The organism is Cognatiyoonia sp. IB215182, from assembly GCF_033963905.1.
Taxonomy (GTDB): Bacteria; Pseudomonadota; Alphaproteobacteria; order Rhodobacterales; family Rhodobacteraceae; genus Yoonia.
On record NZ_JAXBMB010000001.1, the window covers coordinates 1 to 57,671 of the forward strand.

Consider the following 57,671-nt stretch of genomic DNA (forward strand, 5'->3'; position numbering starts at 1 on the left):
ATGAGACAAACCAAAGGTTGCTGCCTGTTCGCAGAAGAAGAACAGCATAGACACAAAGTCCCTCACCACGCCAAGGCATACGGTGTTCAACCAGACCAGTATGGCCGATCGCGGCCAAAGCCAGCCTCTCGACACATTGCTCCGGCAGGCCACGTTGGACGATACGCCGTTGCTTGTACGTGTCGTTGACATGGCAAGTGGAGGCGTTGTCCCATCGCTTTGGTCCGAGATGGAATAGTGGGCGTAGACGGCACCGTCGGCGGTCGCACCCTTTGTTGAGAAGGAGGAGGGGAAATTCAGTTATGGGAACGCGTTCGTCGCTGAACGCGACGGTGCGGCCTTGGGTGGATTGATCGGGTACCCGCGAGAAGCTTTCAGGATCGCGTAAGAAATCGACCAATTCCGAGACTTTGCGTTTCGCACTATCCTGCCCCGCCACGTCGGCAACCCGGGCGGCCTTGCGAGAAAAATACTCTCCGTGAAACGCGGCCCATACCTGTTTTTCGACCATCGGCACGCCATCCGGATAATCCGCGACGCCCCAACCATGCCCATGGGCATAGCCCTGCATGTCGCTTTCGCTCTGCGCCATAAGCGCGTTTTGCGATTTGACTAGGCCACATTCGACGCGGGTCGCCCCCTCCCGCGTTCGCCACGTGGCAGATTTGCAGAAGCAGGCGGCTTCGCCGTCTGATTTTCAAATCGCCCTGATTTTCCGGTTGGGAAACAGGATCAAACGAAACTGGGGAGCCGCAAATGGCAGGCTTTGACTGGAAGAATGGAAAGACTTTGTGTCGCGAATGGCAAACCTATGTGTCGCTTCACAACAGTTATTTGGCGGACTGGGGAGGATTCGAACCCCCGACCCCCTGATTCGTAGTCAGGTACTCTATCCAGCTGAGCTACCAATCCGCGTGTCGGCTGATTTAGACAAGCGCAACCAATGATGCAAGGGGTTAATAGGGATTCTTTTGTTACTCTGCGGCAGGCGCCAAAGCGGCATCTTCTTTCGGCAGAGTGATCAGAAAGGTCGTGCCGGTTTCATCGGTCCGTTGCAACTCCAGCCGCCCGCCATGGCCGCGGATCAGATCGGCGGCGATCACGAGACCGAGGCCAGAGCCACCCTTGCGGACGCCTCCCTGAAACGGTTGAAACAGGTGTTCCTGTGCCTTTTGAGGCAGGCCCGGGCCGGTATCGGTGATCGTGAGTTGCCAGCTTTGATCATCCTCGGTGGCGATCAGGCCGATCTCGCCCGGTTCGCCTGTGGCCATGATTGCCTGGCGCGCGTTGCGGACAAGGTTGAAGATGACGCGGAAAAGCTGCTCTCCATCGGCGCGCAGGTTCATCGTCATCGGAATGTCTTCGGCGAACGAGAGCGGGTAGTCCGTTGCTGCGAGCCGTTCGCTGTCGATCACATCATTCACGATCTGTGACAGGTTCACGCGGTTCAGCGTCGGCGCAGGCTCATCCACCCGACCAAAGGCCAACGTGGTTTCGCAGAGGTTCACCGCACGCGTGATCGAATTCACCAGCTTCGGCGCCATCCGTTTGACCAAAGGATCGTCGGAGGACTCAATCCGGTCGGTGAATAACTGGGCCGAGGTCAGGATGTTGCGCAAATCGTGACTGACCTTCGCGACGGCGCCACCTAACTGAGCCAACCGCTCTTTCTGCTTCAGCGCGCCCGTCAGTTGCGTCTGCATCATCTGGAGCGACTCTTCAGCGTCGCGCAACTCCTTGACCCCGGCAGAGGGCTGGATGATCTGGCGGGCATCTTCGGGTGCCTTGGCATAGGCTTGCATGTGGTCGACAACGCCTTTGATCGGGCGGACAAGCAGGATTTGCACGGACAAAAACAAGAGGCTCGCCGTGATGATCGAGATGAATGCCGAGAGGATCAGGATATTCCGTCCATATGCCAAAAGCGCGTCGCGCAGCGGCATCTCATCCATGGTGATTTCGATCAAGAGCCCACCATCGCGAACAGGGTTGCCGATGACGCGGATGATCCGGTCTTCGGTATCGATCAGCGTGCGCAACGCATCCGCAATCAGTGTCATGCTGCTGGGGTTGCGCATGTCATAGGTCGCGGTGATCGGCGATGGGATGGGCGAGGAGAGCGCCAATTGCCGGATCTCGTCGCGCCGCAGGACCACGTTGTAGACCTCGGCATTCTCTAAAAGCTCCGCCTCTAGCGCGGGGCTGATCATGTCATCGGCCTCCAGGGCCAATGACGCGATCTGAGCTCTCTCAAGCCGTGCCAGCAGGTAATCCTCGCGGAACCGCGCGACCGATGGCACAAAGATGAAAATCTCGGCCAGCATCACGAAGATCACCGTGAGGATCAGAAAGCGACCTGAGAGAGAGTTAGTCATTTTTCCCCGTATACTTAGGGCAGCCAGCGCTGCACAAAGCCGACCACCCGCTTTACAGTCGGGTTGTCGAATAGCCTTGGACTAAAATAAGCACCAGCGGCGCGTTTGTTAACCTCGCTTACGGTCGGATAGGGCACAACGGTGTTGGCGATGGCCGACATCTTCATCTTGTTGGCGATGGCCATGGCCCACATGCCGATCAACTCACCCGCCATATGTCCTGCGATTGAGGCGCCGACAGGTTTGCCTTTGACGACCATCACCTTGATCAGGCCCTTGGTTTTCCGCTCTGCAATCAGGCGGTCATTGTGGTGGAATTCGAAGCGGACGACCTCGACACTGGCGCCGAATTTCTTCTTCGCCTGCGCCTCGGTCAGGCCGACCTGGGCAAGCTCAGGGTCCGTGTAGGTCGCCCAGGGGATGTGATCGGTCCGTTGCTTCGACGGCAGGCCGAAGAGCATCGACCGGATCAGCACGCCGGCATGGTACCCTGCCACATGGGTGAATTGTAGGCCGCCAGCCACATCACCTGCGGCATAGACCTTTTTGTTGGTAACAGAGCGCAGATCGGGCCCAACCTTCAGGCCCGTCCGGTCATGGGCAATTCCGCCCGCATCCAGATCAAGCTTGTCGATATTCACTTTGCGCCCCACCGCCATCAGCAGGTGCGAGCCGGTGAAATCACCCTTGGGCGTGTGCACGGTGATCTCGCCATCCTTGCCGCTGATCTTTTCGGCCTGCGCCTCTTCGACGATGTTGATGCCTTCGGCGCGCAGGTTTTCCAGCACGATTTCGGCCATCTCCGGGTCATCCTTGCCGAGCGCTTTCATGCCTTCGATCACCGTCACCTCACAGCCCAAACGCCGATGCGCCTGCGCCATTTCCATGCCGATAGGACCGCCACCGATGACGATCAGGTGCTTAGGCTTTTCACGCAGATCAAAGATGTTTTCGTTAGTATAGTAGGTTACGTCTTCGATGCCTGGGATCGGTGGGACGAAGGGGCCAGAGCCGGTAGCAACCACGAAACGGCGTGCTTCGATGATATTGTCGCCCGCCTGCACCTCGGTTTTCGAGATAAACGTGCCGAATTCCTCGATCACCTGCACGCCCAGACCTTCGAACCGCTCAACGCTGTCGACGGGGGCGATAGTCGCAATCACGTCGTGCACATGGTCCTTGGCGGCGGCATAGTCGACCTTTGGCGCCACCTCACCCACGCCCAGCTTCTCGCCGTGAGACATCGCGTGGGCTTGCTTGGCGGAGGCAATCAGCGCCTTTGACGGGACACAACCATAGTTCAGGCAATCGCCGCCCATCTTGTGGCCTTCCAGAAGGACCACCTTGGCCCCCATCTGGACGGCACCGGCTGCGATGGACAATCCGCCGGAACCACCGCCGATAATGCAGATATCTGTCTTGATGCGGTTCATGACTTACAGTCCTTTCTTGCCGCGCACGGCCTTGATGACGATGGGAAGCGCGGCCAAAGCACAGAGGCCAAGGATCGGCAGCAGGATGGCGGGCTCGAAGATGATGCCAAGGTTCGGGGTCTCACCGCGGGCGAAGACTTCGCCAAGGCCAGCACCGACCGAGGTGTAGACGACCGCACCGGGGATGATGCCCAGGAGGGTGGACACAGCGAACCGGAAGAGCGGCACGCCAACCAGCGCAGGCACGAGGTTGGCCACAAAGAACGGCACCGCAGGGACCAGACGGATCAGAAACAGCATCTCCCACTGGTTGTTGTCGATACCTTCCTTGATCTTTTTGACGGCGCCTTCAGAGCTTTCCATCTTGGCGGCGAGCTTCTCACCCAGACCCCAGCGGGCGGCGAGGAAGATGCCGATGGCGCCCAGCGTGGCGCCTGTGATGTTGAAAAGTGCGCCAGGGAAGGTCGCGAACAGGAACCCGCCCGTAAGTGTGGCGATGGTGGCACCAGGCAGCGAAAAGGCGACGATGACCACATAAGCAAGAACAAAGACAAGAACTGTCAGAAGATAATTGTCGTCACGAAAGCCAATCAGCGCCTCGCGATTTTCGGCAAGTGCTTCAAAAGAAAGGTAATCCCGCAAATAGATTGCCCCCAGAACGGCGACGACGATAATCGTCAGCAGGGGCAAATTGCGCAAAAGCGGGTTGGCGGGCTTGTCTGTCATCTCGGTCATCTTTCGGGGTCCTATGGGCGAATGGGTTCAGATTTGGTGTTGCAGGTTAGATGGACTGATGCCTGCGTTCGCGATACCCACCTCACGCCCCATTGATAGGAAACGGGTCTGATGTTTCAGTTTACGGGGGGCTGATCACAAAACCTGTAACAATTCGGCGGTGCGATTGACCCCGATTGTTGCAATTCCGCCCCGTCATCCGCGTTGACATGGGCCATGCACGCCTCTAAACGGCAGGTCTGAAATGTAGATCGGCTTCGAATCCCTTGTGTCGGATTTGGCCATATGAACCGGAGAGCACGCGATGAAGCGCACGTTCCAACCATCCAACCGGGTTCGCAAGAACCGCCACGGGTTCCGCGCACGCATGGCCACCAAGGCCGGGCGCAAGATCCTGAATGCACGCCGCGCAAAAGGCCGTGCCAAGCTGAGCGCGTAAGCGCGGCCAGTCTCTTGACCGTTTTGAAACCGCCGGTGGGTCCCGATGGCACACCGGCGGTTTCCGTTTGTCTGCAGGTCCTCAAGAAACGCGCTGATTTCGTCCGCACCTCGCATGGGCGGCGCTTTGGCACGCCCGGCATTCACCTGCAGGCTCGCAAAAGGGCAGAGGGTGAGGCGCCGGGCATCCGTGTTGGCTTCACCTGTTCCAAGAAAGTCGGCAACGCCGTGGCCCGCAACCGCGCAAAGCGGCGTTTGCGTGAGGTGGCGCGGCTGGTGCTGCCGTCTCACGGGCGCGAGGGCTGGGATTATGTGCTGGTCGGCCGGAAAGATGTGACGGCCAGCCTGCCATTTGATACGCTGATTGCAGATCTCAAACGCGCCCTGACCAAGATACATACATGACACCGCTGGCCTATCTTGTCTCGCTGCCCGTTCGCGCCTACCGGCTGATAGGCTCACCCTGGGTCGGGCATGGCTGCCGGTTTCAGCCGACCTGCTCGGCCTATGCGCTGGAAGCGCTCGAAAAGCACGGTGCAATCAAGGGTAGCTGGCTCGCCATCCGCCGCATCGGGCGATGCCATCCGTGGGGCGGCTCAGGCATCGACAACGTGCCGGACTAGAGATTTTTCGTTACGAAAAATCTCAACGCACCAGAATTTTGGCCAAAATTCTGAACGCACTCAGCACCCGAAATCACCAATTAGCTGCAATCCCAGTTATAGGCGACCTTTTCGAACTTGCGCTCTGCCAGATCGGCCTTTGAGATCAGAAAACAGGCCTCGCCCGCATCGCCCCAACAAATCTCGACGTCGTTCTCGCGATCAAGGACGAAACCTAACTGCAGCAGCACTTCGGTCAGTTTCGGGTCATCATCCGCCCGACGAAAATCATCCTGCGTGAAATCTGGATGGCCACCGTAATAGACCAATGCCGGTTTTGCCTCGGTCAGCGCTTCGTGAAAACTGTCCCACAACGCACCAGGGCAGTCGGGATACCAGTCTTGGGTCAAGTTTTGCCCCTCAGCGCTATTGGGTGAGATCGCACCGCTGGCAAGTTGTCCCGTCAGACGTCGGCCCTGTGTGGTCAATTCGGCATTAAACGGGGTGAACTCCCAGCTGTGATCCGGCAGATCAAGCCGTTGCAATGCCTTCGGATCCGCATGATAGAGCACCTTAAAACCGGTGTTATCCTTGGACGGAAAGTCGCATCCGTTCAGATCATTGTCCTCCACAAAGAAAGAGAGGACACCCTCTTTAGGATACCCGTCCAGCGGGGGCATGTCGGCGAAATTGATCTGCGCGAGAAAGATCATCGGTTTGCCGTCGCGCCCTCCCGGCCACTTGGCACCTGCGGGAAGGCTGGGCCGACCACCAATCGACGAATGGGGATCATCCGTGATCTGATCCTTCACCATTGTCAGCGAGATGGCAGGGCGGGCCATGGCCATTGCGACGTCGCGTGCTTTTTCAACAATGGCGGGCCAATCGCGATTGTCTGACGCGGCCGCAGGCTTCACCGGCTTCTTTCCTGCGAAGTAATCCTTGTTTGATTTTTTCTTACCGCCCTCTCGCCGCAAGATAACGGCCACAACGATGATCGTGACCAGCAAAGCGAGCAAGCCCACCAGATTTCCCATTCCGCCGCCCCTTCGGTCTGCAAGACGGCGTCGACATCCGTCAATTCTTCTCAAACGATATCGTCACCGTGCCGATATCCAAGCCAAAACGGCGGACATAAGCGAGGTTCAGCAGACGGTCGTCGGTTAGAAGCCACATCCAGTCGTCAAAACTGACACGCAGCGTTTCGGTCTCCCCGGTGGCCGAGGGGATCGGCAGATCAATCGTGTAGACCCAGTTGAACCGGTTGTCCTGCTCCTGCCCCGTTGCCTCGCCGATCACGCCGGGGGCAGTGCCGACCCACGAATCCGGTCCGGTCTTGGTCAGCGTCCAGATCCGCTGCTCGGTCGAACCGTCTTCGTACACAAAATCCTCCACCAGCCGCAGCCGCTCACCGTCCCAATCGCCCTCAATAGTCACGACGAAACTGCGCCGGACAGTGCCCAGAATGTCCTGAAACTGGCCATAGGCGACCAACTCACCGTCAAAAAACTCCTCAAGGTTCAGCTTGCGGTCGCTGAGGCTTGGGTCATTGAATGACGGTTTGCCAGTGCAGGCAGCGAGAAAGACAAGGGCGGCGGCCAGGATCAGACGCATCATTTCCTCCAAATGTTACATCTCTTACGCAGGGGCCACATGATTGGATGGCTCTAGGCAGGTCATCACTCATCTGGCATATGCACGCCATGCTGGACGAAACAGAGATACACCCGCTTTTCCACGGTGCCCCGTCGACAACGGAGTTCAAGAAGCTGCGCAAGCGCATTGTGCGCCACACCCGCGAGGCGATTGAGCAATATGGGATGGTCGAGCGGGATGCGCGATGGCTCGTGTGCCTCTCAGGCGGCAAAGACAGCTACACCCTGCTTGCGGCCCTTTACGAACTGAAATGGCGCGGCCTGCTGCCGGTCGATCTGATCGCCTGCAACCTGGATCAGGGTCAGCCGGGGTTTCCGGCGACCGTCCTGCCGGAATTCCTTGAAAAGATGGGCGTGCCGCACCGGATCGAATATCAGGACACCTATTCCATCGTCATGGACAAGGTGCCGGAAGGGCGCACCTTCTGCGCGCTGTGTTCCCGTTTGCGGCGCGGCAACCTTTACCGGATCGCGCGGCAGGAGGGGTGTTCAGCCGTCGTGCTGGGTCATCATCGGGATGATATCCTCGAAACCTTCTTCATGAACCTCTTTCACGGCGGGCGTCTGGCAACAATGCCACCGAAATTGGTCAATGAAGAGAGAGATCTCTTCGTCTACCGCCCACTAGCCCATGTGGCTGAGGTCGATTGCGAGAAATTCGCGAAAGCCATGAACTACCCGATCATTCCCTGTGATCTTTGCGGTTCCCAGGACGGGTTGCAGCGCCAGCAGGTCAAGCAGATCCTCGACGGGTGGGAGAAAAACAGCCCCGGCAGGCGGCAGGTCATGTTTCGGGCATTGATGAATGCGCGGCCCTCGCATCTGCTTGATCCCGGATTGTTTGATTTTACCGGTCTCACACGCGCCGCCGGGCCACGGGATAGCGACGATGCAGGCTAAGGCCTGCCTGCTATCGCAAATCAACGGGCGTGATATCGCCTAACATCGGCGGAACGTGCAGTTGTGAAACCTATCGCAGGGGTGCAAAGACGCCCCGAAACCCATAGGTAAGACATATGAGCAAACGTATCCTTTATCTGGCCATGTCGCTGATGCTGGCCTTTTATGCAGGTGCTGCTTCGGCGCAGCAGCTGTCACTTGCCCAGATTTCGCAGTATCTGAACGGGCTGCAGACGGCACAGGGCGGCTTTACCCAGATCAATCAGGATGGCACGTTGTCGACGGGGCAGATCTTCATCAAACGGCCCGGGCGCATCCGCTTTGAATATAACCCGCCCAATGAGGCGTTGGTGCTGGCAAGCGGCGGACAACTGGCCGTGTTCGATCCGCGATCCAACGTCCCACCAGACCGGTTCCCCCTAAACCAGACACCCTTGGGCATTATCCTGCAGGACAACGTGAATCTCGGGCGGGAACGTATGGTGACCAATCAAACCTCGGACGGCACGACAACCACGATCACCGCGCAAGACCCGGACAATCCGCAATACGGTAATATTCAGCTTGTGTTCACGGCCAACCCGATTGAGCTACGCCAGTGGATCGTGACAGATGAGTTTGGCACCCAGACCACCGTCATCATGAATGATCTGGTGACCGGCGGCAGCATTCGCGATCAACGATTCAACATCATCTCGGAAATGCGTGACCGGGGGTTCTAAGGCGACATGTCGAACAGACAAAGGATGCTCGTCAGCGTCGCGCGGTCACTGCTAGGATAACGGACTGTAAAAGCAGGTGACACTCTCACAAATGGGCGCGTGCTGGACACGGGACGCGCCATCTTGCATGCAAATGTACGAATAAGAATTGGCACAGGCGCTGTCAGGGCCTCCATTCATCTGCGAAATGCGGGAGCCACCAGCCTATTTGGTCACAAAGTCAAAGACGGTGCTGCGGACTTTGCTCCCGTTTGCTGAGGCGAAACCAAGGTCTGCTTTTGCGAACGTAGAGCTCCGACGCCGCCACTTGACAACAGTGTTGAACAGACAGTTTGGGCCTTTGAAATGGAAACGTCTGTCTGACTTCGGAGAGGTTAGCCTAAAGGAAACGGTTCCGTTAGACTTCCAATAGAAGCTTCGGGTGTTTTTGCCTGAGCTTCCTGCATGGACAAGATGTGCATGTTTTTGTCGCAGTCGTAGCCAATTCGACCGAAGACATTCACCATCTCTTTACGCATTGCTATTTCGATTTTTGGGTACTTTCCGGCGCGGACGCCTCTAACAGCCTTTGCAACGGCAAAATCCAACTCGTTCAAGTCACCTTCACGATTTCGGAAATCGTCTATCACAGTCTGAGAAATCCGAAATCGCCACTCGTTTGCATCACGCCAGAGTTCACCCTGTAGTTTAAGTTCCTTTAGCGCATCTGGATCACCCGCCTTGTTAAGGAAAGGTCGGAAGTGATGGAGTGTGAAGTCAGCCGGACAGTCGGTCGCGTCCAACCATCTGTCATAAGTCTTCAAGACCTTTGCGGGATCGGGCTGCGCTCGATCTAGAGCTTGAAAAAACCTCTTGCCGTACTCGCTGCAAGCTTGCGCGCGCTCCCAATACAAAACCTCTAACTTTATTTCAGATATCGGTGTCTCGCGCTGACCAATTCCAAGTTCAACCGCACGCTCATATGCTGATTGAAAGCGCGTCGTGCGCTCCTTGTAGCGTTCAAGGTCTTTATCGACACCGTCGCCATCCATGCCGGTCAGGTGCACCGCTCCTTCTAGCTGTCTCCGCCAAAGTGCGTTCTCAACATCGAGCCCAAGTTTGGTTGCAATTTCTAGTAGGTACGCGCGGTCAATGCGTTCGTCCGTAGGGCGCTCGTATCGTGCAGCATCTTCGAAGCTCAGCGGGCTACCTTCTTCTTCATAGTAGCTTCCACCAAGTTTGTTTCGGTCAACCCGCCTAATCCGTTCGCCACCCTCAAAAACAGCCAGTTCATTGAAATAGTCTTTAGAGCTAGGGTAGTTTGAGCGGAGGGTAACAACGCATACCTCCGGCAGCATATGGGCCAGAACTGGGCCAATGTTATGAAAGAGGTTGAATTCAACAAGCGTAAATTTTGCACCTTGGGGACGCGACACTAGCACATGCTTGCGCCGATTTTCATCTTCGTCCCAGTGAAAGACGGGAGGCGTCAGATCACCCTCTTCGACCGTACAGCCATCTTGGGTGGCTCGCATGATCCCACCAACTGCCTGGACAGCGGATTTATGGCCAGCAAAGATTAGGGCAAGGTTCAAAGACCGGTCTTGCATACTAGCGGCGCCGGTAACGCTGACGGCGGGGCGGTAAATCCTGTCCATAAGAAGCCCAAAACAGACAAATATGGCTTTAGCGTGAAAGATCAGGCAAATGATGTCGCCGCGACTTTTAGCGTCTCTTTGGCTTTACGCGAAATGCGGAAGAGAACTCGCATGCGTCTTGGATCTCACAGAAACCGGACATTAGCAAATGGTACAGCATTCGCCATTCTGGTCTCGTTCCCGCCATTGGGTCGGAGTGATCAAATGCAGCGTTGGCCCTTAGACTTGAGAGCAATACGAAAAGGAAGACCCCGGCATCGTCGGTGCCTTCTGCTTTCATATCTTTCCGCATGATCGCAATTGCGTGTCATACATGACGGCACGTGCCTCAACCTCGCCCGCGATCCGGATCAGCCAGCTTTTTGACCGCCACGTGCCGCGCTTAAAGCCGGTGCGCCCGTCGTGATAAGCGAGGTACTGATTGCGCGTATCGGTGATCGGCACGCCGGTCTCTTCCACGGTCAGGGTCATGTACCAGCCCATGAAATCGGTCGCATCGTAGATATCCTCCCTGCTGGCGCGGCGACCGCCCCGGGCGTCCAGGTACTCTTCCCAGGTCCCGTCCAGCGCCTGACTATAGCCAAGCGCCGATGATTGCCGCCCCACAGGGATCACCCCCAGCGCGTAGCGATGCGGCGGGCGGATATCGCCGATGAATTTGCTTTCCTGATAAATGATCGCCATCAGCGACGGGACGGGCACGCCATAACGCCGCTCCACCTGCTGGAATGCGCGAAGATAGTCTGGGCGCTCTACCACGATGCTGCAGGCGTTATCGAGGTCCCGCGGGGCCGAAAAGTCCCGCTGGCTGGACCCGCAACTGCCCAGGATCAGCACACATGCCAAGGCGCGAAAGATACTGCTCATCTGCCTCTCGCTTTTTGTTTTTTCGCAACATAGCGCCTCAGGTGCGATGTGGGAATCCCAAAGCCGCGGTTTTCAGATCACAAATGCAAGGATCAGCGGCAAAAAGATCACCGACAAGAGGGTCGATGTCACAACAAGCCCCGCGACGGGCTGCGCATCGGCGCCGTATTTTTCGGCCAGCAGATAGGATGTGACCGCCACCGGCGTTGCAATCTGCAGGATCAGGATCGCCGCTGCGACCGGGTCCAGCCCAAACCAGTTGGCCACAGCCCATGCGGCGGCTACGCAGATGACAACCTTCGCCAGAGACAGCCAGACAGCTTGCGCAATCGCCTTGGTCTCAAGCCGCGCGACGGCCACGCCAAGCGTAATCAGCATCATGGGAATCGCCATCTGGCCGATCAAATCTAGGGCGTTCGTCAGGAATTCAGGCGTTTCCCAGCCCTGCCAAAGGAAAAGCGCCCCGAGTAACGTTGTCGCAACCAGCGGTTCTTGGCCGACACGTTTTAGTGATCCTTCACCGGCCACCATCCAGATTCCGATGGTGAATGAAAGGATGGCCATGACGGCAAAAACAACCACCGCATAGCCCAGGCCGATCTCACCAAACGCGAAAAGCGCGAGTGGCAAGCCAAGGTTGCCGGTATTGCCGAAAATCAGCGGGGCGAGGTAGGTCTGCACGTTCAGCCCCGTCACCTTGACCAGAACGAAAGCGCCAATCATTACAAGCCCATAGGCCGAAAAAGTTGCCAGCGATAACGCGGCTAACGCTTCTGGTGCGACTTCGGTTTGCATCAGGGCTACAAAGATCAAACAGGGCACTGCAAGCGTCATTGCCATCCGCGTGATGAATGCAATCGGATAGTCGAAACCAAGCTTCACCCATGTGAAACCGACCGCCCCTAGAATGAAAACAGGTGCCGTAATATTCAGCACTGTCAGAGCGAGGTCCACAAACTGTTTCCTTTATTTCTTTGGCGCCAACGTAGACTTTGCATCTGCAGCGGACATATATAAAGGATGGGGTTAGTGAAATGTTTAAAACGCACGCGAAATACCATCTGGGCCAAGTCGTCCGTCACCGAAAGCATCCTTTTCGCGGGGTGATTTTTGACGTGGACGCGATGTTCTCTAACACCGACGCTTGGTATAACGCGATCCCCGAAGACAGCCGCCCCAAGAAGGACCAGCCGTTTTATCACCTGCTCGCCGAGAATGAGCAGAGCTTTTACGTCGCTTACGTGTCCGAACAGAACCTCGTCGCCGATTATTCGGGTGAGCCGGTGGATCATCCGGACCTGCCAGACCTCTTCGGTCCGTTCGAGGACGGACAATATCCCTTACAAGTGCAGCTGAACTAATCGGCGGACACGTCCTGTCGGATCACGCCAAGACCTTCGATCTCTGCCTCGACCACATCCCCGGCTTTGAGGAACTTTTGCGGTGTCATCCCGCCGCCCACGCCCGGTGGCGTACCGGTCAGGATGATGTCGCCGGGATGCAGCGTCAGAAACCGGCTGATATGGGCTACGATCTGCGGCACCGAAAAGACCATCGTCCTGGTGCTGCCCTGCTGCATGGCGACCCCATTGACCTTCAGTGACAGTGCCAAGTCCTGCGCATCCGCAATCTCATCCCGCGTCGCGAGATACGGGCCGAGTGGCGCGAAACTGTCGGCGGACTTGCCCTTGACCCACTGCCCGCCGAAATCCATCTGGAAACTCCGCTCTGACACATCATTGGCCACACAATAGCCCGCCACATGGTCGAGCGCCGTCTCTTCGCTGACATGCTTGGCAGTGGTGCCGATGATGACGCCGAGTTCCACCTCCCAATCGGTCTTGGTCGAGCCTCTTGGCAGGATGATCGGATCGGTTGCGCCGGTCGCAGCACAGGCCTTCATGAACAAGATCGGGTGCTCCGGCACATCAAGGCCCATTTCGGCGGCATGGTCGTATTAATTCAGACCGATGCAAAAGATCCGCCCCACATCGCGCAGGAACGGTGCCAATCGGCCAAAGATCACAGGGCAGGTCGCCAGATCAACCGCGCCTAGGGCTGTGAGCCCCTCCGGCGTGATTTGCGTGCTGTCGATATCCGACACGATCGCCGAAAGGTCCCGAAATGCCCCCGCGCTGTCCACGGCAGCAGGCTTGATCCCGTCATCCGTTCTGATCCGGCAAAGCTTCATCGTAGCCGCGTCCTTTCCGGGCCTAGTCAACACCGCTCACCATGTTACATCGTGGCCGGAACGAAAAGGATGATCTGAGATGCTTGTTGTTGTTTCGCCTGCAAAATCGCTCGATATGGCGCCGGTTGAGATTGCCGCCACTGCGCCTGCGTTTCAGGGCGACGCGGTGCGACTGTCCAAGACGGCGAAGAACCTGACGCTGAAGCAGCTCAAAGGTCTGATGGACATCTCCGATGATCTGGCGCGCCTGAACCGCGAACGGTTTCGCGCCTTCGCGGCTAAACCTGCGCCAGAGACCACAAAGCCCGCCGGCCTCGCATTCAATGGCGACACCTATCAGGGGCTTGAGGCCAAGACCCTCTCCGCCGATGATCTCGCATGGGCCCAGGACCACCTGCGTATCCTCTCGGGCCTTTATGGCCTTCTGCGCCCGCTCGATGCGATCCAGCCCTACCGTCTGGAAATGGGCAGCAAGCTGAAAACCCGGCGCGGCAAGTCGCTCTACGATTATTGGGGCGACACGATTGCTAAAGCGCTGAATGCGCAGGCCGCAGTGCTGGGAACGGACACGCTCATCAACTGCGCAAGCCAAGAATACTTCGGCGCCGCCGACCGCCAGGCGCTGAAATTGCGGGTCATCACACCCAGCTTCATGGAGCTCAAAGACGGCAAGCCGCGCATCGTCAGTTTCTTTGCCAAACGCGCCCGTGGCGCGATGGCGCGCTTTATCATCGAGAACCGTTTGACCGAGGCCGACGCGATCAAAGACTTCCGCAGCGGCGGCTATGCGTTCGACCCTGACATGTCGGAAGGCGACAAATGGGTGTTTCTGCGGGACTATCCCGAAGCGGCGTGACGTAGTTAACAAACCCCCAACGCAGCGCGCGTTTTCCCCGCGGGGAAGGTGCTTCTGGTTGGATGTAGGAAGCGGTCAGTAGAAAACCTGCGCAAGTCTCGGTAACACCGCCCGGTGGCTACCACCGTGCAGCGCCCGGCCGCCCCCACGGGCGGGCGCTGCACGCCCACCCGCGGCCGGTCACAGCCCTATGCACTATTTGAAAGCGTCAGGGGTTCTAGGGCTTGTCGGCAATCTCGACAATTGGCGCGGGCGCGATGTTCAAAAACAGATCGGCCACGACATGCGCGTCGTCACCGGGCGATACCCGGTCGCTGTAAAGGGCCTCTAGCAGCCGGAAATCCGGGTCGCGGTCTTCTCGCACAGCGCCCGTATTGTCGAAGGTAAACACCGATGACCCCTGGCTGTCATTCAAAAGCCCCAGCGTCTGCAGAAATTCCTCATAAATGCACTCAGCAATCGGCGTCGCCGCATCATTGTTGATAAAGATAAAGCCCGCGCGCAGCTCATCATTCTTGGACATCAGGTTGAAATAGCAGCGCGTCTCGGTCCCTTCGGCAAACTGTCTACTCAGCCTTCTGGTGCTTTGCGTCAATGCACCCAGCGTAATCCCGTCTTCAAGGCCGGTTAGAAAGATAAAGATGCTGCCAGTCAGCGAGACATCCTCCGCCTCCTCACCGCCGCGCAAGAGAGCGCGGACAATGGACCCTTCAACGCCATCGAACTCCTGACGCGGCATGCGGAAATGCATATTGCCTGCTAGACGACGGTTGAACTGGGACAGATCAAAGAACTCAACCTCGCCCACACCAGGGAAATTCGGCACCCGCGCGTTCACCATCTCGACGAGCCCGTTGATCTGGTCGCGATAGGCCTCGCCATCATGGATCACCGTCACTTTCGGCGAATAGGCCCAGCGGCGAACCGTGCCGCGTTCCGAGGCGACAATCTCGACCACCTGATCGTAAATCGGTTTTTCTTGCACCTCTGCTGCCGCAGGCTGGGCGAAGAAACACATTGCGGAGAGTGCGAATAGTCGAGAAATAGGCGTCATGGCGTCCTTCTTTGTCAATCGCTGCATCCACCCCGTGCGGACAGTATTCGTGGATAAAGCTGACAAATCGAGCGGTTTGTTGCTCAAATTAGGGCAAATTTAAATCAGGGCTTTGTGACGTGTCTTGCAGGCAACAAAGGACGTAAACGGATGAAGATTGCGATCATCGGGCAGGGGGCGATTGCCCAATATGTGCGCAAACATGTGACGGCAGAGGCAATCACGGAGGTCGCGCAGATTGTCCGCAAGGGCAAAGAGCGGGCAGGGGACGTCCCGTATGTGTCGGACCTGAGCGATCTGCCGGAGGTCCCCGATCTGATCGTCGATTGTGCCGGGCACGGCGCGCTGGTGCAGCATGTGCCAAAGGCGCTTGCGCAGGGGATTGACGTGCTGACCGTCTCGCTAGGCGCGTTGGCGGATGCAGCACTGGCGACGGAATTGGAGCAGGCGGCAATCCGGGGCAGCGCGCGGTTGCATCTGGCAAGCGGCGCGATTGGTGGGCTGGACGTCTTGCGCGCGGCCCGGGTCGAGGGCTTGGCAGAAGTCACCTATACCGGCCGCAAACCGCCCAAAGGTTGGGTGGGGTCACCGGCAGAGGACGTGCTTGATCTGCCGTCGCTCACAACACCGGCGACACATTTCGACGGCACCGCGCGCGATGCCGCATTGCGCTATCCCAAGAACGCCAATGTCGCGGCGGCAGTTGCATTGGCGGGGCTTGGCTTCGACCGGACCCGCGTGACGCTCATCGCTGATCCGCAAATCTCCACCAATGTCCATCAGATCACGGCCAAAGGCGCCTTTGGCAGCTTCGACATCACAATCTTTGGCAACAGCCTGCCCGACAATCCGCGCAGTTCCGCGCTCGCCGCAATGAGTGTTGTCGCTGATCTGGCCGGGCGGAAGCGACCTATTGGCTTTTGATCAAAGACGCTCAATCGCCAGTGCGATCCCCTGACCGCCGCCGATACACATTGTGATCAGCGCGCGCCTGCCCTGAATGCGCTCCAACTCATACATCGCTTTGACCGTGATGATCGCACCCGTGGCGCCAACAGGATGGCCCAGGGCAATCGCGCCACCATTGGGGTTCACGCGGGCGGGATCGAAGCCAAGCTCTTTGCTCACGGCGAGCGCCTGCGCGGCGAAAGCCTCATTCGACTCGATCACATCGAAATCGTCGACCGTCAGCTTGAGTTTCATCAGAAGGTTCGCAACCGCCGGAACAGGCCCGATCCCCATCACCTCTGGCCGGACGCCCGCATGGGCATAGCCAAGCACCCGGAACTTCGGCGTGAGCCCCGCATTCTCTGCCGCGTCCGCCGTGGCCAGAACAACAGCCGCCGCCCCGTCATTGAGACCGGACGCGTTGCCCGCCGTGACCGAGCCATCTTTCTGAAAGACCGGACGCAGTCCCGCCAAAGCCTCGGCTGTGGTCGCCTTCGGGTGTTCGTCCTGCGCGAAATCCACCATCTCACGGCGTTTCTTGACCGGGACAGGGACGATCTGTTCCTCAAAATACCCAGCGGAGATCGCCGCCGCCGCCCGTTCCTGGCTTTGCAGGGCAAAAGCGTCCTGTTCTTCGCGGCTGACCTGATGTTCCGCTGCCACATTCTCGGCCGTCACACCCATATGCCCGGTGCCGAACGGGCAGTTGAGCGCGCCGAGCATCATATCCTGCGTCTTGATGTCACCCATCTTCGCGCCCCAGCGCTGGTCAGAGATGATGAACGGAGACCGGCTCATATTCTCAGCTCCGCCGGCAAGGCCAAACTCTGCATCGGCTAATTGCAGAGATTGCACAACCGAAACGATGGCCTGCACCCCCGATCCGCAAAGCCGGTTGACGTTCATGGCAGGCGTCGTCTCTGGCACGCCCGCATTCATCGCAGCGACGCGGCTGACATACATATCCTTGGGCTCTGTGTTAATCACATGGCCCATTGCGACATGGCCAATATGGGCGCCTTCGACGCCGCTACGCTCCAGCGCAGCTTTCGCGGCGATAGTCCCAAGCTCAATCGGTGTTGTGCCCGCCAAGGCCCCGCCAAAGGTGCCAATGGCCGTCCGCGCGCCACCTAAAATAACGATATCGGTCATCCGTTCCTCCCTGATTTTTCACCACCACCTTAACCACGCGGTCGGAGAGGAACAGCAAAACGTGACGGCATGATGATCTTGAAATAGCGGCTTTTTATCATATGTGTATACTGTAGTATACATTATATGGGAGAGTCATGCTTCAAGACGTTGCTGCGCAAAACTTTGTTGTCGTCGTCATTGTCTTTGTTGTGGTTGTTTGGGTGCTTATCCGGGGTGCAGGCAAAGGTCCGCATGACCCCGATCAGCGAGATAGGAAAGGACATGACGATGATCACGGCACTTGATCATATCCAACTCGCCTTGCCAGCAGGGTCAGAAGATGATCTGCGCGCGTTTTACTGCGACTATCTGGGCATGGTCGAAATGCCCAAACCAGCGCCCTTGGCCGGTCGCGGCGGATTTTGGGCGCGGGCCGGACAGCTTGAAGTGCATTTTGGTGTTGATCCCGATTTTCACCCCGCAAGAAAGGCACATCCTGCCTTCATCGTTGCCAATCTTGACGATCTTGCCCGTGATTTGACCGATGCCGGCTACGCCATCACGTGGGATATGGCACTTCCAGACGTCAAAAGATGCTTTACACATGACCCTGTGGGCAACCGTATCGAGTTGATTGCGCAGAGTTAAGGCATGCTGAATTCTGAAACCCTTCCCTGGCTGATCCTGGGGCTTTTGATCCTTGGAGGGTATGCGCTGCACAAGCGCAAGAAGACCGACCGGTTCTCGCTTCTGGATGCGCTTTTCGGCTGGATTGTTGAGATTTTCACCGGGCGCGAAAGCACCTATAGCGACAAGCCGCGCAAACGACGTGGCCCTGACATGGCCTTCAGCGCCGGGCGCGACCCCGCGCATCAGAATACCCGGTTGCGCCAGATTTTCATTCCGATGGAACCGCATGAAGAGGATGCTTTGCGCGCTTTCTATCTCGATATTCTCGGCCTTGATGAGATGCGCGCACCCAATTCCCATCTAAGGCAGGACGGGTTCTGGGCGGTTTCCGGCACCCGCCAAATCTATCTGGGCACCATGCCGGATTTCGCCTTTGACCGCGCAGCGCTGCCCGCCTTTCCCTTGCGCAACATCCATGATGTGGCGGATCGTTTGGCGACGGACGGATATGACACTGCGTGGGACCGCAGTGAGCAATTCGTCGAGAAGCTGATCGTCATGGACCCTGCAGGCAACCAAATCGCCCTGATACCCGCCTGAGAGCCCGTGCATTATCGCCGCAGCCGTTTCCTTTGGTGCGCGCTGTGTTAGGTCTAGCGCCATGCTGCTGGTCGCTGAAAACATTCACAAAACCTATACCACAGCCGACGGCCCGTTTGAGGTGCTGCGCGGCGTGGACTTGCGCCTCGATAAGGGAGAGACGCTGGCCCTGACAGGCGAGTCCGGCAGCGGGAAAAGCACGCTGCTTCATCTGATTGGCGGGCTCGACACGCCTGATCAGGGGACGATCTCGCTCGATGGCAAGGATATCGCAACGCTTGACGATAACGGACGCGCGGCTTTGCGGCGCGGGACAGTGGGCGTTGTGTTTCAGCAGTTCAACCTGATCCCCAGTCTGAAAGTGGCAGACAACATCGCGTTTCAGGCCCGGCTAGCCGATGCGCATGATCCGGATTGGACGGGTCACCTGGTCACAGAGATGGGGCTGAACGATCACCTGAACAAATATCCCGAACAACTCTCGGGCGGGCAGCAGCAGCGTGTGGCGATTGCGCGGACCCTGGCGCCACGTCCGCGGCTCGTGCTCGCGGATGAGCCGACGGGCAATCTGGATGAAGACACTGCGGCCATCGTGATGGACCTGATGCTGGAGCTTGTTGCGGCGTCCGGCGCGGGCCTGCTGATGGTAACTCATTCGCAGGCTCTCGCCGCGCGCCTGTCACGGCGGCTGCACCTGAAAGCCGGGCAGATCATATGACGGTCGTGACTCTGCAAGCGCTGCTGTCGCATTGGTGGCGCAATCCGCTGCAGCTTTTCACGCTTTTGGCGGGGCTGGCGCTAGCCACAGCGCTTTGGTCCGGGGTGCAGGCGGTCAATGCCGAGGCGCGCGCGAGCTATGATGCCGCCGCCGCCACATTGGGCGAAGGACAATATGACCGCCTGATCCGGGCCGATGGCCAGCCGATGGCGCAATCGACATATATCGCATTGCGGCGCGCGGGCTGGCTGGTCAGCCCGGTGGTGCAGGGGCGGTATCAAGGGGTTCGGATTATCGGCGTGGATGTCCTGACGGCGCCCGGCGGGCTTGGCCCCGCGCGTTCGGAGGGTGGGACTAGTATCGGCGCCTTTCTGGCAGGCGCAGGCCAGTTCTTTGCGAATGCAGAGACCGCGGCGCGATTGCCGGGCCTAAACGTCGTCCTTGCCCCTGATACCGCACCGAACACCGCCATCTCGGATATTGGCTTGGTGCAACAATTGTTGGGCAAGGAGGACCTGATCGATAGCCTGATCGTCCTGCCGCGACAGCCGAAAACGCAAGCCGAACTGGCCATGGTCGCGCCGGAACTGACCCGGCAGCAGGCACAGGCAGGCACCGATATCGGGCGGTTGACGGACAGTTTCCATTTGAACCTGACGGCCTTTGGCCTCTTGTCCTTTGCGGTGGGGATTTTCATCGTGCATGGCGCGATTGGTCTGGCCTTTGAACAAAGACGGCCCGTGGTGCGCACGTTGCGCGCGCTGGGCCTGCCGCTGGGTCGGTTGATCGTGCTGATGGCGGCGGAACTGGTGCTTTTTGCCCTTGTCGCTGGCGGGATTGGCGTGGCGCTGGGCTATGTCATCGCGGCGCTATTGCTGCCGGATGTTGCGGCAACCTTGCGCGGGCTTTATGGGGCCGATGTCGCAGGCACGCTGCAACTGCGCCCTGTCTGGTGGCTGTCGGGTCTTGGGATCGCGTTGGGCGGCACGGCACTGGCCGCCAGTGGCGCGCTTTATCAGCTGGCGCGGATGCCGCTTTTGGCAGCTGCACAGCCACGTGCGATGGCGATGGCGGCAGGCCGCCGGGCCTGGCTGCAGGGTGCGGGGGCTGCGATCCTTTTGATGCTCGCTGCGATCCTGATGTTCACGGCTGATGGATTGGTTGGCGGCTTTGCCTTGCTGGCAAGCCTGCTGATCGGGGCGGCCTTGGCGCTGCCTCTGATCCTTGACCGGTGCTTGGCCTTCGCCAGCCGCCTTGCCAAATCCGTGCGGGCGCAATGGTTCTGGGCCGATACGCGTCAGCAATTGCCGGGCCTTTCGCTGGCGCTGATGGCGCTGCTCTTGGCGATGGCGGCGAATGTGGGGGTCTCGACCATGGTGTCAAGCTTTCGTCTGACCTTTGTTGATTTTCTGGATCAGCGTTTGTCGTCCGAGCTTTACATCCGTACCGAAGATGCGGCGCAAAGCGCGGCGCTGATTGAGTTTGCCACGCCAAGAGTTGATGCGATCCTGCCGATCCAAAGCGCGGATGTCACCGTCGCGGGCCAACCAACCGAAGTCTTCGGCGCCCGTGACCACGCGACCTATCGCGACAATTGGGTGTTTTTACAAAGCGCCGATGCGGCGTGGGACACAACATTCGCGGGTGAAACGGTGCTGATCAACGAACAATTGTCGCGGCGTTCGGGGCTGGGTGTGGGCGATGTGATCGCCTTGCAGGGGCAGGATTTTGCGATTGCGGGGGTGTATGGCGATTACGGCAATCCGATCGGGCAGGCGGTGATCGGGGAGGCGATCTTTGCCCAGCTTTATCCTGACGTCACCGCGCAGAGTTTTGGCATCCGTTTGGAACCGGCAGCCGCGCCGGACTTTGTGGCTGACCTTGATGCTGAAACCGGCATCCGCCCGGGCCAATCTATCAATCAGGCCGGGATCAAGGCGATGTCGCTGTCGATCTTCGAGCGGACCTTCACGGTGACAACCGCGCTCAACATCCTCACGCTGGCCGTGGCCGGGTTTGCGATTTTGATGAGCCTTCTGACGCTGGCCTCAATGCGGGTGCCGCAACTGGCGCCGGCCTGGGCGATGGGGATGACCCGCAGCCAGTTGGGCCAGCTTGAACTGGTGCGCGCAGTGATGCTCGCCTGTTTGACAGCGCTGGTTGCCTTGCCACTGGGCCTCGTGTTGGCCTGGGCGCTGTTGGCCGTTGTGAATGTCGCGGCCTTTGGCTGGAAGCTGCCGATGTATCTGTTTCCGTTGGATTATGCGCGGCTGGGTCTCTTTGCCTTGCTGGCTGCTGCGTTGGCCGCATCATGGCCCGCGCGGCGGCTGGCGCGGACGCCGCCAGCGGATCTCTTGAAGGTGTTTTCGAATGAACGTTAGCGTGACAGAGGGTAGTGACCGGTCGCGGGCGTCGCGCGAAGCGCCCGCCCGGGGGGGCGACCGGGCGCTGCCCGGCGTTGCCGGGCGGTACATCGCGGCCTTGCTTTTCGTGCTTGCGCCGGTTCAGGCGATGGCCCAGGGCTTTGCCGGGCTTGGCACCGAGGTTGAGGGTTTCGCGCGCCCCGCGCCCGATCCGGTCTTCGACTTCCCGACCGATCATGGGCCACACAACGATTACCGGATCGAATGGTGGTATCTGACGGCCAATCTGGAGGGGCCGGACGGCACACCTTACGGCCTGCAATGGACGCTGTTTCGGAATGCAATGGCGCCAAGTGAAAGCGACGACTGGCGCTCTCCCCAATTGTGGATGGGGCATGCGGCGGTGACGACGCCTGATGCGCATTACGTGGCCGAGCGCCTGGGTCGTGGCGGCATCGGGCAGGCGGGTGTTATCGCCGACCCCTTTGAGGCCTGGATTGACGATTGGACGCTGCGCGGTGATTGGGAAACGCTGCAGATGACCGCAAGTGGCTCTGATTTTGCCTATGACATGGCGCTGACTGCGCAAGGTCCGCTCGTCTTGCACGGGCAACAGGGCTATTCGGTCAAATCAGCCGAGGGACAGGCATCATACTATTATTCCCAGCCTTTTTTTCAGATCGATGGGGTTCTGCAATTGCCAGAGGGGGATATTCCCGTCACGGGCAACGCCTGGCTGGACCGCGAATGGTCGTCGCAGCCTTTGGCGGACAATCAGACCGGGTGGGATTGGTTCTCGCTCTCTTTCGATGACGGCAACAAGCTGATGGGGTTTCGCTTGCAGCAGACGGATGGCAGCGATTTCACCTCAGCCACATGGATCGCTCCGGATGGACAGACGACGCCGTATAGCAACGGTGCGTTCTCGGCGACCCCGCTGGCGACCAACGCCGATGATGTGCCGATCCGCTGGCAGGTAACGCTGCCACAGCACGGGGTTGATGTTACCGTTGCTGCGATCAACGAGAATGCGTGGATGGCGACTTCTATTCCCTATTGGGAGGGGCCCGTGACTGTCACAGGCAGTCACGCAGGGATTGGGTATCTGGAGATGACCGGCTATGACTAGCTGGTTTGAGACCCTTGACGGGACATGGGAGAAGGTTTGGAACACGTTGGGGCGGGGGGTGGCGGATGCCAAACATCCCGCCCGCAGGCCGACCTTGGCGACTGTTTCACCCGATGGCTGGCCAGAGGCGCGCACAGTCGTGTTACGCAGCGCTGACCGCGAGGCTGGCGAGGTGAGCCTGCACACGGACCTTTACTCAGACAAGATCAAAAGCCTGCGCGGGACACCCCGCGCCGCCTTACATATCTGGGATGCCAAACAGGATTTGCAGATCAGGTTGCAGGCCGAGGTCACTATTCGGTCCGGGCCAGAGACAAAGCCCTTGTGGGACAAGATCCCCGATCACGCGCGCCAATCCTACGGGGTGACGCCCGCGCCGGGGACACCCATCACCGATGCGCTCGCCTATGACAAAGCGCCGGACCCGGCGACATTTGCTGTGCTGCATTGCACGGTCACCCATATCGATGCTGTACATCTGGGCGCACAGCACCGGCGTTGCAGTTTCTCACGTGCGCGTCAGTGGCGCGGTCAATGGCTTTCGCCCTAGATCAGCGCTCGCTACAACACCGCCATGAACGCTTTTCCCCTGACACGTGATCTGGTGCTGATCGGCGGTGGTCACACCCATGCTTTGGTCTTGCGCCAATGGGGGATGAACCCGCTTCCGGGCGTTCGGGTGACCGTGATTAATCCGGGGCCGACTGCGCCTTATTCGGGGATGTTGCCGGGCTTTGTTGCCGGGCATTATGGGCGGGATGAGTTGGATATTGATCTTGTGCGGCTGGCACGATTTGCGGGCGCGCGGCTGATCAACGGATATGCGACGGGTCTCTGCCCGGTTTCCAAGACCATCACAGTGCCTGAGAGGCCCACCATCGCTTATGATGTGGCCTCAGTCGATGTGGGCATCACCTCTTCCATGCCGGATCTGCCGGGTTTTGCCGCACATGCGATCCCGGCGAAGCCGCTAGGTGCATTTGCGACGCGCTGGGCGGCGTTTCGCGAACGGGCAGAGAACCTCCAGATCGTGATCATCGGTGGCGGCGTGGCCGGGGCGGAACTCGCCATGGCGATGGCCCATGCCTTGAAGGGCAAAGGCGCGCAGATCAGGCTGATTGACCGGTCCCGCGTGCTGACCGCGCTTGGCTACAAGGCAAGGCAGAAGATGCTGGCCGCTTTGGCGGTTGAGCAGGTGGAGATCATCGAAGATGCCGAGGTTTCCGAGATTTTTCCCGAAGGTGTCGTGCTGAATGACGGGCGGGTCATCCACAGCGATTTCACTACGGGGGCAGCGGGGGCCAAACCGCATGACTGGATCGCGCAGACCGGTTTGGACTTGCATGAAGGCTTCATTGCGGTCGATGCACATCTGCAATCCAGCGAAGAAAGCGTCTTTGCCGTGGGCGACTGCGCGCACTTGAGCCACGATCCACGGCCGAAAGCCGGGGTCTATGCTGTGCGCGAAGCGCCGGTGCTTTACGACAATCTGCGCGCGGTTTTGTCGGGGGGTGATTTGCGCCGTTACAAACCACAGCGCGATTACCTCAAGCTGATCTCTTTGGGGCGCAAATCTGCCTTGGCCGAGAAATTCGGCACAGCAAGAGACGGCCCGCTTTTGTGGCGGCTGAAGGACCATATTGACCGCAAATTTATGGATCAATTCGACCATCTGCCCGAAATGGCCGCCCCCAAACTGCCGCGCACCCGCGCACTGGGCGTGAAGGCGGCCATGGGCGACAAGCCGATGTGCGGTGGCTGCGGCGCAAAGGTCGGGCGCGCTGGGCTCGCCGCGGCGCTGGAAGGCACATTTGGCGATGACGCGGCGGAGGTCCAGCCGGGCCAAGTGATCACCACTGATCACCTACGCGCGCTGACATCCGATCCCGTGATGATGACCCGCATCGCAGCCATCCATGCGTTGGGCGATATCTGGGCCATGGGTGCGCAGGCGCAGGCGGCAACGGCCAGCATCATCCTGCCGCGGATGAATGCGGACCTGCAGATGCGGACCCTGCGCGAGATCTTGGAGGCTGCGTCCGAGGTGATGGGGCAGGCTGACGCCAAAATCGTTGGCGGTCACACATCACTGGGCGAGGAACTGACCATTGGCTTCACGATCACAGGGCTGACCAAATCGCCGATCACGTTGGCTGGTGCCCGCCCCGGTGACGCGCTGATCCTGACTAAGCCCATTGGCATTGGCACGATCATGGCGGCTGAAATGGCGCGCAAAGCGCGGGGTGCCGATGTGATCGCCTGCCTCGATCAGATGATCCAGCCGCAGGGGAGGGCCTCGCAGATATTGAGCAAGGCCCACGCGATGACGGATGTAACCGGCTTTGGCCTCGCCGGGCATCTGCGCGGGATCTGTGATGCTTCGGGCGTTGGCGCAGTGGTCTCACTCAGCGCGGTCCCCGTGATGCAAGGGGCGCTGAAACTATCTGAACAAGGGATCAGATCGACCCTGTTTGAGGACAACCGGACCGGGGCGGGGCCGATCAGCGGGCCGGGCTTTGATCTGCTCTTCGATCCGCAAACCGCAGGCGGCTTGCTGGCGGCGGTGCCAGGAAAACAGGCCGATCAGGTCTTGGCGCAACTGCGCGAGGCCGGATACGGCGCTGCGATTATTGGCAAAATTACCGGTACCGGCGTGATTGAAACGACACCTTAGCCATCGCGCGCAAACTACCAAAACCGCATGTCGGCGGATTAGTTAGGAATATTCCTTAATATTCTTGACGGGCAAATGGCATCGCGTTACTTAGGGATATGTCTAAGTATGAATCACAACTCGACCTTTGTTTCTCCGCCCTTGGTGATCCAACCCGGCGCATGATCCTTCAGCGACTCGCCCGTGGTGAAGCGACGGTCAGCGAATTGGCCGAACCGCACGATATGGCGCTGCCGTCTTTCATGGAGCACATCAAGAAACTTGAAGCGGCCAATCTGATCACGTCGGCGAAACAGGGAAGAACACGGGTCTGCCAACTATCGCCGGACGCGTTCACCCCCGCCAAGGACTGGCTCAGTGAACAAAGTGCCATCTGGGAAGGACGGCTTGATCGCTTTGACGACTACATCAAGAACCTCATGCAGGAGCGCAATAAATGAAACTCGACCCCAAGACCGACCTAACCTTTACCCGCACGATCGATGCCCCGCGCGCCCTTCTGTGGGAATGCTGGACCACACCCGAACATATCAAACACTTCTTCGTGCCCAAGCCCCACGGGATTGATGCTTGCGAGATTGATTTGCGGGTCGGTGGCAAGTTCAACACGACAATGAATGTCGAGGGCAATCTGATGGAAAACGAGGGCGTCTACCTCGAAATCATCGAGGGCGAGCGCCTTGTCTTTACAGACGGCTACAGCGAAGGGTGGAAGCCTGCCGCCGACCCTTTCATGACCGCGATCATCGAGTTTGTAGATGATGAAATGGGAGGAACGACTTATACCGCAACCGCCCGCCACCGCTCACCCGAAGCACGCCAGAGCCATGAAGACATGGGGTTCTATGACGGATGGGGCACCGTCGCGACGCAGCTTGAGGAATATGCAAAGACGCTCGGCTAAGCATGTAATGATCAGCGCCACCTCTGTGAGGCGGGCTATTCCTGCACTTCCAGTATCCGTGCGTGCTTGCGCATCTCTGCCTTAACCTGACCGAACGTCTTCAGCCCGCGGGCCTCTAGAATGGGCAGGATTGCCACGAACGCCTCAGCCGTGGCCATGGCGTCGCCCAAGGCGGTGTGGCGCAGCGCTGGCGGGATCGTGATCTCTAACCGCTCGCAAAGCGCATCCAGCGTATGGGTGGCGGAGCCGCCAAAGACGATGGCTGAGAGATGCACCGTATCCAGGATCGGGTTATCGAAGGCCGGGTGATTGTTGCGATGGAGAAACGCCATGTCGAACGGCGCGTTATGGGCGATGATCACTGCATCGCGCGCGAAGGCGTGAAAGCGTGTGCAAACCTCAGCAAATCGGGGCGCATCGGCGACCATCGCATCGCTCACGCCATGGACCTTGGTCGAGGCGGGCGGGATAGGGCGGCCTGGATTGACCAGCGCCTCAAAGACCTCGGCCTTGATCAGCTTGCCGTTGACGATGCGGACCGCGCCCAACTGCACCACGTCATCCTTCTCCGGGTCAAGCCCGGTTGTTTCACTGTCGAAGACGACAAAGGTGAGGTCGCGCAAAGGCGTCTCGTCCGGGTCAGTCTGGCGGTCCTTCTCCAATAAGTCGAAGTCGTAGACGAGCGGTCGGGCGGCGTCGGGGTTGAGCGGCTCCAGCATCAGCATATAGCCGCCCTCATCGTCAAAGACGCGGATGTGGCCCGAATAGACATCGCCCGATTTGCCCTTGATGGTGATGGCGCGGCGGGATTGCTCACGCTCTCGCATCGTGTTGAGCGCGGCCACCAGCGCGCTTTCCTCAAGATAGTCGCAGACAGAGCCGTTGAGGCGGGCAGGCGCCTCACGCTCCATCAGGTCGGCGGCCTGTCCGTCGTAAAGGACGATCTGGTGGTCGGGGGTTGCAACGATGACGGCGACGGGAATGTCCGAGAGGATGCGCAGAAGCTGCGCACGCTGGCGTTCCAGCCGCGCAGTCTTCTCGGCAACCGTTTCGGCGGTCGCGCGCGAGGCCGCGCCCAGCTTTTCATTGATGGCCGAGGCGGCGGGGGCGAGGTCACCCAGATACCGCGCGGTCTGGCTATCGATGGCGCTTGTGATCCCCGTTTCGGCGCGCACGCGAAACTCGGCGGCCATCGCCTCAATCGGTTTGCTGATGTTTTCGTCAAACAGGCGCCAGACAAAAGTGCTCAGTGCCAGAATGCCGAAGGCGGCTACGATGCCGACGGTCATGAAAGACGATAGCGCCTCTTCCGCGCCCAGTTGGCGGTAGCCTAGGAACAGAGCTGCAAGCACCGCGAGTGTGCCGCCAATGCCGATGAGGCAGAAGAAGAGGAATACCCGAAATCGCAGGCTGAGCTCTTTCATCTCACGCTTCCGCACAGGCCGTCGTCAGCAGCGGGTCAGTCGGGTCCACCGCAAACCACTGCGCGTTTACAACGCTGCCATCATCGCCGAACTCGATCCCGTCCACCACATCTGCGCGCCTGTTGTCTGCGCAATCAAACAGCATCGGCACCTTGGCGGTGCGGGTCCAGCGCCCATAGAACACCAGATCGACAATGCGCTGGCCGGGATGGTCGGGATGGGTGCGGGTGCTTTGCTGGTCCACGGCGACATAGCGTGTGACAAAGGGGGCGGCATAGGTCCAGGGGCGGTAGATGGCGGGTTCGGCGACGGTCTGCGCCACCACCATACCTTCGGGCATCGTGGCCACGGTCCGGTCATACCAGCCATATTCGCTGGAAATCGTGGCGAGCAGCATTGCCGCACCCGCCGACACCGGCACCAACCAGGATGGCAGCCGCCCTTTCAGCGCGCGGTTCAGCGCCCAGACCAGAAGTGCCGCGGCGACGCCCGCAACGATCGTGCCGATCAGTTCGAAAAACATGGGCCCTCCTCCCCGTCTTTCATCTTATCCCAAAACGCCCCGTCCTTGCATCAGGGCTGACTGCATCGTTTTGATCACAACAAAGGCATCACGCAAGTGGCTACGCTCAAACGCCGACAGGTCTGCGGGCGGCAGGAAGTTATCGGGCGCATGGCCCGCCTTGATCTGCCGCGCCTGATGGTCAAGCCGTGTTTGCGCGACCAGATCGTACGCATCCAGCAGATCGCGCCCGCCCGACGCGCTGATCACCTCACCCGCGATAGCCGCTTGCAGCCGGGCGCGGGTGTTGACGGGGTCCAGCTTGCCTTGCAGTGCATACATGCGGCCAAGATCGACAACCGGAACTACACCGCTCAGCTTCATATCCACCGTATTGCGGTTCTCGCCAGACCGGATTGTCGCCAACCCTTTGAGCATGCCGAGGGGCGTCTGATGCGTCAGTGCATTCGTGGCCATATGCGCGGTGAAGATGGAATTGTCTGCCGCCGCCTCTAGCGTCGCGGTCTGCAACCCGTCAAAGAGGGTCGCATCACCGCCAATCACCCGCAGATCAAACATGACCGAGGCGAGCATCTGCGCCTCTTTACTTGGGTTCTTGATCCAATGCTGAAAGTATTCCTGCCAGACCGAGATCGGCTGCCGCCAGCGCGGGTTCGTCGCCATCATATCGCCGGGGCAATAGACATAGCCGCAGGCATCCAGACCGTCGCTCACGAATTGCGCGAAAGGTTCGAAGTAGGCGAGCGCGGTTTCGCTCAGATCATCCTCCAAGATCAGGCAATTGTCCTGATCAGAGACGCCCGTCTGCTCCTGCCGCCCCTGCGATCCGCAGGCGAGCCAGGCATAGTGCGCGGGCGGGGGCCCGTATTTCTCTTCGGCCATGGCCAACAGGCGGCGGGTGACCACATCGGCGATATCTGTGATCATGCGGGTGACCACGTCGTGCCGGTTTCCGGCGGCGACGAGTTGCACCAAAAGGTTGGGGATGCGTCCTGTGACAGCGGCCAATTCATCGATGCTCGCCGCTTCTGCCGCATCGGCGACAAAACCGGCTGTGTTTGATGCCTGAAACCGGGTCAGGTCGGTCTGGGTGACAATGCCGACAAGCTTGCCAGCAGAGACGATCGGCAGATGCCCCAGCCGGTATTCCATCATCATGTGCAGCACATCAGAGCCGATAGCGGATGGGGGTAGGGTGCGGGGGTCCGGCGTCATGATCTCACTGACCGGTGTGTCATGCGGCAGGCCTTGCGCCAGCGCCTTGCCCGACAGATCACGGATGGTCACGATGCCGGTCAGCTTTTTCCGGGCGACGACACAGAGGCACGAGATATGCGCATCGCGCATCTTCTGCGCGGCTTCTTTGATGGTCATGCCGGGTGTGCAGGTCACCGGGTCGGGCATCATCAGCGTCTCGACCTGCACGCGGGTCAGATCAAAGGCGCTCAGTGCTTCTTTCGCATCAGCCTTGCCGCTGCGGTCGAAAAAGCGGCGGAACGGTTCATGATCCGCGCGCAATTTATGAAACAGATGCGGCGGAATGCAGATCAGGCGCGCATCCTGCTCGGCCCGTGCGGACGTCACCGCGCGCCCGTTTTTGAGCAGACCGCGTTCTCCGAACGAGTTTTCCCGATGTAACAGCGAAATCTGCTGATCGTTCTCGTCATGGACGGCGACCTGTCCGCTTTCAATCACGTAGAGCCCGTCCAGATCCTCGCCCAGTGAATAGATCGGGGCGCCAGCGGGGTACGTGCGCAGCATCGCCTCTTTGCGTAAAGCACGAAACGCCCCGTCGGGCAGGGCGTCATAAGGGTGCAGTTGTTTGAGAAACGAAATTGCGGTGTCGGTCATCGAAAGTTTCCGCGAAAACGTCTGGAAGGGAGGGCCAGCAACACGCGCTGCTGGCCCCTTTGGTTTTAGTGATCGGCGGCAGCCGCCCCTGCACCGGCAGGGATACGCACGCTTTCGACCAGATCCTTGATCTCTTGCGGGGTTTCCTTGGTCATCATCGAGACACCATAGGCGACTGCGAAGTTGATCAGGGCACCGACCGCACCAATCGCGGTGGACTGGATCCCAAAGAGCGAGCCGTCAATCGTGTCGGGGAAGGAATTCGTCCCCGCGATGAACAGCCACCCTTTGTGCAGGAAGATGTAGACCAGCGTGAAGATCAGACCGGCCAGCATCCCCGACACAGCGCCCACATTGTTCACGCGCTTGGAGAAGATGCCCATCATCAGGGCCGGGAAGATCGACGCCGCTGCCAGACCAAAGGCCAGTGCCACGGTTTGTGCGGCAAATCCCGGCGGGTTCAGCCCCAGGATTGTCGCCACCACAATGGCCACCGCCATCGCGATCCGTGCCCACATTAGCTCACCTTTTTCCGAGATGTTGGGGGCAATGGCACCTTTGACAAGGTCATGGCTGACCGCCGACGAGATCGCCAGAAGCAGACCCGCCGCTGTCGAGAGTGCCGCAGCCAGGCCACCAGCCGCCACCAGACCAATCACCCAGCCAGGCAGGTTGGCAATCTCAGGATTGGCCAGCACCAAGATGTCACGGTTGAACCTGGTCAGCTCATTGCCTTCCCAGCCATTCGCGGCAGCCCGTTCGGACATCGCGTCAGATCCGTCATTGTAGTACTGGATCAGGCCGTCACCGTTCTTGTCTTCCCAATCAAGAAGACCGGTTTTCTGCCATGTCAGCATCCAGTCATAGGCCGGATCGTTCTCGATCGTCTGGACCGAAACCGGATCACCGGATGTGCCATTGGGCCACATCAGTTCGGTGATGTTGAGGCGCGCCATCGCGCCAACCGCAGGAGCCGTCAGGTAGAGAAGCGCGATAAACACCAGCGTCCAGCCCGCGGACCAGCGCGCGTCAGACACACGTGGCACGGTAAAGAACCGCATAATCACGTGGGGCAGACCCGCCGTACCGATCATCAGCGACAGGGTGAACAGCACCATATTCAGGTTGTCCTTATGCGCCTCGGTATAACTGGCAAAGCCAAGATCGGTCACGATCTGGTCGAGCTTGGTGAGCAGATAGACGCTGCCTTCTCCACCCGTCGCTGTCGTCTCGCTAAAGAGGCCAAGCGCCGGGATCGGCGTGCCGGTCAGCTGCAGTGAGATGAAGACGGCCGGGATCGTATAGGCCGTGATCAGCACGCAGTATTGCGCGACCTGCGTATAGGTCACGCCCTTCATGCCGCCGAACACCGCATAGGCAAAAACGACCGCCGCACCGATCAAGAGACCGGATGTGTTCGAGATTTCCAGGAACCGTCCAAAGGCCACGCCCACACCTGTCATCTGTCCGATCACATACGTCACAGACGCGACGATCAGACAGATCACAGCAACAAGACGTGCCGTTTGCGAATAGAACCGGTCACCGATGAACTCGGACACGGTGAACTTGCCGAACTTGCGCAGGTAAGGTGCCAGAAGCAGCGCCAGCAGCACATAACCGCCGGTCCACCCCATCAGGAAGGTCGAATTGTCATAGCCCGTAAAGGCGATCAGCCCGGCCATGGAGATGAAAGATGCCGCAGACATCCAGTCTGCCGCGGTTGCCATACCGTTGGTGACGGGGTGCACACCCCGGCCAGCAGCATAGAATTCAGATGTTGACCCGGCACGGGCCCACACCGCGATGCCGATGTAAAGCGCAAAGGACGCGCCCACAAACAGCAGGTTCAGTGTAAACTGGTCCATCGGTTACTCCTCTACCCCGTATTCACGGTCGAGCTTGTTCATCCGCCAGGCGTAGAAAAAGATCAGCGCCAGGAAGACGAGAATCGATCCTTGCTGCGCGAACCAGAACCCAAGGTCTGTTCCGCCCACTTCGATACCTGCGAGCATTGGTCGCAGGAGGATGCCAAAACCAAAGGACACAAGCGCCCAGATGATCAGACTGATGACAATGAGCCGCAGATTGGCCCTCCAATAACCGACCCCATCCTTGGTCGCTGTGATATGTGTTGTTTCCTCCGCCATATGGCGCTCCTCCTTGTTTTATTGGCTACAATTGGCCCGGACGGTGACCATCCGGCCCGCTTCCTCAGGCCACGACACTCTTGATGAGCGCGCCAATGGCGTCCCTGATCGCGGCAATCTCCCTCATTGCATCCACGCGACGCAGCACACCCTTGTCGGCATAGTATGCAATCAACGGGGCGGTCTGTTCATGATATGCATCAAGGCGGGACATGACGGTTTTTGCATTGTCGTCCGCCCGTCGTGTCATTTGCTGGGCCCCGCAGACGTCGCAGGTGCCCTCGACTTTGGGTGTCTTGAACGTGTCATGATACCCTTCACCGCAAGCGCCGCAGGTGAACCGCCCGGCAATGCGGACAACCATCTTCACGTCATCCACTTCCAGAAGGATCGCCGCGTTAATCTGCTGCCCGGTCTCGGCCAGCAGCACGTCCAGCGCTTCGGCCTGCGCGGTTGTCCGGGGGAACCCGTCTAGGATCACGCCTTTGGCGCAATCGGGCATCGCCATACGGTCGCGCAGGATCGCCAGCACGATGTCATCGCTGACCAGCCCGCCTGCCTCCATCACCGATTTCGCGGCTTTGCCTGCGGCAGAGCCTGAGGCCACAGCGGCGCGCAGCAAGTCCCCGGTGGAAAGCTGCACCAGACCAAACTGCTCTTCCATCATCCGGGCCTGCGTCCCCTTACCAGCCCCCGGAGGGCCCAGCAGGATCAGAACCGGCGGGCTTTGCGGTATGCGAGAGCCGTCCATCACGCGTCCTCGCGGTTCATGCGATTGGCGATCAGGTCGTCAACGACAGCTGGTTCGGCGAGGGTTGAGGTGTCGCCCAAGCTGCCGAAATCATCCTCTGCGATTTTTCGCAGGATACGGCGCATGATCTTGCCCGAACGGGTCTTTGGCAGGCCCGGCGCCCATTGGATCAGGTCGGGCTTGGCGATCGGGCCAATCTCGGACCGGACCCACTTTTCGAGTTCCTTGCGCAACTCTTCCGATGGGGTTTCGCCGTTCATCAGGGTGACATAGGCATAGATGCCTTGCCCCTTCAGCGCATGCGGGTAGCCCACCACGGCAGCCTCGGCCACTTTGGCATGAGCGACGAGGGCGCTTTCGACTTCCGCCGTGCCCATCCGGTGGCCGGAGACGTTGATCACGTCATCCACACGTCCGGTGATCCAGTAATCGCCATCCGCATCGCGGCGGCACCCGTCACCGGTGAAGTAGTAGCCTTTGTAATCGCTGAAATACGTCTTCTCGAACCGCTCGTGGTCACCCCAGACGGTGCGCATCTGACCGGGCCAGCTATCGGCGAGCACCAGCACGCCTTCGGCCTCGGTCGTCGTGATCTCTTCGCCCGATTGTGGGTCGAGCACTTTGGGCACAACACCAAAGAATGGCTGCTGCGCCGAGCCGGGCTTGAGTTCGGTCGCACCGGGCAGGGGGGTCAGCAAGTGACCACCCGTTTCGGTCTGCCACCATGTGTCCACGATGGGGCAGTTTCCTTTGCCGACAACCTCATTGTACCAGTTCCACGCCTCTGGATTGATCGGCTCACCCACCGTGCCCAGCACCCGCAGATCGGACAGATCATAGGCCTCGACAGGTTCATTCCCGGCGGCCATCAAGGCGCGGATCGCGGTTGGTGCGGTGTAGAACTGGTTCACCCGGTACTTTTCACAGATTGCCCAGAACCTGCCCGCATCGGGATAGGTGGGGACACCTTCGAACATGATCGTGGTGGCACCGTTCGCGAGCGGCCCATAGACGATGTAGGAATGCCCGGTGACCCAACCGACATCCGCCGTGCACCAGAAGACATCGCCCTGGTGGTAATCAAAAACCAGTTCATGGGTCAGCGAGGCATAAGTCAGATAACCGCCGGATGTATGCACAACACCTTTGGGCTGACCGGTTGAGCCGGAGGTGTAGAGGATGAAAAGCGGGTCTTCGGCATTCATCTCAGCAGGCGCGCAATGCTCATCCGCATCCAACGCCATTTCGTTATAATCGTAGTCGCGGTCGGTCCAGGTGGTCTGGCCGCCGGTGCGCTTGACGACGAGGCATTTGACCTTGTCCGAGCAATGCAACAGGGCTGCATCAGTGTTGGACTTCAGCGCCGTCTTGCGCCCGCCGCGGGGGGCTTCATCCGCCGTAATCACAACCTTGGCGTCACAGCCATTGATCCGCGCACCCAGTGCATCGGGTGAGAAACCGGCGAAGACGATGGAATGGATCGCGCCGATCCGCGCGCAAGCCAGCATGGCATACGCGGCTTCCGGGATCATCGGGAGGTAAATGATTACTCGGTCGCCTTTGCGCACGCCAAGCGTTTCGAGAATATTGGCCATCTTGCAGACGCTGCGATGCAGGTCTTTGTAGGTGATGTGCAATGCCGTATCGTTTGGATCATCGGGCTCCCAGATGATCGCGGTCTGATCGCCGCGGGTTTCCAGATGCCGGTCGATGCAATTGGCGCTGACATTCAGCACGCCATCTTCAAACCATTTGATCGACACCTGACCGAGCGTGAAATCCACATCCTTGACTTTGGTGAAGGGTTTGATCCAGTCGAGCCGTTTGCCCTGTTCGGCCCAGAATGCCTCCGGGTCCGCAACAGATTTCGCGTACATGTCGGCATATTGCGCCGCATTCACATGCGGAACGCGCGCAGGCACATGCGGTGACAGCAGATCCTTACTTGTTGGGGTGTCTTGGGTTGTGACAGTGTCCATTTCCAGCCTCCTCCAGCTTGCGACATGGTGGGAAATGACGTGACTGCATCACGGTGATCCCCCTCCCTGTTGTAAAGAAAGGTAGACTGAGTGTGCTGTCACTTTCACTAAACAATTGTTTTGCATCGATTTTCATGTGAAGAAGTTTTCAGCGCATCTCTGCCGCTGTAAACATGAGGGCTTGCCCTTTCACAAAACCGTGTAGAAACAACGCGCTTAGCTTGTTAATGCCTTGTTAACAAAAGCACGACGAAGGGGCGTTTGACGCAAGAAGCTTTCGCGTGCGCTTCGCCCATAGACACACCCCAAACGTGTGGTTGCGACGGTCGGTTGACGTTAGGACAGCCGAGTCGCGTGTCAGGTCGACTGAAACGGATCACGCATATGGGCGCGCCGATAGGCCCGCGGGGTGGTGCCCAATTGTCGCCGGAAGAGACGGTAGAAATAGCTGGTGTTCTCAAACCCGCAATCGCTGATCACATCGTCGATGGAGACCTCATCGCTGCGCAGAAGATCAGCGGCATAGGCGATGCGGATCTGGTTGATGTATTGCGATGGTGTCAGGCCCGTGACCGCCTTGCAGGTGCGACAGACATGTTCGTGGCTGCGCCCTGCAACCTTGATGAAACCTGGCGCACCTTTGGCAAAAACCTCGCGCGATTGCGCAGCGCTGCAGGCTTCTGAAAACCAGTGCGGCGCGTCATGCTGGTCACTGGTACTGGCCAGCGCGACACGGTTTGTGAGGAACAAAAGGAACTCTTCAATCCGCGCCAATGAACGTTCTGCGGTCTGCAATTGCTGGGCCACATTTACCGCCCGCGCGAGCCGGGGCGCGGCAAGCTGATGTGTTTCGGGCAGGGGGCTGCACGCATCAAAGAACCGCCCGCCGATTGTCGCCGCATAACGGGTTGCCAGATGTGCTGCAGTTTCATTGCGGAACATGACATTGATGATCTGGCAACCGGTCTTTTGATCGGCGCAAAATGCGTGGGCATCCTGGGGCCGCAAGAAAACCAATTGCCCGCGCGAAAGGGATTGGGAGATGCCGTTGATCCAATGCGCCGTCCGCCCGCTTTCGATGAGAAAAACCTCAAAGTAATCATGATCATGGGCCCTTTTCGGAAACCGTTTGGCCAGGCGTTTGCGCGCGAAATGAAACGCCTCATCAGGGCGCAGGTAGTCTGCAAGGCGAAACGTTGTGCGGTCCATCACGTCAATTGAGCAAAAGAAGTGGTTAGAAAGCCGCTCGAATATCAAAATTGTACAAAAAAATGTCAATCCCGGCCACTGACAGGCCCGGCCCAGTCGCTAGGCTGGCGGATACTTTTGGGAGGAAGTCACATGTTGGTGGAGGCGCACGATCTGCGGTTCGTGCCTGTTGCGACGGCGCAGCCAAAGCGGCTGACGCAAGCGGACATCGCGCAGTATAACCGCGACGGGTTCGTGCAACCCTTTGATATCTTTAGCGCGGCAGAGATTGGCGAGATCCGGTCTTACATCAACGAGCTGATGGCCGATATGGGCGCCGATGGTGCCTATGGGATCAACTGCTATCAGGCGCGGTTGTCAGGTCTTTGGGACATCGCCAACGACGCGCGCATCCTTGATCATGTGGAGGATATCATCGGGCCGGATATCCTCTGCTGGGCCAGCGCGATCCTGTCCAAGGCCCCGCATGATCCGAAGGCCGTGCCGTGGCATCAGGATGCGGGGTTCTGGTCCCTGACCCCGGCGCGCACTGTCACCGTCTGGCTCGCCATCGATGATGTGGACGACACAAATTCCGCGATGCGGTTTATCCCAGGTACCCACAACCAAGGCCTCCTCAACATGCAATCCACCGGGGCGGAGGCCGTGTTCCACAAGGAAACCGCCGGGGCCGAAACGATGGGCGAACCATTTACCAACAGCCTGAAGGCCGGGCAAATCTCGCTGCATGCCGATATGCTGGTCCACGGCTCGGAACCCAACCGCAGCGACCGCAGACGGTGCGGGCTGACCCTGCGCTATTGCCCGCCAGCGGTGCAGATCACTGACCCGGATTGGGCTTCGGGGGTCGAGGCGATCTTGTGCCGGGGTGATGCGGGCGATTGGCACACCCATCCACGGCCAGGGAACGACGACATCACCAAAACCAGCGGCCCGCATGTGGTGGGGAACAACTGAATGCAGGTGACGTGGTACGGACATGCGGCATTTGGCCTGATCCCCGAAAACGGCCCGCGCATCATCACCGACCCTTATACGCCAGAGGATGTGGGCTATGACCCGATCATGGACCCTGCTGATCTGGTCATCATCTCATCTGACGATGATAGCGCCCATTGCCGGGCCGACCTGATCAGCGGCAATCCAGAGGTCGTGAATGCTCTGGAAGTCGCCCAATCAGCTGGCAAAACAACCGCCCTTGGTGTCGACGTCACCGCCATTGAGGCGGCGGAATGGGATCACCACCCCGAACATGAAGTGCCCGGTCAAAACGGCATGTATCGCTTCACCCTCGACGGGATCAGAATTGCCCATATGGGCGATGTCGGCAATCCGCTCACGGATGCGCAGCAGGATTTCTTTCAAGACACGGATGTCCTGCTTGCGCTGGCGGGCGGGTATCTGACGCTGGAACTGCCGGACCTGATGGAGATGATCCACCGCACACGGCCGAAACTGGTCATCCCTATGCATTTCCGCACGCTGACCTACCGCCCGCGCAACACGATGTGGATCGAAAGCTTTCTGAGCCATTTCAAAGATGAGGACGTCGATTTCACATTCGGCGCGACGACAGAGTTGAAAAAGGAGGATCTGCCAGACCGGACACGGGTTCTGGTAATGGATTATGTACGCAACGCGGGCACAATAGGCAAAAGCCTATAACTGGGAGGAAAACATGGACTTCAAAACCAAATTGCTGGCATCAGCCGCGCTGGGCCTGATCGCATCCGCATCATGGGCGCAGAATGTGGCGCGCGAGAATACGGTCATCTTCGATCTGGACCGCACGATTCAGGACCCCGAGAATTTCAACTGGATGACCCCCGGGACCAAGCGGATGCATGGGGCGCATCAAACGATGTGGGAGCCGCTTTTCATCCTGAACTACGGCACCGGCGAACTCGATCCGTGGCTCGCCACCGGTTTTGAGGCGAACGAAGACAGCACGCGCTTCACGATCTCCTTACGTGACGGCGTTGAGTGGTCCGATGGAGAGGCGTTTAACGCCGACGATGTGATGTTCACTGTCAATATCGCGTTGACCGATGAAGAGATCTCCAGTCGTGAGGCGGCGACGATCCGTGCCCAAGTGGCCAGCGTCACCAAGGTGGACGATCTGACCGTGCAGTTTGACCTCAACGAACCGAACCCGCGCTTTATCGTTGAGAATTTCGGCGTGCGCATCTTCGGGTCTTTCCTGATCATGCCAGAGCATATCTGGAATGGCCAAAGCCCCGCGACATTCGCCTTCAACCCGCCTATCGGCACCGGGCCCTATACATTCACCTCCGCCGCGTCAAACCGCGCGATCTGGGACCGCAACGATGATTGGTGGGGCGCTAAGACAGGCTTCATGGACCTGCCTGCACCGGAACGTGTCGTGTTCCTGGAAAGCGGGGGCGAGGAAAGCCGCGCGCAGCTGATGGCCTCCAACCAACTCGACGCCGCACAGAACGTCACTATCGGCACGTTTGAGGCGATCCAGGCGCAGAACCGCAATGTCATCGCCTGGTATGCGGATTACCCTTACGCCGCCGCCGACCCCTGCGCGCGGCAGCTGGAAATCAACACGACCATCGCACCCTGGGACAATGCCAATATGCGTAATGCGGTGGCCCACATCATCGACCGCAGCCAGATCGTGAACGTGGCCTATGAAGGCACGACCGCCGCCAGCCAGACGATGTTCGCGCAATACGGATCGATGGCACCCTTTATTGATGCAGTGGTGGAAGCGGGTTACGGCCTGCCTGCATCCGCCGATGTGGAGGCGGGACAAGCGTTGATCGAGGGTGAAGGGTGGACTCGCGATGGCGACTATTACACCAAAGATGGTGAGACGCTGTCGGTGAACATCCATGTGAATTCGGCCTCAACCGAATACACTCGCACCATCGACGTGATCGTCGAACAACTCCAACGCGCCGGGATCGACGCCCGCGCAGTGCCCGTCGAAAACGGCGTCTTCTGGGGCGAGGTGCTGCCATTCGGCGCTTACGAGATGTCCTATAGCTGGCTCTCCTGCGGGTCGGTGAATGAGCCATGGGCGTCGATGGGCCGCTACACGGTTGCGGATGTCGTGCCTGTCGGCGAACGCAGCCCCGGTTTCAACAACACCGCCCGGTGGGATGGGCCAGCGGCAGAGGCTTATTCGGCCATCATGGCCGACATCGCCTCCCGTCCCTTGGGCGATGACGCGATCCCCGGTCTGGTGGCTGAAGCCTACCAACATCTCGATGCCGAAATGCCGTTCATTCCGCTCGTGCAGGCCGCGAAATTGCTGCCGATGAACGAGACCTATTGGACCGGCTGGCCCACGGCGGACAATTACTACAACCACCCGTTCTTCTGGTGGAACCACACGCATCAGATCATCCACAATCTGGAACCTGCGCAATAACACCTGACCGCGTCCCGGGGGCTTGTACCGGGGCGCGGCTGACCCCGAAAACGGAGCGTTTTGCATGGGACGCATCCCCCGCGCCTATCTGATCAACCGGCTGACAACGCTGGTGCTGACAGTGCTGATCGCCGCTACGATCATCTGGATCATCCCGCGCCTGTCGCCCGTTGACCCGGCCGAGATCGCGCTTGGTCGGATGGCCGCCGGGGCCGCGTCGGTCGCAAATTCCGAGGAAATTCTGGCCCAACTCCGGGCCAATATGGGCATCGATCAGCCGCTGATCGTGCAGTATTTCAAGTATCTCTCGGGTGCCTTGGTTTTTGACTTCGGCCTTTCCACAGCCGCGTTCCCGACACCCGTTTCCACGTTAATTCTCAACGCTTTACCCTGGACACTGGGCCTGATGATCCTGTCGCTGATCATCACATTCTTCATCGGCAATCTCTTGGGTGCGCTGATGGTCTGGGACCGCTCGCCAAAACTGGTACGCGTCGCGATCCCGGCGGCGATGGTCTTTACCTCCATCCCGCCAATCCTGTCCGGTCTGCTGCTCATGTGGGTCTTCGCGGCCAAGCTGCAATGGTTCCCGCTGACCGGCGCCTACGGGCTCTTCGTCGAACCCGGCTGGACCTGGGAATTCGTCAAATCCGTCCTCCACCACGGCTTCCTGCCCGCCCTATCCATCGTGATCGTCACCTTTGGTTTCTGGGCCCTCGGGATGCGCGGCCTGATGATCACCGTGCAGGGTGAGGATTACGTAAAACTGGCCGAAGCCAAGGGGTTACGGCCACGCTACATCCTTTACCGCTACATGATCCGCAACGCGATCTTGCCGCAGATCACGGCTTTTGCGTTGAAGATCGGCCTCTTGATCGCAGGGCAGGTCCTTGTCGAACGCATCTTTGCCTATAACGGGATGGGCAAGCTTTTGTACGACGCAATCCTCAATCAGGATTTCCCGGTGATCCAAGGGGTCAGCTATGTGATCATCCTGATCACAGCGCTCAGCGTATTCCTCGTCGATCTGTTCTATCCGTTCATTGACCCTCGGATCAGACACGAGGCGAACACATGACCGATACGCCGATGACCCGTGCTGAGAGACGCCAAGCCCGGCGCATTCGCCGGTTTGATAACCCGTGGCTGAACCCCAAGCTGTTGTGGGGCGTTGGCCTGCTGCTCGGCATTATTGCCATCGGTCTCCTTGGTCGCTTGGTGTGGGATCTGGAGCTGGTCTTCACCGGCTCAGCCCCGTTGCGCCTGCCGCCCATCGGGTTTGAGAACCTGCGGGGGCAGGCGGGAGTGATGGATTATCCGCTGGGCACCGATGGCGGCGGGCGGGACATGTTGGCGCTGATCATCATCGGTGCGCCGAACACGCTCTTTGTCGGGCTGCTGGCGAGCCTGATTGGGATGTCCATCGGGATTTTCCTCGGGTTTTCAGCGGGTTTTCTGGGCGGTCGCACGGACGATGTGATCCGTGTGGGGGCAGACGTGATGATCACGATCCCGCCCTTGCTGATCCTCGTCGTGTTCCAATCCGCCTTTGGCGATGTGACGCTGACGATGATGGCACTGTTGATTGCCGGTTTCGTCTGGCAGTCGCCCACGCGGCTGATCCGCGCGCAGGTCCTGTCGATGAAGCAGTCAGGTTACGTGCAGATGGCGCAGCTGTCGGGCGCCTCGACCGGGCACATCATGTTCAAGGAAATGCTGCCGAACCTGGTGCCATACCTCTTTGGCAGCTTCATCGCGTCGGTCACGACGTCGATTGTTACAGCGGTTGGCCTTGAGGTGCTGGGCCTCGGCCCGCAGCGCATCCCGACCCTGGGCCGCACGATTTACGAGGCGATCAATGCCGGTGCGCTGATCCAGAACCTGTGGTGGTGGTGGGGCATTCCGACCTTGCTGCTGGGGGTCATGTTCATCGGGCTTCTCCTGATCAACCTCGGCCTTGACGAAGTCTCCAACCCGCGTCTGAGAAAGCTGAGCTGATGCTGGATCAGAGCACAGACAAACCCGTTCTGACCTTGCGCGATCTTTCAATTGAATTCCCGACCGCGCAAGGGATCGTCAAGGCCGTCACAGCGCTCAGCCTCGACATTCATAAGGGCCGTCGTGTCGGCTTTATCGGCGAAAGCGGGTCTGGCAAGACCACAACCGCTCTGGCGGTCATGCAGATGCTGGCGGAGCCGGGGCGCGTGGCCAGTGGATCGATCATTCTGGATGACACGGATGTGCTGGCGCTGGACGAGGAGCAGATGCGCCGCGCGCGGCTGTCGCGCATCGCCTATATCCCGCAGGGCGCGATGAATTCGCTCAACCCCGTGATGCGGATTGAGCCGCAGATGTGGGACGGGATCATCGCGCATGAGGGCAAGCTCGACCGCGCGGAACTCAAACGCCGGTCAGACGCGGCGCTGGAAAGCGTGGGCCTGCCACTGCATACCGGGTCGCTCTATCCGCATGAGTTGTCGGGCGGCATGAAACAGCGGGTCTGCATCGCGATGGGGATCATCCTGAACCCCGAACTGATCATCGCGGATGAACCGACCAGCGCTTTGGACGTGGTGACCCAAAGGCAGGTCATGCAGACGCTGAAAGACATCCAACGCCAGATCGGATCAGGCCTGATGCTGATCGGGCACGATATGGGGCTGATGGCGCAGACGGTGGATGAGTTGGCCGTGCTGAAAAACGGGGAATTGGTCGAGCATGGGAGCGTCAGACAGATCCTTGAAGCGCCCAAGCATCCTTACACGCAAGACCTGATTTCCTCGGTCCCACTGGTGGGGGGTGAGAGTTTTCTGAACCCTGAGAAGCGCGCCGAAGCCCCAAAGCGCGGCAGCGCGGAGCCGCTTTTACAGTTTGAAAACGTGACCAAGGAATATGGTCCGGTCACCGCCCTGCATCCCATGTCGTTCCGCCTGCAGGGGGATACGCCGCAGATCATCTCAATTGTCGGGCAATCTGGGTCGGGTAAATCGACGATGGGGTCGATCATGCTGGGCTTTAACCCGCCCACCACGGGCCGCGTGCTGTATGAAGGCCAGGACGTGCAGGCGATGAACGCGGCGCAGTCCTTGGAGTTTCGCAAAAATGTGCAGGCGGTGTTTCAGGACCCCTATGCCTGTTTCAACCCCTTCTACCGGGTCAATCATGCGCTCAAATTCCCGTTCAAACAATTCGGCCTCGCAGAGAGTGAGGCGCATACACAAAAGGCGATGGAGGAGGCTTGCGATGCCGTGGGCCTCGACCCCGATCTGGTCCTGCCGCGCTATCCGCACCAGTTGTCGGGCGGGCAGCGGCAACGGCTGATCGTGGCGCGGGCGCTGATGCTGTCGCCGAAGCTGCTGATTGCGGATGAGCCTGTGTCGATGGTGGATGCCTCGCTACGCGCGTCGATCCTGTCCAACATCTACGATCTGAAGGACAAGTACGGGATTTCGATCCTTTACATCACGCATGACCTCGCCACGGCCTATCATGTCAGTGACTATGTCATCGTGCTCTTCAAAGGGCGGGTGGTGGAGGCTGGCCCGCCAAAAGCGGTGATTGGCGCGCCCGAACATCCTTACACACAGCTTCTGATCGACTCGATCCCCTGGCCTGACCTGAACCGCGCCTGGGGGGACGGGCGCGACGATTGGGACCCTGCGCAACTGGAGGCGCAGGCGGCGCTTGCCCCGCCGGTTTATCGCGGGGATGTGCCGGGGTTTGATCTGGTGCGCCTTCAAGGCACCTCCTGATGAAAGGCAAATGGCCCTTCACGGCAGAAAAGATTGCAACACGGCTTGATCTGATCGCGCCCCACATCTTTCGCCGTCAGGAACCGTTGCCGCATTTCCGTCTGCTGCCTTTGCAGGACGCACATGTCGATGCGCCGATTTGTGCGGACCCAACCGGGTGGGAGGAGATCCCGCATCAAAGCTATTGGGGCGGGGCCGATCTGAACTTTGTGATGAAAAGCCACTTTACCGTGCCGCCTGATTGGGACGCGCAGCATCTCGCGCTGCATCTGCCTTTGGGCGGCTTGGGCGATATCTTCAACCACCCAGAAGCGCTGGTGCATATTGATACGCTCCCTATCGGTTCTGCCGACCGGCATCATCACACGATCCGGCTGGACTCTTGGGTACAGGATGGGCAGCGCCACACGCTGTCGCTGCATGGCTGGACGGGCCTGGCGGGGTGGCCGCCCGACGCGGCCAGCAAAACAAAGCTTTTCATGGGCACGCCTGCGTTGGTGCAGCGTGATCCGGCATTGCTGGCCTTTCATCAACTTGCCAGCACCGCATTGGATGTGGCGCGGGTTTTGGATGATGAGAGTTCCGTACAAGCCGGGGTCTTGGCGGCGCTCGATGATGCCTTTCGTGTTTTAGATACGCGCCACCCGCTGGGTGCGGCGTTCTATACCAGCGTGACAAACGCCGATAAGGTCCTGCGGCGCGGGATTGCCGCTGCGGGCGCGCCTCTGGACGTGACACTTAATGCGATCGGCCATGCGCATATGGACATCGCCTATCTCTGGCCCATCGCGCAGATCCGGCTGAAGAATGCCCGGACCTACACGAACGTCCTGCGGCTGATGGAGGATGATCCGGACTACCTCTTCAGCCATTCCCAACCGCAGCTTTATGCCTACACAGCCGAGGATTATCCCGCCCTTTTTGCGCGGATCAAAGATCGCGTGGCCGAAGGCCGATGGGAGCTGTTGGGGGGGACATGGGTTGAGCCCGACATGAACATCCCCGGACCAGAGGCGCTTGTGCGGCAACTGGTATTGGGCCGGCAATACTATCGCGACACGTTCGGGGATGTTGAGACGCCGGTTTTGTGGCTGCCTGACACTTTCGGCTTTCCCGGCCAGGTGCCGCAACTGATGCGACATGCGGGCCTGCCCTGGTTTCTAACCAACAAGCTGAACTGGAACCAGCGCAACCCTGTGCCGTGGTCCACCCATCTTTGGGAAGGTATCGATGGGTCGCGTGTGCTCGCTCATGTGCTGACCACGCCACGGGATGTGCAGTATCTGCCGTTTCCGACGAATTACAAAAGCGATCTGAGTGCGTTTGAGGTGCTGGGCAGCTGGACCAATGCACACGCCAGCGAAAAGGTCCGCACGCTGCCCATCTGCTACGGCTACGGGGACGGCGGTGGCGGGCCGACCGAGGACTTGCTTGCCAAGGCCCATGCTTATGCCGGTATGCCTGGCATGCCGCGGATGCAGATGCAGACCGTTCGCGCGACGTTTGAGCATTTTGAGGCGTTGCGGGATGACCTGCCCGTCTGGCGGGGTGAGCATTACATGGAAGGCCATCGCGGGGTCTTCACCTCGCAGGCCTGGATCAAACGGGCCAACCGTAAAGCCGAATGGGCCCTGCATGAGGCGGAGGCTTTGGCGGCGATGGCTGGCATAGTGCCTGATCTGGACGAGGCGTGGCGGCTTTTGTGCCTCAACCAGTTCCACGACATCATCACGGGCACATCCGTACCGCAGGTCTTTGCGGATGCCCGCAAGGATTTCGCGACGATCAATGCACTTGTTGAAGAGGCCGCTACGCAGGCTGCGGCGATGTTGGCCCTCAATGAGGTGGCGGTCGCCAATACGTCACCGGTGGCCGGGCCGCGGCTCGCTCTTGTTCCAAGTGATGCAGCACCAGACGGACAGCCCGTCGAAGGGGGCAGCTTGGTACACTTCCCGGCCTTGCCGCCATATTCGGTGACCCCAATAAGTCGGGCATCCGCGCCGGAAGGCTTTTGCGAATGCAACCTGGTCAGAGATGGTGCGATCCTCGAAAACGCCAGCCTGCGCGTCGTGATCCGCGACGACGGACAGATCGCATCCGTCTATGATAAAACGGCCGGTCGTGACGTCCTGCAAGAAGGGGCCTTAGGCAATCAATGGCAGGCATTCGAGGATCGTCCCATTTGTTGGGACGCCTGGGACATTGATCCGTTCTTTGAAGACCGTATGGAGGTGGTGAATTGCCCGACAGCGCTGGAGGTTGTCGAAGACGGACCGCTGCGCGCCAGCCTGCGATGGTCGCGTCAATGGCGCGAAAGCCTGATCACGCAGACGATCCGGCTTTGTGCCCATTCCAACCGGATCGATTTTGAAACCGAGGTTGATTGGCACGAAAAACATACGCTGCTGAAGGTTGCGTTTCCCACTTCTGTGAAGGCACGCACAGCTCAATGCGACATTCAGTGGGGCATGATCGAAAGGTCAACCCAGCGCGAAACCTCGTTTGACATCGCGCGGTTCGAAGTGCCTGCACAAAAATGGGTGCAACTGGCAGATGAGACGCTGGCGGTTGCCTTGCTGAATGACTGCAAATACGGCTACGACATCCGCGATCGGACGATCCGGCTGACGCTGATCAAGTCGTCGACCACGCCTGATCCAGAGGCGGATCAAGACATGCATGAATTCACTTACAGCCTGCTTCCTATCGCGGGCGCAAATCAGAAGGTATTGGATCAGGCCGCCTATGATCTGAACGCGCCTATTCGCGTGCTACCTGCGGTGGGGGGTGCGACAGCAAAGCCCGCATTTGTGGTGTCCGACAGCGCCAATATCGTGATCCAGACCTTGAAACCGGCCTTCGATGGGGCAGAGGTCGTACTACGGGCCTTTGAGGCAACGGGCCATGACACCACAGCGCGCCTGACCTTCGCAAAAGCCCTTCTGCGCGTGTGGCGCGTGAATTTCCTGGAAGAAGAAATAGCGGAGGTGCATGTCGATGGGCGCGAGATAAACTTGCATTTTGGGCGGTTCGAAATCATCTCCCTCCGCGCGGTATTTGCCGCGGACTATGCGAAATTGCAGGCATGTCGCATGAGCGGTTTCGGCGATACCCTCTGAAGTCGAGAACACTTTGCTTGGACGCTGATTTGCACGGATATGACCCGATCACCACACCTGTCACAAGGCAAAAGTGTCATACAGGCAAGTGGTCGGCTTGGCGGAACTTTCCGGACATTAGCCCAGCTTTTTTCAGTGTCTGCTTTTGAAGGAAGCCAATGCGAAATGCACGCGTTCCAACCTGCATTGCGGTGCTCATATTTGGCCATAAATCTATTCACAAATCAGCTAGGGCTACCGCGCCTTGCACCAATCGATGAAAGCGCGCAGTCCGGACGGCACCTGCCTGCGGCCGGAGTAATAGATATGCAGCCGGTCGCGCGGGCAGGCCCAATCCTTCAGGATCGGAACCAATCGTCCATCCTCGAGTGCATCAGACAGAAAGGCCGTCAACGTATAGGCTATCCCCATGTCCGCGATGGCTGCCTCCCGCATCAGGTAGGGATCGCTTAGGACCAGACGATCTGACGGAACGAAAGTTTCCGACTGATCCTCCCGCTGAAACCGCCACGGCATCATCCGTCCATCCGCCAGCCGATAGCCGATGCAATCGAAAGCACCAAGGGCGTTCGGTGCGTCGATGGGGCCACGCTCACGCAGATAGGCAGGCGATGCCACGGCGGAAAACCCCTGCACCTCGCCGATTGCAACCGCGACAACATCAGGTTGCAGGACCCGGCCAAACCGTATCCCTGCGTCGAAACCGGCCTCGACGATGTCAACCGTGCGGTTCTCGATCGTGACCTCGATCCGGATCGCCGGAAAGGCGGCGTGGAATGCTGGCAGCCATTCAGCCAGTATGGTTTGCGCCGCCAGGCGGGGCGCGTTGATACGCAATGTTCCGCCTTCTGACCCAGCCACAGCGCCAGAGACGGCGTCTTCGATGTCTCGCAGTGCCGGTCCTACGCGTGCAAGAAGCGCGGCACCCGCCTCAGTCACCTGAACGGCACGAGAATTGCGATTGAGCAAGCGCGTTTGCACCTGATCCTCTAACCGCCGCATGGCGTGGCTGAGCGCTGACGGCGTGACGCCCATTCTCCGGGCGGCTGGGCGGAACCCACCGGCGTCAACGATGGCTGCAAACTGGCGAAGGCTGTTCAGGTCCATTCAAGTAAGATGACTCGGTTTCAACAGCCTGTGCAAGATTGTACGGCTTCATTAAACGGCAGCGTCGTCTACTTTTGCGCGCAACAGCGAAAGGAAAACCTATGAAATACACGTTCCTCGGCCAGACCGGCCTGAAGGTGTCAGAGCTTTGCCTCGGCGCCATGACCTTCGGTACCGATTGGGGCTGGGGTGCGGATGAGTCGGAGAGCCGCAAGATCTTCGACGCATTCACCGACGTAGGCGGCAACTTCATCGACACCGCTGACGCCTATACCGGCGGAACCAGCGAGCAATACCTCGGCAGCTTTATCAAAGGGCAGCGCGACCGCTTTGTCATCGCCACGAAGTACACAATCGGCACGGATCCGGAAAATGCCAATGCGTTCGGCAACGGTCGTAAGAACTTCATGGCGTCGCTCGATGCGAGCCTGAAGCGTCTCGAAACCGACTATATCGACCTTTACTACGCGCATATGTGGGACGGCTTCACGCCTGTCGAAGAGGTCATCCGCGCCATGGAAGATGCAATCCGCGCAGGCAAAGTGCTGCATTTCGGCCTATCCGATTTTCCGGCGTGGCTTGCCTCCCGCGCAGACGCGCTTGCGGAGCTTATGCACCTAACCCGGCCCGCGGCGCTGCAGATCGAATACAACCTCGCGCAGCGGGATGCCGACCGTGAGTTGCTCCCGATGGCCGAGGCGTTGGGGCTTTCGGTGCTCGACTGGTCCCCGCTTGGTGGCGGGGTGCTCACCGGCAAAATGCTGGAGGGCGACACAGCCGGACGCGTGGCCACCGGCGCGGTGGGGCATTTCAACAAATACAAGTCCGAACAAGCACTGTCAGTCGCCAAAGTCGTCGTGGAGGAGGCGAAAAAACTGGGCTGCTCACCGGCACAACTCGCCATCGCCTGGTTGCGACAAATTTCTCCAATCCACATCCCGATAATCGGTGCAAGATCAGCGGCGCATGTCGCCGACAATCTCAAGGCCGTCGAGGTGACGATCCCGGAAGACACCGCATTGCGCTTGGACAAGGCAAGCCGCGTTCCTCTGGGCTTTCCGTCTGACTTCTTCCCCGAAGGCTGGCCGGCGTGGTTCGGCGAATGGCCGAAGACGTTTGACAGCCGCTTGAGGCCTCTCGGACGCCGCGCCTTGAAATTGGACGAGGACTGGCCGCGGCGACAGTAGAATAGCTGACATCCGTTCACTCCGCAGCATCACGCACTTGGGCTCTTCGCTTCCCTTGGCTGTGCGGGGTTCTGAGGTCAGCGGGCAGCCCGAAGCCGACATTCGATCTATGGGCCGCACTGGCAGATTGCGGGACATTGCTGCAGTTCGCCATCGCTGCGCCGATGCCCGCTTTTGGATTGTAGGTCGAAATCGGTCGATTATGGCCCAGCCTGAAACCGTTGAATTTTGGCTGTTTGGTCGTCGCGTTGAAGGTCGACTTCCAACTCTGTTCCTGTCGTAGCTCACCCTTTCGGGCGTTGAGCGGGTTGAAGCAGCGACTTTTACGTCTACAAACCGAGAGTTGCCAGATAAGCCCCTATTGCATCACACGGTGTCGCACGAATACTGTTTTTTCCGATGGCAAAACATCTATCTTTCTGGATCGGATTTTTCGCGGCAGCGTTGCTGATCGTCCCCACTGCTGTGGGGGTCTGGGGCGCGGCGGGCGACCTAACTGAATATGTTGCGGTGTTCATCTTTGGCGTGATTGCTGGACTAGTGGCGCTATTGATATTGGCCCTATTTTTTCGCGATGCCATTCTGCGGCGAATGCTAGGGCGTGGCGAGGCGAGCTTACACGATGTGACGGCTGCGTTGGTGACTACTATATCTTCAGCAAGTACCGGTGATCGCGCGGCGGCGGAACAGAGTGCTGTTTTATTGGGGCAAACCTTTGCGGGCTGGTGGGCCTGGGCCAATCTCTACCGCTGGGTGATCGCAAGCGCGCTTGGCCTACTACTCGCTTTTGGAACCTTTACGGGTACGGTGCTGCTGTTTGAACAGAACCGAAAACTCGGAGAACAGACCGAGACCCTGCGCACGCAGACTCGGGCGCTGCAGACCCAGACAGAACGTGTGACCGAGCAGACGGAGTTTATGCGCAGTCAGACCGGCTTGATGCAAGCGCAGACAGAGCGATTGCGCGACCAAATTGAACAAGCTGCGATGCAAAATGAGATATTGACACTGTCCCTTGTGAGCGAGTTACGAAACCAGATTCTTGCATCTGCTTCTGAGGTCTCCATGGAGGAGGTTTTTGTTGACGCAGACTTTATTGGTCCTTGGGGACTTCTAGCCGGCAACGAAGATGCCAACTGCGCTATAGGGGTACGTGAAAGTGATAGACTTCAGCGGCCTCCCAGCCGAGCGGTTATACAGGCTCTAGTTCGCCTCGCACGAGACGGACGGCTTGTTGAACAGGTTCGCGAGGCTCTAGGGTTTCTTTTGACTGATGAGAACGGAGCAGTTGCACTTGGTGCCTATATGGTACTCTCTGAACTGGGACTAGACGACAATCGTGTGCCAGAGCGGTTCCACGGGCTGTTTATCGAAGAGGTGACGATCAATGCTCGGGGTGCATTACTCTTTGACAATTCTATCGTAACCACCCTGCGATGCCCTGATTGTAGCATCGCATTCGAACAATCAATTATCGGCCAGGTTGAAGCAGCTGATGTGTTGGCAAGACGTTCGATCGTGTTTCAGCCAGAGCCCGGCAGCATGGTTGGTGGTTCTGTCATCTTTGAGAAAGACTTCGCAATATCGGAACTGTATGAAGAGGGACGTTTGACGCCTCTTCTGGCGGATATAGAATGGGTCTTTTTTACGGCGACCGAACCGACCGACGTTTGTGGCGAGTTGGTACAAATGGCCCGAGGCAGCGACTTGTTGCACCAGTTTGATCTCGGTAACTGAGGATATCTAACACCGGTTTTTTGGAAGGGCCAGCTTGTACCTACACCAGATCAAAAACTCCTGCCAAAACCAACGCATCAAAACTGGGGGTCGGCATTGGATGTCTGTTCGCCAGAGGCAATAAAACCTTGTACCAAAAACCCCTAGTGTAACATAACTTGACTTTGGCAGTTTTTTGGCCGTCGTGTGAGACAGGACATTCCTGCCAAGCGCAGCGTCTGGTGTTTTGGGCTCGCTGGCGACATCCGACGGTTTAGGTCGGATGACCCGTGCCAGCCCTAACTGGACATTCGAATTGAACGACGCAAGGTCCGCGCGCGGCCCAAAACAGCAACTGTGCGTGTCAGGCCCAACTAATCTGCAACCGTTCAGTTTGAACTTCCGCAGCTCAACGCAACCGAGGATGCGCTAAAGATTAAGACTTGATCGCGTAACTGACCTGCAGGTTGTTTGAGTTGAAGTCCCCATCGTCGAACCGACCGAAACCAATAGCAACATTGTCGATATCGAAGCCCTGCGCCGCTTTGAACCGATAACCGATATCAAGCATTCCCGTGTTGATCGGAAGTTGGACACCGAGACCGATCTGAAATGCGGTAGCCGTGACGGTGTCGCTGTAACCGCTCCCAAAACCATTGAAGAATGTATCAGTATGCAGTCGAACTGCGCCGATGCCTGCTCCCACATAGGGAACGGCACCGCCGCCGAGATCAACACTTGGCAGATCGTACCAGACGTTTGCCAATAGAAATGTCAGATCGGCGTCGCCCTCTGTTGTGAAATCGAAACCGGAGAGATCGTAGGTCACGTTGCCGCCGTCATAGGAAGAATAGGACAATTCCAGCTCCGCGCGCAGGTTTGGCGCAACCGTCTTGCCGACCGTGATACCCAGCGCATAGCTGTCATCAAATTCATGCTCGACCTTATCGGCCGCAAAGTTGGTATCAATGCTACCGATATTTGAGTATCCGCCAAAGGCGCTCACGTACCATGTGTCACCGAAGCCCTGCGCCAGGGCCGACTGTGCTGCGGCCGTTGCGGCCACAAATACTACTATAGAAACAGGTGATTTTATCATAAAGGTATGCTCCAAAGACCGTCAGTTATCGGCTCCGGACTCTAGAACTGGTAAGATGCGCGGAGTGCGATCGTCGTCGCGTCGATATCGGTGATTGTATCGTCGAACTCTTCAAACTGATGATGCAACAATTCAGCTCCGACCCGGATGTTGGATCCAACACGGTATTCAAGCCCGCCACCAAAAAAAGTGCCTGTATCTGTTCGTTCAATGCCAAACGAAGTGAGCTCTAACCGGGCGATGCCACCAGTGACATAAGGAAGAAAACTCCCCGCGTCATACCCAAGCCGAACCTTTGCACGGGCAATGTGGTCGATTTCCAGATCTGCATCTGGATCAACGGATTCCTCGTCGATGTTGGTCAGGTCATAATCAATTTCTGCGCCCAGAACGATCGCACCCAGATCAAAAAGATAGCCGGCGTGAAGGCCATAGATTGCGCCGTCCGTCTCGACCAGATCGTCGGTATCATCTGTTTCCACATCTGCGTTACCAACCTGCAATCCGACATAAGGACCTGTCCAGTCAGCCATTGGCACTGGCGGCGGAGGTGGCGCGACAGGGATGATTGGATCGGAAAGACCGCCCGCTGTCGCTGTACCGGCAAGAAAAATAAGCGGCACGGCAAAAGAAAGCGCGCGGGTCCCGCGTTGGATTATCATGTTCAAATCTCCTTTTTCACTTGGGTCGGTCTAAGACATCAGGTCGCGATGGCGTCTTTCCTGGCGCTTTCACCTGTCGGGCCAGGCAATCTGCAGCTTTCGTTGGCGTGATGATTTCCTTCGGTACACGAACAGACGTCTTCCGGCTGAAACTGAATGTGCCATCGTGAAAAGAGGGCCCTGACCAGCGCTATTGAACCAGACGAACCGCATTCATCAGTGACCGCTGCATGGAACCATGGATGACGCAGGTTTGAGATCTTGTGGTGAAAAGAGAAGTGCAATGATCGTCTAATCCTCTCTCTCCAGAATATAGTCGCCACCAGCGTCCAATGTGATCCCGTCATTGATAGAGGCAGGCGTATTGTCCCACACGACATCGCCCGATACGATGCCGGTCATCAGTTCACCTGTGGTGCCGTAGAAGCGCCCCGTGATCCCCAGTCTTTCTATGTCGTAAGTGACACCTGGTTCAGTGAGGCGCGCATCAGCGAAGGTGGCCGTGAGCGGCGTAAACTCGCTGCGAATAAGCTGATCCGGTATAAGCGTCAGACTGCCCTCCAACAAAGTATCGTCATTCTTGCGAAAATTCTGTGCGCCGCCGGTCACTTCATCGTTGGAAAAATTCATGTCCAGATGCATCTGACCCCACATTTCTATCGTTGGGTTCGAAGTGACGATCTGAAGCGGCCCTGCGTAACGAACTCCACCCGAAGTAGGCAGGTTCATTGCAGAGAAGTCGGGGGCAGCATCAATCCGGTCGTCGAGGTCACGCCAAAGGTCGACTAGCTCTTGTGAAGTCGGCGGTTCGGAATTACCACCCCCGCCCCCACCGCCGCAGGCTGACAGAAGCGTAAGGACTAAAATGAGGTATCTGCTATTCTTGAACGTCTTCATCGAATTCACCGTGCTTCACATCCATTCAAGCAACGAAACAGATCGGGGGGTATCCCGCATATGCGGTATTCTTGTTGAAAGGTTGCAATGATGCTGATACAGTAATTCACAGGGACTGTTGCTATGACCACCTCCCGAAAGAAGAGCCAGCACCAACCGAAAAAATGGAATGAGCGAACGAACGCAGTGCGTCAGAAGACGCCTTATGAGCCACCATCCAAGCCATTTCTGAGCCTGGACCCGACGCAGACCGTCAAAACGACAAGCGATAGAGTGTGTTCGCCGTCCTGACCCAACCCTCACGAAAATTGATCTCTGCGGCAGCAGATGTCACAACTGTTTCTGGAATCTCTGCAGGAGCGCGCCGGACAAAACCTGACAACCGGTACTGCCGCCCACCCACTTTGATCAATGACCAATCCTCCAAAACCGGCGCTTTGGAGAGCTCTGCGTCAGAAGGCGGGTTGTTATGCGTACTCATAACCGTCCGAGTCTCCAACACTTAATTCACTAGGTTCTTTCGGCGTGATTTTGTACAGTCTCGCACATCGGAGGGCGCATGATCATGTCCGACCCGAGCACCTATGGGTTAGTCGTTCTTTCTTGCCGATTCAGACTTTCCCGAAAAACAAGACCAGTGCGGGAGTATGGTCTTAACGCCAGGTATCGTCACCGTGCACTTTGTCACTTTAGTCCACCTTTTCGGTCACATAATAACCGTCCGTGGTTTCTCGTATCCCGTCACCAAATGAAGCGGGCGTGTCGTCGATGATCATTTCACCGCCAACTCCACCATCAACGTAGCTTGGGTCATTGGAACCGGTCGTCTGGAACCAACCGTCAAAGCCAAGGCCCTCAAAGTCGTACGTCACACCGGGCTGGGTAAGCCGACTGTCCTCGAACGAACCAACGAACGCCCTTTCGCCGGGTATCAGGTCAAGTTGAATCGAGGTTTCGTTAAGCGGGAGCGAACCGCTCAGCAGCGTATTGTCATTCAGTCTGAAGTTTTCAGCAGAACCATTAACGCTCCTGTCTTGGAAATTGATATCTAAAAACATCTGACCTGTCAGTTCAGTCATCGAAACGTCACCCGTGATCTTGACGACACCTTCGTATTGAGCGCTGCCAGTTGCAGGCAAATCTATAGGGTCGAGATATGGTACCGTGCCAACGCTCGAGAGTAATGCCTGATAGTCCGTCTGCAACTCACTGAAAGATGGAGGCGGTTCCGCAGGAGCGGTCGGGGCCGGAGAAGATCCCCCGCCGCCACAAGCTGATGCAAAAGCAAATATCAGCACGCAGCCAATTCGACACGTCGCATTTTTCACGGCAGCACCTCCTGGTCGCCATTAGATCAACAGCACAAACCGGGTGCTTTATCGCCTTCGCATTGCTTCGGGTTTATTCAAGCAACGAAATCATTTGGCGTGTACCCCGCACATGCGGTATTCTTGCCCTAAGGTTCCAATGATACTGAGGCGGCAGATCTATGACCGGACCGTAAAGACTGACGATGAACGAGAACGCGCCACTCACCCAGACCGAACGCAAGGTCGCGGATCATTATGCGGATGGTGCGTCGTTCAAGGAAATTGCCACTCAACTGGGGCGGTCCCCGCACACGGTGCGCAGCCACTTGAAGAACATCTACCGAAAGCTGGGCGTGAGCTCGAAAATCGCACTGCGCAAGGAATTGGGCGCAACCGGCTATGGCGGCTCTCGCCCCCCGGTCATCAATCTTTCGGAAGCACGAGAAGACCGGGCGCTTTATCAATCGGCACGCAAGTTGGCCAGAAATTGCACAAAAGCGGATCAGGACGTGGCGGCTGGTATTTTCCGCGAATTGCAGGACCGACATCCCAATTTTTCCGGCTCCTATGCAGGCCTGTCTTTCATGGCGGGAGGTGCAGCGATCGCCACAGCTGACGCACCTGCCGCATCGGCTTTGCTGGAAGAGGCCACGACCCTTGCCGATAAGTCGCTGAGGCTGAACAGGTTTGATGTGGACGCGCATCTATCCATGGGTAGAGCCCTCGCATTCGACGGTGATTTTGCTGCAAGCGACGACCACATACGCTTCGCACTGGAGTGCGATGACAGTTCGGAGTGGTCGCAATACATGCGCGTCTTCCTTATGACGCACACAGGAAAACCGGGCGAGGCGATCAGGTTGGGCGAAGCTTTCCGGAAGACCATGAGAGATACCCACGCGCTTGAGCCTATGTCGTTTGAGCTTGGTTGTGCCTACCTTTTTGCAAAAGACTGGGAAAAGGCTGCCGCTTGGGCCTGGTCCATACTGGAACGCAACCGTGCACACGCCCTACTCATAATTGGTGCCTGTTCCATCCTTCTCGAACTCAAGCAATTTTCGAAAGTTGCAGCCTTTGCGAAGAAAAACCGCGTCAGCCTATGCGACCCCACCCCACTTCAACGAAACATTCAGAGCAACAGCATGGTCGTGGACCTAATGACCAGACATCGCGGCCATATAGAGGATCTGTTTGCTGACAGTGCCTCGTAGGGGATAAGGCATTTTTGTTTTTGATTTTTCTCATTTTTTGGGCGAAGCGGGTATAATAGATTGCATGTGTTGCTCGTTGGCGCATCAGGATGTAATTTGATCGCAGATGCAACGACACCCGCCGCAACTGATGTGTAGAGACTTAGTTCGAAATACTGGAGTGGGTAGCGGTTTGTTGCGTGCTTGCACCAAGCATTGAAACTTCTTTGTATGAAAGAATTCGCAGACGGCAAGCTTCCCGTAGGGCCGCCTGTCAGTTTCCGGGATAGCGTCAGCACGTCTCCGAAATTTGGAGGCACCATACGAACCACAAGAAGATTGACCTCTGTGTGAGGGTTAAGGGCATGGTGCCTCTCTTGGAAGATCCGCTCAGGACATTCGCGATCGAACGAGGTTGGCGCGCGCATCCTGTATTGGCCGCGCATGTCCTTGAAACCGCCCATACTTTGCAACTTTGCAGAGTCCGCTTCCAGCGCGTCGCTGCCATTCGAGCGTCACCCACTTCGCATTCTTGGGCCGCTACGCGGTATCGATTGTCACCGCAATTGTCAGTCATGGAAGAATTGTCACAAACGAAAAGGGCTCCGCGCTGTGCGCGAAGCCCCCGAATGTATTGTTCAGGTTTTAGTTGTCGGCGTTCGTCTCTGAAACCAGAGCTCCGTCAGACCAGATGCCGGTGGTCTCCTGACCGGTGGCATAACGCATTGTGCCTTCACCTTCGCGGCGCCCTCGCACGAACTCACCTTCGTAAATATCGCCATTTGCATATGTGGCAACACCCTGGCCGTTGATGACGCCTTCGGACCATGCGCCCACATAGCTAAAGCCATCTGGCAGTGTGATTTCACCATTGCCATGGCGCTGGCCGTTCTGGAATTCACCCACATAGATGGTGCCGTCCGCATAAGTCGCGCGGCCCATGCCGTTGCGTTGGCCTTCGGCCCACTGGCCTTCGTAAACATAGCCATCGTCATAGGTCATCGTGCCCTGACCATGGTTCTTGGCATTGAGGAATTCGCCTTCATAGACCAAGCCGTTGACGTAAGTGGCAATGCCGGTGCCGTTGATGACACCCATATCCCAGTCGCCTTCATAGCTTGACCCGTCGGTGTAGGTGATCTTGCCCGAGCCGTGGGCCAAATCGTTTTCGAATGAGCCGACATAGACCGATCCGTCGGGATAGGTGACTTCGCCATTTCCCTCAATCTGGCCTGCGACCCACGCGCCTGTGTAAACATAGCCGTCAACACCGCGGAAAGTGCCCGTGCCTTCGCGGCGGTCGGAGACAAACGTGCCTTCGTAGACATCACCGTTTGCGTAGGTGATTTTGCCGTTACCCTCACGGCGGCCAGCGACCAGATCGCCTTCGTAAACATCGCCATTGGGCTGGGTCAGTGTGCCGACGCCCTGGATCTGGCCGTCAACCCATTCGCCTGAATAGACCAACCCATCTGCCATGCTGAGTGTTCCGGTGCCATCACGCTCGCCAGCTTTCAATGTGCCTTCATATATCGCGCCATCAGGGTAGGTGATCTTGCCTTGCCCCTCTTTGGTGCCGTTGATCCACTCACCTTCGTAAATGTAACCGCCGGGGCTGGTCATAATGCCGACGCCGTGATGCATCGCGTTGCGGAACTCACCCTGATAGACCACGCCATTGGCGTATTCAGCGACGCCCTGACCGGTGATGTTGCCGTCAACCCATTCGCCTTCGAACGTGCCGCCATCAGCGAATGTGATTCGACCCTGACCTTCG

The 57,671-nt window shown here is 58.4% G+C and carries 53 protein-coding genes, 1 tRNA gene and 1 pseudogene (1 of these 55 running past the window's edge); 27 read left to right on the forward strand and 28 right to left on the reverse strand.

The features are described 5' to 3' along the window. The 5 genes from SLH47_RS00005 to SLH47_RS00025 form a co-directional block, all read right to left on the reverse strand. Positions 1-571, reverse strand: a 571-nt coding sequence (locus SLH47_RS00005) for a hypothetical protein (RefSeq protein ID WP_320237231.1), incomplete at its 3' end; no start/stop codon positions are given. A 264-nt stretch (positions 572-835) separates the two neighbouring features. After that, positions 836-912: transfer RNA gene (locus SLH47_RS00010), tRNA-Arg, on the reverse strand. 62 nt (positions 913-974) lie between these two features. Next, on the reverse strand, positions 975-2,375 hold the full coding sequence (locus tag SLH47_RS00015) for a HAMP domain-containing sensor histidine kinase (RefSeq protein WP_320237232.1): 1,401 nt from the start codon (positions 2,373-2,375) through the stop codon (positions 975-977). A gap of 14 nt (positions 2,376-2,389) precedes the next feature. After that, positions 2,390-3,808: a dihydrolipoyl dehydrogenase family protein gene (locus tag SLH47_RS00020; RefSeq protein WP_320237233.1), complete on the reverse strand. Its 1,419-nt coding sequence runs from the start codon at positions 3,806-3,808 to the stop codon at positions 2,390-2,392. Between the two features lie 3 nt (positions 3,809-3,811). Further along, positions 3,812-4,534, reverse strand: a complete 723-nt coding sequence (locus tag SLH47_RS00025) for a TVP38/TMEM64 family protein (RefSeq protein ID WP_413785611.1) — start codon at positions 4,532-4,534, stop codon at positions 3,812-3,814. Between the two features lie 313 nt (positions 4,535-4,847). Between SLH47_RS00025 and rpmH the strand changes: the two genes are divergently transcribed. From rpmH to yidD, 3 genes are read left to right on the forward strand one after another with little or no spacing between them, the layout of a single operon-like run. Further along, complete coding sequence (rpmH, locus tag SLH47_RS00030; RefSeq protein WP_007204042.1) at positions 4,848-4,982, forward strand: 50S ribosomal protein L34; 135 nt, start codon at positions 4,848-4,850, stop codon at positions 4,980-4,982. A gap of 14 nt (positions 4,983-4,996) precedes the next feature. Beyond that, positions 4,997-5,386, forward strand: coding sequence for a ribonuclease P protein component (rnpA, locus tag SLH47_RS00035; protein WP_320237235.1), 390 nt, complete (start codon positions 4,997-4,999; stop codon positions 5,384-5,386). Beyond that, positions 5,383-5,604 (forward strand): membrane protein insertion efficiency factor YidD, encoded by a 222-nt coding sequence (gene yidD / locus SLH47_RS00040; RefSeq protein ID WP_320237236.1) that lies wholly within the window; start codon positions 5,383-5,385, stop codon positions 5,602-5,604. Before rnpA ends, yidD begins: the two co-directional genes overlap by 4 nt. 80 nt (positions 5,605-5,684) lie before the next feature. Here the strand turns inward: yidD and SLH47_RS00045 are convergent, their stop codons facing one another. Then, the gene (locus SLH47_RS00045; protein ID WP_320237237.1) at positions 5,685-6,620 is read right to left on the reverse strand and encodes a YwqG family protein; all 936 of its coding nucleotides are present in this window, start codon (positions 6,618-6,620) and stop codon (positions 5,685-5,687) included. A 40-nt stretch (positions 6,621-6,660) separates the two neighbouring features. After that, a complete protein-coding gene (locus SLH47_RS00050) occupies positions 6,661-7,197 on the reverse strand; it encodes a DUF3833 family protein (RefSeq protein WP_320237238.1) in 537 nt (178 codons plus the stop codon). Between the two features lie 89 nt (positions 7,198-7,286). On the opposite strand from SLH47_RS00050, the gene ttcA reads away from it, so the two are divergent. Then, positions 7,287-8,138: a tRNA 2-thiocytidine(32) synthetase TtcA gene (gene ttcA, locus SLH47_RS00055; RefSeq protein ID WP_320237239.1), complete on the forward strand. Its 852-nt coding sequence runs from the start codon at positions 7,287-7,289 to the stop codon at positions 8,136-8,138. A 116-nt stretch (positions 8,139-8,254) separates the two neighbouring features. After that, complete coding sequence (locus tag SLH47_RS00060) at positions 8,255-8,860, forward strand: outer membrane lipoprotein carrier protein LolA (protein ID WP_320237240.1); 606 nt, start codon at positions 8,255-8,257, stop codon at positions 8,858-8,860. A gap of 374 nt (positions 8,861-9,234) precedes the next feature. Here the strand turns inward: SLH47_RS00060 and SLH47_RS00065 are convergent, their stop codons facing one another. The 3 genes from SLH47_RS00065 to SLH47_RS00075 form a co-directional block, all read right to left on the reverse strand. Further along, entirely contained in the window at positions 9,235-10,497 is a 1,263-nt protein-coding gene (locus SLH47_RS00065; RefSeq protein WP_320237241.1) for a hypothetical protein, read from the reverse strand. Between the two features lie 276 nt (positions 10,498-10,773). Then, positions 10,774-11,364, reverse strand: a complete 591-nt coding sequence (locus SLH47_RS00070; RefSeq protein WP_320237242.1) for a lytic transglycosylase — start codon at positions 11,362-11,364, stop codon at positions 10,774-10,776. A gap of 72 nt (positions 11,365-11,436) precedes the next feature. Beyond that, on the reverse strand, positions 11,437-12,318 hold the full coding sequence (locus SLH47_RS00075; protein ID WP_320237243.1) for an AEC family transporter: 882 nt from the start codon (positions 12,316-12,318) through the stop codon (positions 11,437-11,439). An 80-nt stretch (positions 12,319-12,398) separates the two neighbouring features. On the opposite strand from SLH47_RS00075, the gene hspQ reads away from it, so the two are divergent. Continuing rightward, complete coding sequence (gene hspQ / locus SLH47_RS00080) at positions 12,399-12,725, forward strand: heat shock protein HspQ (RefSeq protein WP_320237244.1); 327 nt, start codon at positions 12,399-12,401, stop codon at positions 12,723-12,725. Here the strand turns inward: hspQ and SLH47_RS00085 are convergent. After that, a pseudogene (locus SLH47_RS00085) lies at positions 12,722-13,555 on the reverse strand (fumarylacetoacetate hydrolase family protein). The gene hspQ and the pseudogene SLH47_RS00085 overlap by 4 nt on opposite strands. A 79-nt stretch (positions 13,556-13,634) precedes the next feature. Between SLH47_RS00085 and yaaA the strand changes: the two are divergent. After that, the gene (gene yaaA / locus SLH47_RS00090) at positions 13,635-14,411 is read left to right on the forward strand and encodes a peroxide stress protein YaaA (RefSeq protein WP_320237245.1); all 777 of its coding nucleotides are present in this window, start codon (positions 13,635-13,637) and stop codon (positions 14,409-14,411) included. A 217-nt stretch (positions 14,412-14,628) separates the two neighbouring features. Here yaaA and SLH47_RS00095 read toward each other — a convergent pair whose 3' ends face one another. After that, complete coding sequence (locus SLH47_RS00095) at positions 14,629-15,465, reverse strand: DUF2927 domain-containing protein (protein WP_320237246.1); 837 nt, start codon at positions 15,463-15,465, stop codon at positions 14,629-14,631. 150 nt (positions 15,466-15,615) lie between these two features. Here SLH47_RS00095 and SLH47_RS00100 point away from each other — a divergent pair, with 150 nt between their 5' ends. Then, the gene (locus tag SLH47_RS00100; protein ID WP_320237247.1) at positions 15,616-16,389 is read left to right on the forward strand and encodes an aspartate dehydrogenase; all 774 of its coding nucleotides are present in this window, start codon (positions 15,616-15,618) and stop codon (positions 16,387-16,389) included. Here SLH47_RS00100 and SLH47_RS00105 read toward each other — a convergent pair whose 3' ends face one another. Further along, a complete protein-coding gene (locus SLH47_RS00105) occupies positions 16,390-17,565 on the reverse strand; it encodes an acetyl-CoA C-acyltransferase family protein (RefSeq protein WP_320237248.1) in 1,176 nt (391 codons plus the stop codon). It lies immediately after the preceding gene. Between the two features lie 234 nt (positions 17,566-17,799). On the opposite strand from SLH47_RS00105, the gene SLH47_RS00110 reads away from it, so the two are divergent. From SLH47_RS00110 to SLH47_RS00150, 9 genes are all read left to right on the forward strand, one after another. Then, positions 17,800-18,195, forward strand: coding sequence for a glyoxalase (locus SLH47_RS00110; protein WP_320237249.1), 396 nt, complete (start codon positions 17,800-17,802; stop codon positions 18,193-18,195). Between the two features lie 3 nt (positions 18,196-18,198). Then, positions 18,199-18,777, forward strand: coding sequence for a hypothetical protein (locus SLH47_RS00115; RefSeq protein WP_320237250.1), 579 nt, complete (start codon positions 18,199-18,201; stop codon positions 18,775-18,777). A gap of 61 nt (positions 18,778-18,838) precedes the next feature. Next, positions 18,839-19,495 (forward strand): ABC transporter ATP-binding protein, encoded by a 657-nt coding sequence (locus tag SLH47_RS00120; protein ID WP_320237251.1) that lies wholly within the window; start codon positions 18,839-18,841, stop codon positions 19,493-19,495. Then, positions 19,492-21,876, forward strand: a complete 2,385-nt coding sequence (locus tag SLH47_RS00125) for an ABC transporter permease (protein WP_320237252.1) — start codon at positions 19,492-19,494, stop codon at positions 21,874-21,876. Before SLH47_RS00120 ends, SLH47_RS00125 begins: the two co-directional genes overlap by 4 nt. A 130-nt stretch (positions 21,877-22,006) precedes the next feature. Further along, positions 22,007-22,987, forward strand: a complete 981-nt coding sequence (locus SLH47_RS00130; RefSeq protein ID WP_320237966.1) for a lipocalin-like domain-containing protein — start codon at positions 22,007-22,009, stop codon at positions 22,985-22,987. Then, on the forward strand, positions 22,980-23,537 hold the full coding sequence (locus SLH47_RS00135) for a pyridoxamine 5'-phosphate oxidase family protein (RefSeq protein ID WP_320237253.1): 558 nt from the start codon (positions 22,980-22,982) through the stop codon (positions 23,535-23,537). The genes SLH47_RS00130 and SLH47_RS00135 overlap by 8 nt, the downstream gene beginning before the upstream one ends. Before the next feature lie 24 nt (positions 23,538-23,561). Beyond that, a complete protein-coding gene (gene selD, locus SLH47_RS00140) occupies positions 23,562-25,661 on the forward strand; it encodes a selenide, water dikinase SelD (protein ID WP_320237254.1) in 2,100 nt (699 codons plus the stop codon). Positions 25,662-25,759: 98 nt separating this feature from the next. Further along, a complete protein-coding gene (locus SLH47_RS00145) occupies positions 25,760-26,101 on the forward strand; it encodes a metalloregulator ArsR/SmtB family transcription factor (protein WP_320237255.1) in 342 nt (113 codons plus the stop codon). Then, positions 26,098-26,565, forward strand: a complete 468-nt coding sequence (locus tag SLH47_RS00150) for an SRPBCC family protein (RefSeq protein ID WP_320237256.1) — start codon at positions 26,098-26,100, stop codon at positions 26,563-26,565. The genes SLH47_RS00145 and SLH47_RS00150 overlap by 4 nt, the downstream gene beginning before the upstream one ends. Before the next feature lie 35 nt (positions 26,566-26,600). Here SLH47_RS00150 and SLH47_RS00155 read toward each other — a convergent pair whose 3' ends face one another. From SLH47_RS00155 to SLH47_RS00190, 8 genes are all read right to left on the reverse strand, one after another. After that, positions 26,601-27,989, reverse strand: a complete 1,389-nt coding sequence (locus tag SLH47_RS00155; RefSeq protein ID WP_320237257.1) for a 3'-5' exonuclease — start codon at positions 27,987-27,989, stop codon at positions 26,601-26,603. 1 nt (position 27,990) lies between these two features. Continuing rightward, the gene (locus SLH47_RS00160; RefSeq protein ID WP_320237258.1) at positions 27,991-28,512 is read right to left on the reverse strand and encodes a hypothetical protein; all 522 of its coding nucleotides are present in this window, start codon (positions 28,510-28,512) and stop codon (positions 27,991-27,993) included. Positions 28,513-28,536: 24 nt separating this feature from the next. Further along, on the reverse strand, positions 28,537-30,363 hold the full coding sequence (locus tag SLH47_RS00165) for a DUF294 nucleotidyltransferase-like domain-containing protein (protein ID WP_320237259.1): 1,827 nt from the start codon (positions 30,361-30,363) through the stop codon (positions 28,537-28,539). 65 nt (positions 30,364-30,428) lie between these two features. After that, on the reverse strand, positions 30,429-32,231 hold the full coding sequence (locus SLH47_RS00170; RefSeq protein ID WP_320237260.1) for a sodium:solute symporter family protein: 1,803 nt from the start codon (positions 32,229-32,231) through the stop codon (positions 30,429-30,431). 3 nt (positions 32,232-32,234) lie between these two features. Further along, positions 32,235-32,513, reverse strand: a complete 279-nt coding sequence (locus SLH47_RS00175; protein WP_320237261.1) for a DUF4212 domain-containing protein — start codon at positions 32,511-32,513, stop codon at positions 32,235-32,237. 64 nt (positions 32,514-32,577) lie between these two features. After that, on the reverse strand, positions 32,578-33,264 hold the full coding sequence (locus SLH47_RS00180; protein WP_320237262.1) for an adenylate kinase: 687 nt from the start codon (positions 33,262-33,264) through the stop codon (positions 32,578-32,580). After that, positions 33,264-35,243 (reverse strand): acetate--CoA ligase, encoded by a 1,980-nt coding sequence (gene acs, locus SLH47_RS00185; RefSeq protein WP_320237263.1) that lies wholly within the window; start codon positions 35,241-35,243, stop codon positions 33,264-33,266. The genes SLH47_RS00180 and acs overlap by 1 nt, the downstream gene beginning before the upstream one ends. A gap of 357 nt (positions 35,244-35,600) precedes the next feature. Continuing rightward, positions 35,601-36,452 (reverse strand): AraC family transcriptional regulator, encoded by an 852-nt coding sequence (locus SLH47_RS00190; RefSeq protein WP_320237264.1) that lies wholly within the window; start codon positions 36,450-36,452, stop codon positions 35,601-35,603. Positions 36,453-36,584: 132 nt separating this feature from the next. Here SLH47_RS00190 and SLH47_RS00195 point away from each other — a divergent pair, with 132 nt between their 5' ends. The 7 genes from SLH47_RS00195 to SLH47_RS00225 all read left to right on the forward strand — a co-directional run bounded on the left by SLH47_RS00195 (position 36,585) and on the right by SLH47_RS00225 (position 46,726). Continuing rightward, a complete protein-coding gene (locus tag SLH47_RS00195) occupies positions 36,585-37,409 on the forward strand; it encodes a phytanoyl-CoA dioxygenase family protein (protein ID WP_320237265.1) in 825 nt (274 codons plus the stop codon). Beyond that, on the forward strand, positions 37,410-38,117 hold the full coding sequence (locus SLH47_RS00200) for an MBL fold metallo-hydrolase (protein WP_320237266.1): 708 nt from the start codon (positions 37,410-37,412) through the stop codon (positions 38,115-38,117). A gap of 13 nt (positions 38,118-38,130) precedes the next feature. Continuing rightward, complete coding sequence (locus SLH47_RS00205) at positions 38,131-39,855, forward strand: ABC transporter substrate-binding protein (protein WP_320237267.1); 1,725 nt, start codon at positions 38,131-38,133, stop codon at positions 39,853-39,855. 64 nt (positions 39,856-39,919) lie between these two features. Continuing rightward, the gene (locus SLH47_RS00210; RefSeq protein ID WP_320237268.1) at positions 39,920-40,933 is read left to right on the forward strand and encodes an ABC transporter permease; all 1,014 of its coding nucleotides are present in this window, start codon (positions 39,920-39,922) and stop codon (positions 40,931-40,933) included. Further along, entirely contained in the window at positions 40,930-41,853 is a 924-nt protein-coding gene (locus tag SLH47_RS00215; RefSeq protein WP_320237269.1) for an ABC transporter permease, read from the forward strand. Before SLH47_RS00210 ends, SLH47_RS00215 begins: the two co-directional genes overlap by 4 nt. Then, complete coding sequence (locus SLH47_RS00220) at positions 41,853-43,607, forward strand: ABC transporter ATP-binding protein (RefSeq protein ID WP_320237270.1); 1,755 nt, start codon at positions 41,853-41,855, stop codon at positions 43,605-43,607. Before SLH47_RS00215 ends, SLH47_RS00220 begins: the two co-directional genes overlap by 1 nt. Beyond that, positions 43,607-46,726: an alpha-mannosidase gene (locus SLH47_RS00225; protein WP_320237271.1), complete on the forward strand. Its 3,120-nt coding sequence runs from the start codon at positions 43,607-43,609 to the stop codon at positions 46,724-46,726. Before SLH47_RS00220 ends, SLH47_RS00225 begins: the two co-directional genes overlap by 1 nt. 234 nt (positions 46,727-46,960) lie before the next feature. Here the strand turns inward: SLH47_RS00225 and SLH47_RS00230 are convergent, their stop codons facing one another. Then, the gene (locus SLH47_RS00230) at positions 46,961-47,833 is read right to left on the reverse strand and encodes a LysR family transcriptional regulator (RefSeq protein ID WP_320237272.1); all 873 of its coding nucleotides are present in this window, start codon (positions 47,831-47,833) and stop codon (positions 46,961-46,963) included. A 101-nt stretch (positions 47,834-47,934) separates the two neighbouring features. On the opposite strand from SLH47_RS00230, the gene SLH47_RS00235 reads away from it, so the two are divergent. Both SLH47_RS00235 and SLH47_RS00240 read left to right on the forward strand, forming a co-directional pair. After that, a complete protein-coding gene (locus tag SLH47_RS00235) occupies positions 47,935-49,020 on the forward strand; it encodes an aldo/keto reductase (protein WP_320237273.1) in 1,086 nt (361 codons plus the stop codon). Positions 49,021-49,419: 399 nt separating this feature from the next. Beyond that, entirely contained in the window at positions 49,420-50,757 is a 1,338-nt protein-coding gene (locus tag SLH47_RS00240) for a hypothetical protein (protein ID WP_320237274.1), read from the forward strand. A gap of 415 nt (positions 50,758-51,172) precedes the next feature. Here the strand turns inward: SLH47_RS00240 and SLH47_RS00245 are convergent, their stop codons facing one another. The 5 genes from SLH47_RS00245 to SLH47_RS00265 form a co-directional block, all read right to left on the reverse strand. Continuing rightward, positions 51,173-51,835 (reverse strand): outer membrane protein, encoded by a 663-nt coding sequence (locus tag SLH47_RS00245; RefSeq protein WP_320237275.1) that lies wholly within the window; start codon positions 51,833-51,835, stop codon positions 51,173-51,175. A gap of 41 nt (positions 51,836-51,876) precedes the next feature. After that, positions 51,877-52,497 (reverse strand): porin family protein, encoded by a 621-nt coding sequence (locus SLH47_RS00250; RefSeq protein ID WP_320237276.1) that lies wholly within the window; start codon positions 52,495-52,497, stop codon positions 51,877-51,879. 291 nt (positions 52,498-52,788) lie between these two features. After that, positions 52,789-53,394, reverse strand: coding sequence for a hypothetical protein (locus tag SLH47_RS00255; RefSeq protein ID WP_320237277.1), 606 nt, complete (start codon positions 53,392-53,394; stop codon positions 52,789-52,791). A 253-nt stretch (positions 53,395-53,647) separates the two neighbouring features. Further along, entirely contained in the window at positions 53,648-53,875 is a 228-nt protein-coding gene (locus tag SLH47_RS00260; RefSeq protein ID WP_320237278.1) for a DUF6634 family protein, read from the reverse strand. Positions 53,876-54,083: 208 nt separating this feature from the next. Next, positions 54,084-54,722: a hypothetical protein gene (locus SLH47_RS00265; protein ID WP_320237279.1), complete on the reverse strand. Its 639-nt coding sequence runs from the start codon at positions 54,720-54,722 to the stop codon at positions 54,084-54,086. A gap of 185 nt (positions 54,723-54,907) precedes the next feature. Here SLH47_RS00265 and SLH47_RS00270 point away from each other — a divergent pair, with 185 nt between their 5' ends. Further along, positions 54,908-55,915 carry a LuxR C-terminal-related transcriptional regulator gene (locus SLH47_RS00270; RefSeq protein ID WP_320237280.1) on the forward strand — a complete coding sequence of 336 codons (1,008 nt, stop codon included), beginning with the start codon at positions 54,908-54,910 and terminating at the stop codon, positions 55,913-55,915. 624 nt (positions 55,916-56,539) lie between these two features. On the opposite strand, the gene SLH47_RS00275 is transcribed toward SLH47_RS00270, so the two are convergent. Beyond that, on the reverse strand, positions 56,540-57,671 hold the 3' portion of the coding sequence (locus SLH47_RS00275) for a 2-isopropylmalate synthase (protein ID WP_320237281.1). It continues 281 nt past the right edge of the window; only the last 1,132 of its 1,413 coding nucleotides appear in the window; its start codon lies off the right edge, out of view — the gene reads right to left on this strand; its stop codon occupies positions 56,540-56,542.

Bases quoted from the DNA above. Each gene is read 5' to 3' on its own strand.
- SLH47_RS00015 (WP_320237232.1), bottom strand. From the start codon at position 2,375: ATGACTAACTCTCTCTCAGGTCGCTTTCTGATCCTCACGGTGATCTTC.
- SLH47_RS00020 (WP_320237233.1), bottom strand. From the start codon at position 3,808: ATGAACCGCATCAAGACAGATATCTGCATTATCGGCGGTGGTTCCGGC.
- SLH47_RS00025 (WP_413785611.1), bottom strand. From the start codon at position 4,534: ATGACAGACAAGCCCGCCAACCCGCTTTTGCGCAATTTGCCCCTGCTG.
- rpmH (WP_007204042.1), top strand. From the start codon at position 4,848: ATGAAGCGCACGTTCCAACCATCCAACCGGGTTCGCAAGAACCGCCAC.
- yidD (WP_320237236.1), top strand. From the start codon at position 5,383: ATGACACCGCTGGCCTATCTTGTCTCGCTGCCCGTTCGCGCCTACCGG.
- SLH47_RS00045 (WP_320237237.1), bottom strand. From the start codon at position 6,620: ATGGGAAATCTGGTGGGCTTGCTCGCTTTGCTGGTCACGATCATCGTT.
- SLH47_RS00050 (WP_320237238.1), bottom strand. From the start codon at position 7,197: ATGCGTCTGATCCTGGCCGCCGCCCTTGTCTTTCTCGCTGCCTGCACT.
- ttcA (WP_320237239.1), top strand. From the start codon at position 7,287: ATGCTGGACGAAACAGAGATACACCCGCTTTTCCACGGTGCCCCGTCG.
- SLH47_RS00060 (WP_320237240.1), top strand. From the start codon at position 8,255: ATGAGCAAACGTATCCTTTATCTGGCCATGTCGCTGATGCTGGCCTTT.
- SLH47_RS00065 (WP_320237241.1), bottom strand. From the start codon at position 10,497: ATGGACAGGATTTACCGCCCCGCCGTCAGCGTTACCGGCGCCGCTAGT.
- SLH47_RS00070 (WP_320237242.1), bottom strand. From the start codon at position 11,364: ATGAGCAGTATCTTTCGCGCCTTGGCATGTGTGCTGATCCTGGGCAGT.
- hspQ (WP_320237244.1), top strand. From the start codon at position 12,399: ATGTTTAAAACGCACGCGAAATACCATCTGGGCCAAGTCGTCCGTCAC.
- yaaA (WP_320237245.1), top strand. From the start codon at position 13,635: ATGCTTGTTGTTGTTTCGCCTGCAAAATCGCTCGATATGGCGCCGGTT.
- SLH47_RS00095 (WP_320237246.1), bottom strand. From the start codon at position 15,465: ATGACGCCTATTTCTCGACTATTCGCACTCTCCGCAATGTGTTTCTTC.
- SLH47_RS00100 (WP_320237247.1), top strand. From the start codon at position 15,616: ATGAAGATTGCGATCATCGGGCAGGGGGCGATTGCCCAATATGTGCGC.
- SLH47_RS00105 (WP_320237248.1), bottom strand. From the start codon at position 17,565: ATGACCGATATCGTTATTTTAGGTGGCGCGCGGACGGCCATTGGCACC.
- SLH47_RS00110 (WP_320237249.1), top strand. From the start codon at position 17,800: ATGACCCCGATCAGCGAGATAGGAAAGGACATGACGATGATCACGGCA.
- SLH47_RS00115 (WP_320237250.1), top strand. From the start codon at position 18,199: ATGCTGAATTCTGAAACCCTTCCCTGGCTGATCCTGGGGCTTTTGATC.
- SLH47_RS00120 (WP_320237251.1), top strand. From the start codon at position 18,839: ATGCTGCTGGTCGCTGAAAACATTCACAAAACCTATACCACAGCCGAC.
- SLH47_RS00125 (WP_320237252.1), top strand. From the start codon at position 19,492: ATGACGGTCGTGACTCTGCAAGCGCTGCTGTCGCATTGGTGGCGCAAT.
- SLH47_RS00130 (WP_320237966.1), top strand. From the start codon at position 22,007: ATGGCCCAGGGCTTTGCCGGGCTTGGCACCGAGGTTGAGGGTTTCGCG.
- SLH47_RS00135 (WP_320237253.1), top strand. From the start codon at position 22,980: ATGACTAGCTGGTTTGAGACCCTTGACGGGACATGGGAGAAGGTTTGG.
- selD (WP_320237254.1), top strand. From the start codon at position 23,562: ATGAACGCTTTTCCCCTGACACGTGATCTGGTGCTGATCGGCGGTGGT.
- SLH47_RS00145 (WP_320237255.1), top strand. From the start codon at position 25,760: ATGTCTAAGTATGAATCACAACTCGACCTTTGTTTCTCCGCCCTTGGT.
- SLH47_RS00150 (WP_320237256.1), top strand. From the start codon at position 26,098: ATGAAACTCGACCCCAAGACCGACCTAACCTTTACCCGCACGATCGAT.
- SLH47_RS00155 (WP_320237257.1), bottom strand. From the start codon at position 27,989: ATGAAAGAGCTCAGCCTGCGATTTCGGGTATTCCTCTTCTTCTGCCTC.
- SLH47_RS00160 (WP_320237258.1), bottom strand. From the start codon at position 28,512: ATGTTTTTCGAACTGATCGGCACGATCGTTGCGGGCGTCGCCGCGGCA.
- SLH47_RS00165 (WP_320237259.1), bottom strand. From the start codon at position 30,363: ATGACCGACACCGCAATTTCGTTTCTCAAACAACTGCACCCTTATGAC.
- SLH47_RS00170 (WP_320237260.1), bottom strand. From the start codon at position 32,231: ATGGACCAGTTTACACTGAACCTGCTGTTTGTGGGCGCGTCCTTTGCG.
- SLH47_RS00175 (WP_320237261.1), bottom strand. From the start codon at position 32,513: ATGGCGGAGGAAACAACACATATCACAGCGACCAAGGATGGGGTCGGT.
- SLH47_RS00180 (WP_320237262.1), bottom strand. From the start codon at position 33,264: ATGGACGGCTCTCGCATACCGCAAAGCCCGCCGGTTCTGATCCTGCTG.
- acs (WP_320237263.1), bottom strand. From the start codon at position 35,243: ATGGACACTGTCACAACCCAAGACACCCCAACAAGTAAGGATCTGCTG.
- SLH47_RS00190 (WP_320237264.1), bottom strand. From the start codon at position 36,452: ATGGACCGCACAACGTTTCGCCTTGCAGACTACCTGCGCCCTGATGAG.
- SLH47_RS00195 (WP_320237265.1), top strand. From the start codon at position 36,585: ATGTTGGTGGAGGCGCACGATCTGCGGTTCGTGCCTGTTGCGACGGCG.
- SLH47_RS00200 (WP_320237266.1), top strand. From the start codon at position 37,410: ATGCAGGTGACGTGGTACGGACATGCGGCATTTGGCCTGATCCCCGAA.
- SLH47_RS00205 (WP_320237267.1), top strand. From the start codon at position 38,131: ATGGACTTCAAAACCAAATTGCTGGCATCAGCCGCGCTGGGCCTGATC.
- SLH47_RS00210 (WP_320237268.1), top strand. From the start codon at position 39,920: ATGGGACGCATCCCCCGCGCCTATCTGATCAACCGGCTGACAACGCTG.
- SLH47_RS00215 (WP_320237269.1), top strand. From the start codon at position 40,930: ATGACCGATACGCCGATGACCCGTGCTGAGAGACGCCAAGCCCGGCGC.
- SLH47_RS00220 (WP_320237270.1), top strand. From the start codon at position 41,853: ATGCTGGATCAGAGCACAGACAAACCCGTTCTGACCTTGCGCGATCTT.
- SLH47_RS00225 (WP_320237271.1), top strand. From the start codon at position 43,607: ATGAAAGGCAAATGGCCCTTCACGGCAGAAAAGATTGCAACACGGCTT.
- SLH47_RS00230 (WP_320237272.1), bottom strand. From the start codon at position 47,833: ATGGACCTGAACAGCCTTCGCCAGTTTGCAGCCATCGTTGACGCCGGT.
- SLH47_RS00235 (WP_320237273.1), top strand. From the start codon at position 47,935: ATGAAATACACGTTCCTCGGCCAGACCGGCCTGAAGGTGTCAGAGCTT.
- SLH47_RS00240 (WP_320237274.1), top strand. From the start codon at position 49,420: ATGGCAAAACATCTATCTTTCTGGATCGGATTTTTCGCGGCAGCGTTG.
- SLH47_RS00245 (WP_320237275.1), bottom strand. From the start codon at position 51,835: ATGATAAAATCACCTGTTTCTATAGTAGTATTTGTGGCCGCAACGGCC.
- SLH47_RS00250 (WP_320237276.1), bottom strand. From the start codon at position 52,497: ATGATAATCCAACGCGGGACCCGCGCGCTTTCTTTTGCCGTGCCGCTT.
- SLH47_RS00255 (WP_320237277.1), bottom strand. From the start codon at position 53,394: ATGAAGACGTTCAAGAATAGCAGATACCTCATTTTAGTCCTTACGCTT.
- SLH47_RS00260 (WP_320237278.1), bottom strand. From the start codon at position 53,875: ATGAGTACGCATAACAACCCGCCTTCTGACGCAGAGCTCTCCAAAGCG.
- SLH47_RS00270 (WP_320237280.1), top strand. From the start codon at position 54,908: ATGAACGAGAACGCGCCACTCACCCAGACCGAACGCAAGGTCGCGGAT.